This is a genomic window from Staphylococcus sp. HMSC072H03 (assembly GCF_001809305.1).
Lineage (GTDB): Bacteria > Bacillota > Bacilli > Staphylococcales > Staphylococcaceae > Staphylococcus > Staphylococcus hominis.
The window spans coordinates 173,015-230,685 of the sequence record NZ_KV796883.1 but is presented as its reverse complement, the minus strand read 5'-3'; the positions used below and the strand labels follow the sequence as shown (position 1 = coordinate 230,685).

67 protein-coding genes, 1 tRNA gene, 1 other RNA gene and 1 riboswitch (2 of these 70 running past the window's edge) are annotated in these 57,671 nt (G+C 31.2%); of the genes, 20 read left to right on the top strand and 49 right to left on the bottom strand.

The features are described 5' to 3' along the window. Both HMPREF2578_RS07155 and HMPREF2578_RS07150 read right to left on the bottom strand, forming a co-directional pair. Positions 1 to 739: the 5' portion of a TIGR01457 family HAD-type hydrolase gene (locus tag HMPREF2578_RS07155; RefSeq protein WP_049379464.1), read on the bottom strand. Its footprint begins 50 nt before the window's first position; the window shows 739 of its 789 coding nt (coding positions 1-739); it begins with the start codon at positions 737 to 739; its stop codon lies off the left edge, out of view. Continuing rightward, complete coding sequence (locus tag HMPREF2578_RS07150; protein ID WP_049379463.1) at positions 739 to 1,173, bottom strand: DUF86 domain-containing protein; 435 nt, start codon at positions 1,171 to 1,173, stop codon at positions 739 to 741. Before HMPREF2578_RS07150 ends, HMPREF2578_RS07155 begins: the two co-directional genes overlap by 1 nt. 102 nt (positions 1,174 to 1,275) lie before the next feature. On the opposite strand from HMPREF2578_RS07150, the gene HMPREF2578_RS07145 reads away from it, so the two are divergent. Next, positions 1,276 to 1,542: a DUF3055 domain-containing protein gene (locus HMPREF2578_RS07145; RefSeq protein WP_002448201.1), complete on the top strand. Its 267-nt coding sequence runs from the start codon at positions 1,276 to 1,278 to the stop codon at positions 1,540 to 1,542. Positions 1,543 to 1,595: 53 nt separating this feature from the next. Here HMPREF2578_RS07145 and HMPREF2578_RS07140 read toward each other — a convergent pair whose 3' ends face one another. The 10 genes from HMPREF2578_RS07140 to sufC all read right to left on the bottom strand — a co-directional run bounded on the left by HMPREF2578_RS07140 (position 1,596) and on the right by sufC (position 12,077). Beyond that, complete coding sequence (locus HMPREF2578_RS07140; protein WP_017175869.1) at positions 1,596 to 1,982, bottom strand: YutD family protein; 387 nt, start codon at positions 1,980 to 1,982, stop codon at positions 1,596 to 1,598. 203 nt (positions 1,983 to 2,185) lie between these two features. Further along, complete coding sequence (gene lipA, locus HMPREF2578_RS07135; RefSeq protein ID WP_002448197.1) at positions 2,186 to 3,106, bottom strand: lipoyl synthase; 921 nt, start codon at positions 3,104 to 3,106, stop codon at positions 2,186 to 2,188. A 111-nt stretch (positions 3,107 to 3,217) separates the two neighbouring features. Beyond that, positions 3,218 to 4,549, bottom strand: coding sequence for a bifunctional metallophosphatase/5'-nucleotidase (locus HMPREF2578_RS07130; RefSeq protein ID WP_049434478.1), 1,332 nt, complete (start codon positions 4,547 to 4,549; stop codon positions 3,218 to 3,220). A 19-nt stretch (positions 4,550 to 4,568) separates the two neighbouring features. Next, positions 4,569 to 5,396 carry a sulfite exporter TauE/SafE family protein gene (locus HMPREF2578_RS07125; RefSeq protein WP_070508341.1) on the bottom strand — a complete coding sequence of 276 codons (828 nt, stop codon included), beginning with the start codon at positions 5,394 to 5,396 and terminating at the stop codon, positions 4,569 to 4,571. A gap of 13 nt (positions 5,397 to 5,409) precedes the next feature. After that, the gene (locus HMPREF2578_RS07120) at positions 5,410 to 6,258 is read right to left on the bottom strand and encodes a DUF72 domain-containing protein (RefSeq protein WP_054105344.1); all 849 of its coding nucleotides are present in this window, start codon (positions 6,256 to 6,258) and stop codon (positions 5,410 to 5,412) included. Between the two features lie 336 nt (positions 6,259 to 6,594). Next, positions 6,595 to 7,992 (bottom strand): Fe-S cluster assembly protein SufB, encoded by a 1,398-nt coding sequence (gene sufB, locus HMPREF2578_RS07115; protein ID WP_002448087.1) that lies wholly within the window; start codon positions 7,990 to 7,992, stop codon positions 6,595 to 6,597. A 161-nt stretch (positions 7,993 to 8,153) separates the two neighbouring features. Then, entirely contained in the window at positions 8,154 to 8,615 is a 462-nt protein-coding gene (gene sufU, locus HMPREF2578_RS07110) for a Fe-S cluster assembly sulfur transfer protein SufU (RefSeq protein ID WP_002448166.1), read from the bottom strand. Next, complete coding sequence (locus HMPREF2578_RS07105) at positions 8,605 to 9,855, bottom strand: cysteine desulfurase (RefSeq protein WP_176743744.1); 1,251 nt, start codon at positions 9,853 to 9,855, stop codon at positions 8,605 to 8,607. The genes sufU and HMPREF2578_RS07105 overlap by 11 nt, the downstream gene beginning before the upstream one ends. Before the next feature lie 30 nt (positions 9,856 to 9,885). Next, entirely contained in the window at positions 9,886 to 11,193 is a 1,308-nt protein-coding gene (sufD, locus tag HMPREF2578_RS07100; protein WP_017175874.1) for a Fe-S cluster assembly protein SufD, read from the bottom strand. Between the two features lie 122 nt (positions 11,194 to 11,315). Further along, positions 11,316 to 12,077: a Fe-S cluster assembly ATPase SufC gene (sufC, locus tag HMPREF2578_RS07095; protein ID WP_002448050.1), complete on the bottom strand. Its 762-nt coding sequence runs from the start codon at positions 12,075 to 12,077 to the stop codon at positions 11,316 to 11,318. A gap of 323 nt (positions 12,078 to 12,400) precedes the next feature. Here sufC and HMPREF2578_RS07090 point away from each other — a divergent pair, with 323 nt between their 5' ends. After that, positions 12,401 to 13,258: a polyprenyl-phosphate transporter PopT gene (locus HMPREF2578_RS07090; protein ID WP_070508339.1), complete on the top strand. Its 858-nt coding sequence runs from the start codon at positions 12,401 to 12,403 to the stop codon at positions 13,256 to 13,258. Positions 13,259 to 13,321: 63 nt separating this feature from the next. Here HMPREF2578_RS07090 and HMPREF2578_RS07085 read toward each other — a convergent pair whose 3' ends face one another. Beyond that, positions 13,322 to 13,507: a CsbD family protein gene (locus HMPREF2578_RS07085; RefSeq protein ID WP_002448111.1), complete on the bottom strand. Its 186-nt coding sequence runs from the start codon at positions 13,505 to 13,507 to the stop codon at positions 13,322 to 13,324. A gap of 175 nt (positions 13,508 to 13,682) precedes the next feature. Here HMPREF2578_RS07085 and HMPREF2578_RS11155 point away from each other — a divergent pair, with 175 nt between their 5' ends. Further along, the gene (locus HMPREF2578_RS11155) at positions 13,683 to 13,847 is read left to right on the top strand and encodes a hypothetical protein (protein WP_176743743.1); all 165 of its coding nucleotides are present in this window, start codon (positions 13,683 to 13,685) and stop codon (positions 13,845 to 13,847) included. Positions 13,848 to 13,937: 90 nt separating this feature from the next. On the opposite strand, the gene HMPREF2578_RS07080 is transcribed toward HMPREF2578_RS11155, so the two are convergent. The 7 genes from HMPREF2578_RS07080 to HMPREF2578_RS07050 form a co-directional block, all read right to left on the bottom strand. Further along, positions 13,938 to 14,753 (bottom strand): MetQ/NlpA family ABC transporter substrate-binding protein, encoded by an 816-nt coding sequence (locus HMPREF2578_RS07080; protein WP_054105341.1) that lies wholly within the window; start codon positions 14,751 to 14,753, stop codon positions 13,938 to 13,940. Positions 14,754 to 14,773: 20 nt separating this feature from the next. Further along, positions 14,774 to 15,469 (bottom strand): methionine ABC transporter permease, encoded by a 696-nt coding sequence (locus tag HMPREF2578_RS07075; RefSeq protein ID WP_017175877.1) that lies wholly within the window; start codon positions 15,467 to 15,469, stop codon positions 14,774 to 14,776. Then, positions 15,462 to 16,487 carry a methionine ABC transporter ATP-binding protein gene (locus HMPREF2578_RS07070; protein ID WP_054105340.1) on the bottom strand — a complete coding sequence of 342 codons (1,026 nt, stop codon included), beginning with the start codon at positions 16,485 to 16,487 and terminating at the stop codon, positions 15,462 to 15,464. Before HMPREF2578_RS07070 ends, HMPREF2578_RS07075 begins: the two co-directional genes overlap by 8 nt. Positions 16,488 to 16,571: 84 nt before the next feature. After that, a riboswitch (SAM riboswitch) is annotated at positions 16,572 to 16,676 on the bottom strand. A 54-nt stretch (positions 16,677 to 16,730) separates the two neighbouring features. Then, positions 16,731 to 17,030 (bottom strand): thioredoxin family protein, encoded by a 300-nt coding sequence (locus HMPREF2578_RS07065; protein ID WP_002448091.1) that lies wholly within the window; start codon positions 17,028 to 17,030, stop codon positions 16,731 to 16,733. Further along, positions 17,023 to 17,409, bottom strand: a complete 387-nt coding sequence (locus HMPREF2578_RS07060; protein ID WP_002448075.1) for a toprim domain-containing protein — start codon at positions 17,407 to 17,409, stop codon at positions 17,023 to 17,025. Before HMPREF2578_RS07060 ends, HMPREF2578_RS07065 begins: the two co-directional genes overlap by 8 nt. Before the next feature lie 136 nt (positions 17,410 to 17,545). Beyond that, the gene (gene gcvH, locus HMPREF2578_RS07055; protein ID WP_017175879.1) at positions 17,546 to 17,926 is read right to left on the bottom strand and encodes a glycine cleavage system protein GcvH; all 381 of its coding nucleotides are present in this window, start codon (positions 17,924 to 17,926) and stop codon (positions 17,546 to 17,548) included. A 92-nt stretch (positions 17,927 to 18,018) separates the two neighbouring features. Further along, entirely contained in the window at positions 18,019 to 18,372 is a 354-nt protein-coding gene (locus tag HMPREF2578_RS07050; RefSeq protein ID WP_048761460.1) for an arsenate reductase family protein, read from the bottom strand. Positions 18,373 to 18,511: 139 nt separating this feature from the next. Here HMPREF2578_RS07050 and HMPREF2578_RS07045 point away from each other — a divergent pair, with 139 nt between their 5' ends. Beyond that, complete coding sequence (locus HMPREF2578_RS07045; protein ID WP_048682682.1) at positions 18,512 to 18,835, top strand: thioredoxin family protein; 324 nt, start codon at positions 18,512 to 18,514, stop codon at positions 18,833 to 18,835. 37 nt (positions 18,836 to 18,872) lie between these two features. On the opposite strand, the gene HMPREF2578_RS07040 is transcribed toward HMPREF2578_RS07045, so the two are convergent. Together HMPREF2578_RS07040 and aroD are read right to left on the bottom strand one after the other, a co-directional pair. Next, on the bottom strand, positions 18,873 to 19,412 hold the full coding sequence (locus HMPREF2578_RS07040) for a nitroreductase family protein (RefSeq protein ID WP_070508338.1): 540 nt from the start codon (positions 19,410 to 19,412) through the stop codon (positions 18,873 to 18,875). A 69-nt stretch (positions 19,413 to 19,481) separates the two neighbouring features. Then, complete coding sequence (gene aroD, locus HMPREF2578_RS07035; protein ID WP_054105338.1) at positions 19,482 to 20,207, bottom strand: type I 3-dehydroquinate dehydratase; 726 nt, start codon at positions 20,205 to 20,207, stop codon at positions 19,482 to 19,484. A gap of 161 nt (positions 20,208 to 20,368) precedes the next feature. On the opposite strand from aroD, the gene HMPREF2578_RS07030 reads away from it, so the two are divergent. Beyond that, positions 20,369 to 20,791: an organic hydroperoxide resistance protein gene (locus HMPREF2578_RS07030; protein WP_048680989.1), complete on the top strand. Its 423-nt coding sequence runs from the start codon at positions 20,369 to 20,371 to the stop codon at positions 20,789 to 20,791. 444 nt (positions 20,792 to 21,235) lie between these two features. After that, complete coding sequence (locus HMPREF2578_RS07025; RefSeq protein ID WP_048761455.1) at positions 21,236 to 21,727, top strand: GNAT family N-acetyltransferase; 492 nt, start codon at positions 21,236 to 21,238, stop codon at positions 21,725 to 21,727. Positions 21,728 to 21,740: 13 nt separating this feature from the next. On the opposite strand, the gene HMPREF2578_RS07020 is transcribed toward HMPREF2578_RS07025, so the two are convergent. After that, a complete protein-coding gene (locus tag HMPREF2578_RS07020; protein ID WP_049415371.1) occupies positions 21,741 to 22,340 on the bottom strand; it encodes a histidine phosphatase family protein in 600 nt (199 codons plus the stop codon). 194 nt (positions 22,341 to 22,534) lie between these two features. Between HMPREF2578_RS07020 and HMPREF2578_RS07015 the strand changes: the two genes are divergently transcribed. Continuing rightward, the gene (locus tag HMPREF2578_RS07015) at positions 22,535 to 22,777 is read left to right on the top strand and encodes a hypothetical protein (RefSeq protein WP_017175884.1); all 243 of its coding nucleotides are present in this window, start codon (positions 22,535 to 22,537) and stop codon (positions 22,775 to 22,777) included. Here HMPREF2578_RS07015 and HMPREF2578_RS07010 read toward each other — a convergent pair. Continuing rightward, complete coding sequence (locus HMPREF2578_RS07010) at positions 22,769 to 22,972, bottom strand: sterile alpha motif-like domain-containing protein (protein WP_017175885.1); 204 nt, start codon at positions 22,970 to 22,972, stop codon at positions 22,769 to 22,771. The two genes, HMPREF2578_RS07015 and HMPREF2578_RS07010, sit on opposite strands and share 9 nt — an antisense overlap. A gap of 452 nt (positions 22,973 to 23,424) precedes the next feature. Between HMPREF2578_RS07010 and tsaA the strand changes: the two genes are divergently transcribed. From tsaA to HMPREF2578_RS11150, 8 genes are all read left to right on the top strand, one after another. Beyond that, entirely contained in the window at positions 23,425 to 23,682 is a 258-nt protein-coding gene (gene tsaA, locus HMPREF2578_RS11325; RefSeq protein WP_017175886.1) for a type II toxin-antitoxin system antitoxin TsaA, read from the top strand. 22 nt (positions 23,683 to 23,704) lie between these two features. Next, positions 23,705 to 23,893, top strand: coding sequence for a type II toxin-antitoxin system toxin TsaT (gene tsaT, locus HMPREF2578_RS07000; RefSeq protein ID WP_017175887.1), 189 nt, complete (start codon positions 23,705 to 23,707; stop codon positions 23,891 to 23,893). Between the two features lie 96 nt (positions 23,894 to 23,989). Then, entirely contained in the window at positions 23,990 to 24,556 is a 567-nt protein-coding gene (gene lnsA, locus HMPREF2578_RS06995) for a lipoprotein N-acylation protein LnsA (protein WP_371089541.1), read from the top strand. Positions 24,557 to 24,629: 73 nt separating this feature from the next. Beyond that, on the top strand, positions 24,630 to 25,376 hold the full coding sequence (locus tag HMPREF2578_RS06990; protein WP_049379259.1) for a poly-gamma-glutamate hydrolase family protein: 747 nt from the start codon (positions 24,630 to 24,632) through the stop codon (positions 25,374 to 25,376). 76 nt (positions 25,377 to 25,452) lie between these two features. Further along, complete coding sequence (locus HMPREF2578_RS06985; protein WP_019835715.1) at positions 25,453 to 25,737, top strand: hypothetical protein; 285 nt, start codon at positions 25,453 to 25,455, stop codon at positions 25,735 to 25,737. A 155-nt stretch (positions 25,738 to 25,892) separates the two neighbouring features. Further along, a complete protein-coding gene (locus tag HMPREF2578_RS06980) occupies positions 25,893 to 26,120 on the top strand; it encodes a hypothetical protein (protein ID WP_019835716.1) in 228 nt (75 codons plus the stop codon). A 132-nt stretch (positions 26,121 to 26,252) separates the two neighbouring features. Beyond that, complete coding sequence (locus tag HMPREF2578_RS06975; RefSeq protein ID WP_070508337.1) at positions 26,253 to 26,957, top strand: hypothetical protein; 705 nt, start codon at positions 26,253 to 26,255, stop codon at positions 26,955 to 26,957. 135 nt (positions 26,958 to 27,092) lie between these two features. Further along, positions 27,093 to 27,269 (top strand): hypothetical protein, encoded by a 177-nt coding sequence (locus HMPREF2578_RS11150; protein WP_019835718.1) that lies wholly within the window; start codon positions 27,093 to 27,095, stop codon positions 27,267 to 27,269. Positions 27,270 to 27,323: 54 nt separating this feature from the next. On the opposite strand, the gene HMPREF2578_RS06970 is transcribed toward HMPREF2578_RS11150, so the two are convergent. From HMPREF2578_RS06970 to HMPREF2578_RS06910, 13 genes are all read right to left on the bottom strand, one after another. Continuing rightward, positions 27,324 to 28,265 (bottom strand): cation diffusion facilitator family transporter, encoded by a 942-nt coding sequence (locus HMPREF2578_RS06970; RefSeq protein WP_019835719.1) that lies wholly within the window; start codon positions 28,263 to 28,265, stop codon positions 27,324 to 27,326. Positions 28,266 to 29,028: 763 nt separating this feature from the next. Then, positions 29,029 to 29,390, bottom strand: a transfer-messenger RNA (tmRNA) gene (gene ssrA, locus HMPREF2578_RS06965). 86 nt (positions 29,391 to 29,476) lie between these two features. Continuing rightward, on the bottom strand, positions 29,477 to 29,947 hold the full coding sequence (smpB, locus tag HMPREF2578_RS06960; RefSeq protein ID WP_017175898.1) for an SsrA-binding protein SmpB: 471 nt from the start codon (positions 29,945 to 29,947) through the stop codon (positions 29,477 to 29,479). Positions 29,948 to 29,971: 24 nt separating this feature from the next. Further along, positions 29,972 to 32,350, bottom strand: a complete 2,379-nt coding sequence (gene rnr, locus HMPREF2578_RS06955) for a ribonuclease R (protein ID WP_070508336.1) — start codon at positions 32,348 to 32,350, stop codon at positions 29,972 to 29,974. Between the two features lie 37 nt (positions 32,351 to 32,387). Beyond that, on the bottom strand, positions 32,388 to 33,128 hold the full coding sequence (locus HMPREF2578_RS06950; RefSeq protein ID WP_017175900.1) for an alpha/beta hydrolase: 741 nt from the start codon (positions 33,126 to 33,128) through the stop codon (positions 32,388 to 32,390). A gap of 205 nt (positions 33,129 to 33,333) precedes the next feature. Further along, positions 33,334 to 33,567 carry a preprotein translocase subunit SecG gene (secG, locus tag HMPREF2578_RS06945; RefSeq protein ID WP_002448159.1) on the bottom strand — a complete coding sequence of 78 codons (234 nt, stop codon included), beginning with the start codon at positions 33,565 to 33,567 and terminating at the stop codon, positions 33,334 to 33,336. Positions 33,568 to 33,634: 67 nt separating this feature from the next. After that, positions 33,635 to 34,105, bottom strand: coding sequence for a hypothetical protein (locus tag HMPREF2578_RS06940; RefSeq protein ID WP_017175901.1), 471 nt, complete (start codon positions 34,103 to 34,105; stop codon positions 33,635 to 33,637). Between the two features lie 173 nt (positions 34,106 to 34,278). Next, a complete protein-coding gene (gene eno, locus HMPREF2578_RS06935) occupies positions 34,279 to 35,583 on the bottom strand; it encodes a surface-displayed alpha-enolase (RefSeq protein WP_017175902.1) in 1,305 nt (434 codons plus the stop codon). Between the two features lie 131 nt (positions 35,584 to 35,714). Further along, positions 35,715 to 37,232: a 2,3-bisphosphoglycerate-independent phosphoglycerate mutase gene (gene gpmI, locus HMPREF2578_RS06930; protein ID WP_048683222.1), complete on the bottom strand. Its 1,518-nt coding sequence runs from the start codon at positions 37,230 to 37,232 to the stop codon at positions 35,715 to 35,717. Between the two features lie 2 nt (positions 37,233 to 37,234). Next, complete coding sequence (gene tpiA / locus HMPREF2578_RS06925; protein WP_017175904.1) at positions 37,235 to 37,996, bottom strand: triose-phosphate isomerase; 762 nt, start codon at positions 37,994 to 37,996, stop codon at positions 37,235 to 37,237. A 111-nt stretch (positions 37,997 to 38,107) separates the two neighbouring features. Beyond that, the gene (gene pgk / locus HMPREF2578_RS06920; RefSeq protein WP_017175905.1) at positions 38,108 to 39,298 is read right to left on the bottom strand and encodes a phosphoglycerate kinase; all 1,191 of its coding nucleotides are present in this window, start codon (positions 39,296 to 39,298) and stop codon (positions 38,108 to 38,110) included. Positions 39,299 to 39,443: 145 nt separating this feature from the next. Beyond that, a complete protein-coding gene (gap, locus tag HMPREF2578_RS06915; protein WP_017175906.1) occupies positions 39,444 to 40,451 on the bottom strand; it encodes a type I glyceraldehyde-3-phosphate dehydrogenase in 1,008 nt (335 codons plus the stop codon). A 46-nt stretch (positions 40,452 to 40,497) separates the two neighbouring features. Beyond that, on the bottom strand, positions 40,498 to 41,517 hold the full coding sequence (locus tag HMPREF2578_RS06910) for a sugar-binding transcriptional regulator (protein WP_070508335.1): 1,020 nt from the start codon (positions 41,515 to 41,517) through the stop codon (positions 40,498 to 40,500). Positions 41,518 to 41,783: 266 nt separating this feature from the next. Here HMPREF2578_RS06910 and HMPREF2578_RS06905 point away from each other — a divergent pair, with 266 nt between their 5' ends. Then, on the top strand, positions 41,784 to 42,011 hold the full coding sequence (locus HMPREF2578_RS06905) for a hypothetical protein (RefSeq protein ID WP_049382072.1): 228 nt from the start codon (positions 41,784 to 41,786) through the stop codon (positions 42,009 to 42,011). Between the two features lie 52 nt (positions 42,012 to 42,063). Here the strand turns inward: HMPREF2578_RS06905 and HMPREF2578_RS06900 are convergent, their stop codons facing one another. Next, entirely contained in the window at positions 42,064 to 42,828 is a 765-nt protein-coding gene (locus HMPREF2578_RS06900; RefSeq protein ID WP_061544454.1) for a DUF4887 domain-containing protein, read from the bottom strand. Between the two features lie 187 nt (positions 42,829 to 43,015). Here HMPREF2578_RS06900 and HMPREF2578_RS11145 point away from each other — a divergent pair, with 187 nt between their 5' ends. From HMPREF2578_RS11145 to HMPREF2578_RS06890, 3 genes are all read left to right on the top strand, one after another. Next, entirely contained in the window at positions 43,016 to 43,186 is a 171-nt protein-coding gene (locus tag HMPREF2578_RS11145) for a hypothetical protein (protein ID WP_169925294.1), read from the top strand. Positions 43,187 to 43,461: 275 nt separating this feature from the next. Continuing rightward, positions 43,462 to 44,361, top strand: coding sequence for a TIGR01777 family oxidoreductase (locus HMPREF2578_RS06895; protein ID WP_061544453.1), 900 nt, complete (start codon positions 43,462 to 43,464; stop codon positions 44,359 to 44,361). A gap of 17 nt (positions 44,362 to 44,378) precedes the next feature. Further along, a complete protein-coding gene (locus HMPREF2578_RS06890) occupies positions 44,379 to 44,561 on the top strand; it encodes a hypothetical protein (RefSeq protein ID WP_048683232.1) in 183 nt (60 codons plus the stop codon). A 51-nt stretch (positions 44,562 to 44,612) separates the two neighbouring features. Here the strand turns inward: HMPREF2578_RS06890 and clpP are convergent, their stop codons facing one another. Beyond that, positions 44,613 to 45,200 carry an ATP-dependent Clp endopeptidase proteolytic subunit ClpP gene (clpP, locus tag HMPREF2578_RS06885; RefSeq protein WP_017175911.1) on the bottom strand — a complete coding sequence of 196 codons (588 nt, stop codon included), beginning with the start codon at positions 45,198 to 45,200 and terminating at the stop codon, positions 44,613 to 44,615. Between the two features lie 177 nt (positions 45,201 to 45,377). On the opposite strand from clpP, the gene HMPREF2578_RS06880 reads away from it, so the two are divergent. Further along, positions 45,378 to 45,449, top strand: a tRNA-Arg gene (locus HMPREF2578_RS06880). A 68-nt stretch (positions 45,450 to 45,517) separates the two neighbouring features. Here HMPREF2578_RS06880 and whiA read toward each other — a convergent pair. From whiA to uvrB, 10 genes are all read right to left on the bottom strand, one after another. Then, complete coding sequence (gene whiA / locus HMPREF2578_RS06875; RefSeq protein ID WP_019834952.1) at positions 45,518 to 46,462, bottom strand: DNA-binding protein WhiA; 945 nt, start codon at positions 46,460 to 46,462, stop codon at positions 45,518 to 45,520. Positions 46,463 to 46,559: 97 nt separating this feature from the next. Continuing rightward, complete coding sequence (gene yvcK, locus HMPREF2578_RS06870) at positions 46,560 to 47,546, bottom strand: gluconeogenesis factor YvcK family protein (RefSeq protein ID WP_019834951.1); 987 nt, start codon at positions 47,544 to 47,546, stop codon at positions 46,560 to 46,562. Beyond that, positions 47,543 to 48,457 (bottom strand): RNase adapter RapZ, encoded by a 915-nt coding sequence (gene rapZ / locus HMPREF2578_RS06865; protein WP_017175914.1) that lies wholly within the window; start codon positions 48,455 to 48,457, stop codon positions 47,543 to 47,545. The genes yvcK and rapZ overlap by 4 nt, the downstream gene beginning before the upstream one ends. A gap of 153 nt (positions 48,458 to 48,610) precedes the next feature. After that, positions 48,611 to 49,552 (bottom strand): thioredoxin-disulfide reductase, encoded by a 942-nt coding sequence (trxB, locus tag HMPREF2578_RS06860; protein WP_017175915.1) that lies wholly within the window; start codon positions 49,550 to 49,552, stop codon positions 48,611 to 48,613. Positions 49,553 to 49,615: 63 nt separating this feature from the next. Continuing rightward, a complete protein-coding gene (locus HMPREF2578_RS06855) occupies positions 49,616 to 51,055 on the bottom strand; it encodes a tetratricopeptide repeat protein (protein WP_070508334.1) in 1,440 nt (479 codons plus the stop codon). A 17-nt stretch (positions 51,056 to 51,072) separates the two neighbouring features. Next, positions 51,073 to 51,552 (bottom strand): acyltransferase, encoded by a 480-nt coding sequence (locus HMPREF2578_RS06850; protein ID WP_017175917.1) that lies wholly within the window; start codon positions 51,550 to 51,552, stop codon positions 51,073 to 51,075. Next, positions 51,552 to 52,394 (bottom strand): prolipoprotein diacylglyceryl transferase, encoded by an 843-nt coding sequence (gene lgt, locus HMPREF2578_RS06845; protein ID WP_048761415.1) that lies wholly within the window; start codon positions 52,392 to 52,394, stop codon positions 51,552 to 51,554. Before lgt ends, HMPREF2578_RS06850 begins: the two co-directional genes overlap by 1 nt. A 3-nt stretch (positions 52,395 to 52,397) precedes the next feature. Next, a complete protein-coding gene (gene hprK / locus HMPREF2578_RS06840) occupies positions 52,398 to 53,333 on the bottom strand; it encodes an HPr(Ser) kinase/phosphatase (protein WP_017175919.1) in 936 nt (311 codons plus the stop codon). Between the two features lie 178 nt (positions 53,334 to 53,511). Next, positions 53,512 to 56,352, bottom strand: a complete 2,841-nt coding sequence (gene uvrA, locus HMPREF2578_RS06835) for an excinuclease ABC subunit UvrA (protein ID WP_070508333.1) — start codon at positions 56,350 to 56,352, stop codon at positions 53,512 to 53,514. 7 nt (positions 56,353 to 56,359) lie between these two features. Beyond that, positions 56,360 to 57,671, bottom strand: the 3' portion of a protein-coding gene (uvrB, locus tag HMPREF2578_RS06830; RefSeq protein ID WP_019834949.1) for an excinuclease ABC subunit UvrB. The gene runs 674 nt beyond the window's last position; only the last 1,312 of its 1,986 coding nucleotides appear in the window; its start codon lies off the right edge, out of view; its stop codon occupies positions 56,360 to 56,362.

Below are 57,671 nucleotides of genomic sequence, written 5' to 3'. Positions count from 1 at the left end.
ATGAATAGGTTGGCTTTGGTTGTTTAGTTTGAATTTCTTCATAAGATGTTACACCTGTTTGTACATGTACCGTATCCATCCCCACATTAATACCAGACATTATATCTGTATCATATAAATCTCCTACCATAGCCACTTCAGACTTATCGAGTTTCAAAATATCTAAAGCAATTTGCATGATGATGGTTTCTGGTTTACCGATAAATTGTGGCTGTTGTCCAGTAGATACACTAACCACACTTGTAATAGCTCCATTTCCAGGTAAGAAGCCTCTTTCTTTAGGAATTGAGACATCTGGATTCGTAGAGATAAATTTTGCGCCTTTACGTACTGCTAAAGTAGCTATTGCAAGTTTTTCATATGTGACTGCTTCATCTAAACCGATAACTACGTAATCTACATTCTCATCTTTTTTTACGGTTAAACCTGCATCGGTTAACGCTGTTCTTAAACCATTACCTCCTAGCATATACACGCTAGCTTGACTATTTTCTTCTGCAATGTAATTTGCCGTAGCTAGAGCAGAAGTAACTACTTCGTCTGGTTTAGCGTCAATCTTCATTTCTTTTAACTTTTCTGTTACTTCTTCAGGCGTCTTAGTAGAGTTATTAGTAACATATAAATGAGGAATATCGTTTTTGTTCAAATAATCGATAAATTGAGCAGCACCATCAATTTCTGCTGTACCCATATACATTGTTCCATCTAAATCGATTAAATAACCTTTATAATTTTTCATTATGAATAATCTCCCTTTCCAAAAGCGGTAATTGGCACATTTTCTTTGTCTAGAAATTGAGTAACTTCTTTAACAAATTGTCGATAATACGGTATTGAGGTGTCAAATAATGGTACAAGTGTTTCAACTTCTAATTCTGTATAATGATGTGCAAACTGTTTTCTGATTTCAACTGTATCATTAATATGGTTCTGTGTATCTTTGGAAATCACCCCTTCAAGTTCTAAAATATCAATAACATCTTTATAGTTACCAGGATCTCTCAAAATAAAAGCGTCAATAATCATATTTCCAATATCTACCGATGATTCAATTAGCATTTGCGCAATACGTTCAAATGCATAATGATTTGATTTATTTGTTTCATAATTCTTAATAAGCTGATTTAAATATTTTATTTTAAGTGCTAATTTATCTTTATCTACAAAATACATATCTGTCACCTCTTATTATTATTATCATATCATAGTTTTGCATCATGCATCATTTGTCGTTATACTAATTTCACATATTAAAAATAAAGGAGCATGACTGATATGATAGATATGTTTCTGTACGATGATGAGGAACAATCGCAAGCACAATTCGTAGGATTTGTAGGTGAACATAGTCGCTATGATTTAATGCTTATTCAGACCGATCGTCATTACGGTAAAACACTGGTATTAAATCTTCAAACTAATAAATTTGGCATCATAGGCACAGATGATATTGAAGAAGAAGGATATATTGCTCATATATTAGGTGTGTCTCAAGAAGAAAGCGAAGAAATCATTGAATATCTAAATCAAGTTATTCAATAAATGAAAGGTCAAAACAATGATATTTACAAAATATACATTGTTTTGACCTTTCATTATTTATTATTCTTTTTTTCAGTAGATTGCGTAGCTTGTATTGTTGGTTTTATTTTAACATCATGTAATTTATCCTCTACTTCATCTACACTATCTAGTTCTAATCGTTCATTATCATTAATATGTCTCACTATGAAATATGGACAACCAAAATTACAATATTCCAAAATATAATCTTGAATGGTTGAAAAACGTTTTGAAATTTCAGCTTTTTTATTTGAATCTTTATAAAATCCTTTTAAACGTAATTGATCATAACCAAAATCTCCAACTACAAAATCATATTTATCAAGTATATCTGAATATCTTGAAGCAAATAATTCTTCGTCAAAGCATTCTCTATAATCTTCAATTAATTCAAAATACTGTTGATTAACTTTAATCATAATAAGTCACCTTTAATTGTAATTATAATAAAAACTTAGATTGCCTATTTTAAAGAAAAAGAGCAATCTAAGTTTTAGCATCTATCTATTAATAAACATTGTTAATTGACTTTATGTACTCATATTATTGTTTCACAAGATAATATGACTTCATTATGCAATATCACTTAACAGAAAGTTTATTTTAAATTTTTGGGTTAATATTATTTTTGTTGTAACTGTTCTTCTCCAAGACGGTGTTTTTCTTTTGCCGCTTCATTTACTTGTTCATCAGCATGATAAGAACTTCGTACCATTGGACCAGCTTCACAATGTTTAAATCCTTTTTCCATTGCAATTTTTCTTAATTTACCAAATTCTAATGGAGTATAATACTTTTCAACTTTTAAGTGTTTACGTGATGGTTGTAAATATTGACCAATTGTTAAAATATCAACATCATTTGCACGTAAGTCATCCATTGTTTCATAAATTTCTTCCAATGTTTCACCTAAACCTACCATTAAACTTGATTTAGTTGGAATATCAGGTTGTAACTCTTTAGAACGACGTAAGAATTCTAATGTTCTGTCGTAAGTCGCACGCGCACGAACTCTTGGAGTTAAACGACGTACTGTTTCAATGTTATGGTTTAAAATATCAGGTCTTGAAGCCATTAGTGTTTCAAGTGCTTCATAATCCCCACCCATATCTGACGGTAAAATTTCAATTGTCGTATATGGATTACGTTCACGTACTTTACGAACCGTTTCTGCATATACATTAGATCCTGCATCTCTTAAATCATCACGTGCAACAGCTGTGATAACAACATGTTTAAGATTCATTAGTTCTACAGACTCTGCAACACGTTCTGGTTCATTTAAATCTAGTTCATTAGGTAAGCCAGTTTTTACTGCACAGAAACGACAAGCTCTTGTACATACCGCACCTAAAATCATAAATGTAGCCGTACGTCTAGCTCCCCAACATTCATGTATATTTGGACATTTTGCTTCTTCACAAACTGTATGTAAATTTTTCTCACGCATCATTTTCTTGAGGCCGATGTAGTTTTCATTAGTGTTTAGCTTTATTTTCAACCAATCTGGTTTACGTAAAATCTCTTCATTTTTAGTAGCCATAACAACACATACCCTCCTGTTTAATCTATCTTCAACTATTATAACGAAATTTACATTAAATTAAAATGTAATAACTTATAAAATTAAGACATAACTATGAACATTTGTGTACTAAGAAGAATGATGCATATGAATTAATTTTTCTTTAAAGATATCTCTTAAAAATTCAGGCATTAAATAATCAATCGATGTTCCTTTTAATAATGGGAAATATCTTCCAAATGTATACATATCTACAGTTCCTAATATATAGGTACGGTTATCTTCTATTTCTTGTCCATCTACAAAGAAGCGATGTTCTGATTGAATAAATCCACATTTATATAATATATAACCACCAAAAATATCACCTCTAAATCCTAATCCTTGGACATGTTCATACATATATTCTTGCTTTTGACTTTTTAAGATTACCTTTTTCAATTCAGAACCTTTCAAACGTACACGAACTAAGTTGATTGGATGAGGTAACATAGTATGGATATCGTATTCAGTAAGTTGATCGCTCTCAACACTATTAACAATTAATCCAGCATTAATAATTGTACAATCTGCATTTGTAAACTCATACACACTTTCTGCAAGTAAATAAGTCGTTTTTGTAATCACATTTGTTTTACTAGATAAAGAAACTGGTTTATTAATAATCGCCTTCTTCATCAAATCTTTTCCTTCTTCATCAAATTGTGTTTTAACCACTGGTAATGTGTCTACTGGATGTAATGTAGCCTCTTTAGTAACTACTTTTTTATTTTCAATCGTTAAATTCACTTCTCCAAGATAATATCCATATTTCCCTGCTGCTGCCATAAGTACACCATTATTGACTTCACCATGATTAAAATGATGATGTGTGTGGCTTCCTAGTATCACATCTATCTCTGGGATTTCTTGACATAATTTTTCATCAAAAAAGACACCTACATGACTCATAACTATTAATACATCGTATTGTCCTTTGCGTTGTTCAATTTCGTCTTTGATGGCTTCTAATGGGTCTGTCACAATCCAATCAAGTGCTCGATAGAATGGCGTGAAAGGTGCCGTCGCTGCTACAAATAAAAAGCGCACATCTTCTATTTCTTTTATATAAGAAGTGGCAATATGACGAGGTAAGTGGCCATCTTCGTCTAAAACATTAGCACATATGACTTTAAATTGTGCATCATTGTAAAGATTATTTAATGCTTCATGAGAAATAGTCATTCCTTCATTATTCCCAATTGTAGCAATATCACAATGAGCCTCATTTAAAAGTTCAACGTTCTTTTTGCCCATAGTTGCTTCTGTTACTGGTGTAGATAAATCAACATGATCACCAATATCTAAATAAAGTGAAGGGTGTTGAAGTTCAGGTCGGTGTTCAGCCATGTACGTCATAATACGTGCATATTCATTAAGGTGACTATGAATGTCATTTGTATGAAAAATTGTAAGCTTCACTTAAATTCCTCCTGTTTTATTATAGAAACGATTTAATAATTAGATATACACCCATAATTAACATTACTGTGCGTAATAATAATACTACTGTTTCTGATTTAATCGAGTGATTTATTTTTACTCCAATTTGAGCGCCAATATAACTAGAAATGATTAGAATAATTGAATATGACCAAGCAACATGACCTTGAATAATATGACCAACTGAACTCATTACACTTGAAAAGAAAATCATCATCATACTTGTCCCTACTGCTACATGAGGTGGAAATCTAAATACTATAAGCATTAAAGGAGTCATCAACGCTCCACCACCAATTCCAAATAAACCTGTAAGTACACCTATAAATAATGTAGCAAAGAAGGCAAACATAGGTGGAACGCTATAATGATAAGTCATCCCTTTAGCATCGATGTATGTTTTACGATACTTTTCCTTATCGAATATTTTAAATGGTTTAATTTTATATCTAATCATCAATAAAATAGATACACAGATCATAAAAATACCAAAGTATAAATTAAACGAATTTAATGTTAAATATCTACTTAAAAATGAACCAATAAGTGAACCAGGTAATAATCCAAATAAAAATATGGATCCATTTTTAATATCTACTTGCTTTGTTTTCAAATAACCAATAGATGAAGAAAGTCCAGTTACAATAAGAATAACCGATGACGTACCAATTGCAATCTGAGTAGTGATGCCGTGTAATAGATGATGGTTCACTCCTAAATACACTAAAGTAGGTACGATAATTATACCACCACCAATACCTACTAAAGAACCTAATACTGCAGATAATAATCCAATTAAAACTAATAAAATCATTGTTAAAAACATTATAATTCGCCTCTTAGAAAAATTTTAATTGCTGAGGTGCTAAGCCTGTATACTCTATATCTAAAATATCTTGATAGGTTTTAGCATTTTGAGCTGCATGACCACCAGAATTATTATTAAAAACAACATAGACCTTTTCAGCTTTTTGTTCTAATATTTGAACTTTATTTGCTAAATCTTTTAATTCATTTTCATTATAATTATATAAATATCTAACATCTCGCCACTCTTGATCAGTCATATCTTTTTTAGTCCAACCATGCTGATTTCTACCATGATAACGCACAAAAGCGGTACTAGAAGTTATACGATTGACTAAAGGTATAGACCCATCTTTAATTTGTGGTTCATCTACGACCGCATGAATAATTTGATGTTCGGTTAAAAACATTAAAGTTTGTTCTTTAAATTGGGAATTAAACCAAGATTGATGTCTAAATTCTACACACATGGGGATATCTTCTAGCTGTTGTCGAACATACAAAATATAATTTATATTTTGCGCTGTACAATTAAACCAAGGTGGAAATTGCACTAGGACCATTGCTAATTTATGATGTGCAATCAGTGGTTCAAGCATTTGTCTAAATTGTTTAAATAGTTCAGAGCGTGAATCAGCATAGGTTTTATAATCTGAATGAAGCGTTAATGCTTGATGAATCTTAACGATAAACTGAAACGTATCTGGTGTTTCATTGATCCATTTCAATATATTACGTTCAGGTTGGATAGCATAATATGAGGCGTCAAGTTCAACAACAGGAAAATGACTCGCATATGTACGTAGTTTATCTGTTTGTCTTTCAAGATCTTCATATAAAGAATAATGATCTCCCCATCCAGTTAGACCGATATTAATCATTTTTATCACCAGATATATGATACCATATTCAAAATTAATATATCACTTGTTGTATACTAACTTTACATTTTCTTATTATTTTAAAATCGCTACTATAACACCCTAAGTTTGCGTTAATAACTGATTCATTTGTAAAAATAATTAATCTATTAAATCGTTCACTTTTGATTAGTAGCTAATTTGTAACTACTTGTCTTCTAATATATTGTGTTAACTGGTTTTAAACTAGATAAGGTAGAATATCGCCATCATAATTAATCATAGCTTTAAAAACAAAAGAACTAGAATGTTAAACATTCTAGTTCTTTTAACTATTAGCTTAAGCTATATCTTAAATTATCCGATTGAACCTTCCATTTCAAATTTAATAAGACGGTTCATTTCTACAGCATATTCCATTGGTAATTCTTTAGTAAATGGTTCGATGAATCCCATAACAATCATCTCAGTTGCTTCTTCTTCAGAAATCCCTCTACTCATTAGATAGAATAATTGTTCTTCAGATACTTTAGAAACTTTCGCTTCATGTTCTAATGAAATATTATCATTAAATACTTCATTGTATGGAATTGTGTCTGAAGTTGATTCGTTATCTAGAATTAATGTATCGCATTCGATATTTGAACGCGCACCTTTAGCTTTGCGTCCAAAGTGAACGATACCGCGATAGATTACTTTACCACCGTTTTTAGAAATTGATTTAGATACGATAGTTGAAGATGTATTTGGGGCTTTATGAATCATTTTAGCACCTGCATCTTGAACTTGACCTTTACCCGCAAATGCGATGGATAATGTACTACCTTTCGCACCTTCACCTAATAATACACAGTTAGGGTATTTCATTGTTAACTTAGAACCTAAGTTACCGTCAACCCATTCCATATTACCATTTTCATGAACAAACGTACGTTTAGTAACTAAGTTATACACATTGTTAGCCCAGTTTTGGATAGTAGTATAACGAACATGTGCATCTTTATGAACAATAATTTCAACTACTGCTGAGTGTAATGAACTTGTAGTATATACTGGCGCAGTACAACCCTCAACATAGTTTACTGAAGCCCCTTCATCAGCAATAATTAATGTACGTTCGAATTGACCCATATTTTCTGAGTTAATTCGGAAGTACGCTTGTAATGGTGTATCTAATTTAACGTTTTTAGGTACATAGATGAATGAACCACCTGACCATACTGCTGAATTTAATGCTGCGAATTTATTATCAGCTGCTGGAACAACAGAAGCAAAGTATTCTTTAAATAAGTCTTCATTTTCACGTAAAGCACTGTCTGTATCTTTAAAGATTATCCCTTTTTCTTCTAATTCTTTTTCCATATTATGATATACAACTTCTGATTCATATTGTGCAGAAACACCAGCTAAATATTTTTGTTCTGCTTCTGGTATACCTAATTTATCAAATGTACGTTTAATTTCTTCAGGTACTTCATCCCAAGAACGTTCAGTATGCTCTGAAGGCTTAACATAATAAGTAATGTCATCAAAATTCAATTCTGATAAATCACCACCCCATTGAGGCATTGGGATTTTATAGAATAGTTTTAAAGCTTTTAATCGGAAATTAAGCATCCATTCTGGTTCTTCTTTCATCTTAGAAATTTCTCTAACAATATTTTCTGTTAGACCACGTTCTGATCTGAAAATGGAAACGTCCTCATCATGGAAACCATATTTATAATCTCCAACATCAGGTGCTTTTTTAGCCATTTCAATCACTCCTTAAATATATTTAAAACGATATGCGCATCATTTATTTTTCACTACTATCTATAGTCATTGTAACAACATGCAAACTACATAAAAAGAAATATGTGTAAAATGTCACAGCACCATAGTGCTTAGAATAACATTTATTATCTATGCGTATTTTATTCTTCAGTTGTACCTTCTGCTTTACCTTCTTTTTGCACTGTACCTTTTTCTAAAGCTTTCCATGCTAAGGTTGCACATTTAATACGCGCTGGGAATTGAGAAACACCTTGTAATGCTTCTACATCTCCCATATCTTCAGTGATGTTATAATCTTCACCTAACATCATTTTAGTAAATTCTTGACTCATTTGCATTGCTTCACCTAATGAATGACCTTTAACTGCTTCAGTCATCATCGATGCACTTGACATTGAAATTGAGCAACCTTCACCTTCGAATTTCGCCTCTTGAATGATACCATCTTCGATATCAAATGTTAGTCTAATGCGATCACCACAAGTAGGATTATTCATATCTACTGTCATTGATCCATTATCTAAAACGCCTTTATTACGAGGATTCTTATAATGATCCATAATTACAGATCTATAAAGTTGATCTAAATTATTAAAACTCATATGAGAAAAACTCCTTCGTTTGTTTCAATGCTTCTACTAATTGGTCAACATCTTCTTTAGTATTATAAATATAAAAACTTGCTCTTGCAGTAGATGATACATTTAACCATTTCATTAATGGTTGCGCACAGTGATGTCCAGCTCTAACAGCGACACCTTCAGTATCTACTGCTGTAGCAACATCATGTGGATGAATATCAGCTAAATTAAAAGTGATCACACCTGCACGTCTTTCTTTAGGGGGACCATATATTTCTAATCCTTCAATTGAAGATAATTGCTCATATGCATATTCTGTTAATTCTTTTTCATGCTGATGAATGGCATCAAAGCCTATATTTTCGATATAACGAATAGCTTCAGCCAATCCAATAGCTTGAGCAATAATCGGTGTACCAGCTTCAAATTTAGTAGGTAAGTCAGCCCATGTTGCATCGTACTTACTTACAAAATCAATCATGTCCCCACCATACTCAACAGGTTCCATGTTTTGAAGTAGTTCACGTTTTCCATATAATACACCAATACCAGTCGGTCCTAGCATTTTGTGACCGCTAAAGCTAAAGAAATCAACATCTAAATCTTGAACATCGATATCCATATGAGGTGCAGATTGTGCTCCATCAACACTAATAATAGCACCGTGTTCATGCGCAATCTTAGCAATTGCTTTTATATCATTAATGGTACCTAAGACATTAGACACATGAGTAATAGCTACAATCTTAGTATTGTCATTAATTGTCGCTTTGACATCTTCGATTCTTAGTTCACCCTCATCAGTCATAGGAATAAATTTTAAAGTAGCTTTTTTTCGTTTAGCTAGCTGTTGCCAAGGCACAATATTAGCATGATGTTCCATCTCTGTCACAACGATTTCGTCGCCTTCGTTAATATTAGCGTCTCCATAACTATGTGCAACAATATTAATTGAAGCAGTCGTACCTCTAGTAAAAATAATTTCTTCAAAATATTTAGCATTAATGAAACGTCGTACTGTCTCACGAGCACTTTCATATCCATCTGTTGCTAAAGAACCTAGAGTATGCACACCACGATGCACATTAGAATTGTAACGTTTATAATAATCATCTAATACATTTAATACTTGCACTGGTGTTTGACTTGTTGCTGTTGAATCAAGATAAGCTAATCGTTTTCCATTAACTTTTTGATTTAGTATAGGAAAGTCTTCAATAATTTCTTGTATGTTTAATGAAGTTTCGGCCACTACCTTCACGACCTTTCTTTTATTGAAAATCTCAATGATCTATTTATTTACTTTAAGTTCGATGACTTCTCGTAATTGACGTTTCACATCTTCAATTGGTAATTCACGGACAACTGGATCTAAGAAACCATGAATAACAAGACGTTCTGCTTCTTTTTGAGAAATACCACGGCTCATTAAGTAGTAAAGTTGTTCTGGGTCAACACGACCAACCGAAGCTGCATGACCTGCTTCAACATCATCTTCATCGATAAGTAGAATAGGGTTCGCATCTCCGCGAGCATGCTCTGAAAGCATTAACACACGAGATTCTTGATTTGCGATAGATTTTGTACCGCCATGCTTAATATATCCAATACCGTTAAATACAGATGAAGCATTTTCACGCATTACACCATGTTTTAAGATATAACCATTTGTTTCCTTACCATATTGAACGATTTTAGATGTTAAGTTAATTTTTTGATCACCAGTACCAACAATGACTGATTTTAGTTCACTTGTTGAACGATCACCAATTAAGTTAGTAGTATTATCAATAATTTGGCTTCCCTCATTCATTAAACCTAAAGCCCAATTAATTGATGCATCTGCTGCCGTCACACCACGACGGATAATGTGACCTGTAAATCCTTTATCTAGATAGTCAACTGAACCATAAGTAATGTTTGAATTTGCTCCTGCAATCACTTCAGAAATAATATTGACTTGATTACCTTCACCACTTGCAGTTGAAAGGTAATTCTCAACATATGTTACTTCAGCACTTTCTTCCGTTACAATAATGGCATGATTAAATAAACTTGCATTCTCATTGTCATGTAATACTACATATTGAATAGGGTCTTCAACTACTACATTTTTAGGGACATATACAAATACGCCACCATTCAATAATGCTGTATGCAAAGCAGTTAATCGATGTTCATCTACTGTAACTGCATCTTTCATTAAATATTTTTCTACTAATTCACTATGATCTTGTAGCGCTTTTGATAAACCTTCAATAATAACATTATTATGATTTGCTTGTTCTGATACTTGTGTGAAAGCTAAATCATTATTATGTTGAATAATTAAATTTTTAGAATTTTCTATATCAATAATATTTTTAACTGATTCAGGAAGTTCTGATACATCATTATATGATTTACTTTCTACATGATGTTGTTTAAATGCATCGAAATCCCATTTTTTTAGTTTTGTTTTATCTGGTTTAGGCATTTCTAAAGTTTCTGTTAATTTCAAAGCTTTTTGACGTAGTTCAGTCATCCAAGAAGGTTCATTTTGTGCTTTAGAATAATCAACAAGTTGTGCTTCAGAAATATTTAAAGTTTCTGTTGTCATAATGCTTTTTCCTCCTACTTGATGAAAAATTTTAGTAACTGAATTGATATATAAACTGTTTATTTCCACATTTTAAAATCAATCAGTTCTTTTTATGAATAGTTTTTATATTATTTAATGACCTATTCAGTTGCACCAAATTCTTCTTTAACCCATTCATAACCTTCTTCTTCAAGACGTTTAGCTAATTCTGGACCGCCTGATTTTACAACTTTACCGCCATACATAACATGTACTTTATCAGGAGTAATATAGTTTAATAAACGTTGATAGTGTGTAATCATTAATGCACCGAAATCTTCACCACGCATTTCATTGATTCCTTTAGAAACGACTTTTAATGCATCAATATCTAAACCTGAGTCAATTTCATCTAAAATCGCAAATTTGGGTTCTAACATCATTAATTGTAAGATTTCATTACGTTTTTTCTCCCCACCTGAGAAACCTTCATTTAAATAACGTTGCGCCATATCTTTATCAATATCTAAGAAATCCATTTGTTTATCTAATTTTTTAATAAATTGCATTAAGTTAATTTCTTGACCTTCTTCACGTTTTGCATTAATCGCTGAACGCATAAAGTCTGCATTTGTTACACCAGTAATTTCTGATGGATATTGCATTGCTAAGAAAAGACCTGCTTTTGCTCTTTCGTCAACCTCTAATTCTAAAATATTTACGCCATCAAGTAATACTTCACCTTGAGTAACTTCATAACTTGGGTGACCCATAATTGCAGAAGATAATGTTGATTTACCTGTACCATTAGGTCCCATGATTGCGTGAACTTCACCAGTATTAATTGTTAAATTAACACCTTTTAAAATTTCTTTATCTTCAATAGACACATGTAAGTCTTTAATTTCCAATGTTGATGACATTTATATTCCCTCCATAAAATATAAAGTTTTCTTAACTAGTTTATAGTAATTTTAATTTATAGTCAAAAAGACTTCTAACACTTTAATACACTTAATTATAACGTAAATAGTCCCCAATATAAACTTATTAAAATGACAAAAAAGATTATATTTTCGTCAAAATTGTTTCGAAATGACTTCAATTTTCAAGTGCGACTGATAATCAAAAGGCATCTGTTCTCAATAGGCATCTATATATTAACGATGATTGACTACTTAATATTTCAATGTAAGTTAAAAATTTGGTAGTATTCGTATTAACTCAATAAAGAAAGGAGACCTTTATGACATTCAAATGGAAAAATATTTTAAAAGGATTTGCGATGGGAACTTCAGATTTAGTTCCAGGAATTAGTGGAGGTACCATTGCTTTACTTTTAGGAATATATGATGGTTTTATTTCATCCATTAGTGGATTGTTTTCTAAACGATTTTGGCCAAGTCTAAAATTTTTACTTCCTATATTAATAGGAATGATTTTAGCGATTGGTGTACTTAGTAATTTAATTCATTACCTACTCGATCATCATCATGTAATAACGATGTTCTTTTTTACTGGTTTAATTATAGGCATTGTCCCTTACTTATTAAAAACTTCAGATTTTAAAAAAACATTTACAACTAAACACTATGGATTATTAATTTTAGGAATCATAGTTATAGTGGCATTAACGTTATTAAATCCTAGCACACAGCAATCAAGTTTACCACTTCAATTATCTTTTAGTCTTATTATTAAATATTTTATAGCAGGTGTTTGTGCTTCTAGTGCAATGCTACTTCCAGGTATCTCTGGCTCATTTATGCTACTTGTATTCGGTGCATATGGAACAATAATGTTAGCTATTGCTAATTTAGCTAAATTTAACTTTACCGGTCTGCCTATATTAATAGTAGTTGGTTTAGGTATTTTATGTGGATTTCTATTTTCAAGCCGTATTATAAAATACTTTTTAACCCACCACTTTATTGGAACATTTGCCTTAATTACTGGTTTTGTTATTGGTTCAATTTATGCTGTATTCCCAGGAATTCCTAAATCACCAGTAGAATGGATTGTTTCGATTATTTCTTTAGTAATAGGATATATAGTAAGTTATTCATTAGGACTGATTACGTCTAACAATGATACTCAGACATAATATTCTAAAATAAACAAAAAACGCATGTGTTTAACACATGCGTTCTCTTCTAGTTAAAACGACTTATTTATCGCCTTTTAATTTATCAATAACATCATTTGCTTTATCTTTAACGTTATCAACCACTTCTTTAGCTTTACCTGAAGCTTTGTCGCCTTGACCTTCTTTTTCTAAATCTTTATTATCAGTTGCATTACCAACTGTTTCCTTAATATTACCTTTAGCTTGTTCAAATTTATCTTCTGCCATTTTAAATTCCTCCTTGTTAAACATTTCATTCTTAAATGATTTTTGTAATATTAACATACCCAATACATATCATGTATAAACATAAATTCTGTTATTTTTTTATATTTTCTGTCTAATTAAAATAATTGTTATAATAACATTGTTCAATTTACTTATCCAATTGGAGATGATAACTATGACATTTGTTAATTTTACTGCTATGACAGAAAAAGGTTTAAATAAAAAAGTCAATGCATTCATAGAAGAACATCCATATATAGAAATTGTTAAATTTGAATATGCGATGGGTCAAGGTGGTATCGGCGTTGGAATACTATATCAAGACGATTCAAGTTTATAATATAAATGACTGCAATAAATGTATTGATATAAAATAAAAAAACGGTTCACATATTTGTTTGTGAACCGTTTTTTACTGCATTATTATTCATTATTTTGCAGGTACAACTGCACCTTTGTATTTGTCATTGATGAAATCACGAATGTCTTTAGATTGTAATACTTCAACTAAAGCTTTAATTTTTTCATCATCTTTATGATCTTTACGAACTGCAATTAGGTTTGCATAAGGGTTATTATTAGGTTTTTCAACTACAATTGAATCTTTTTGTGGACTTAAGCCTTGATCAATAGCATAGTTTGAATTAATAATAGCTGCATCTACATCTTGATTTTGATAGATTTTTGGAAGATATTCAGCTGATTGTTTGTTATTGAATTTAATATCTTTTTTGTTTTCAGTAATATCTTCAAATTTAGCGTCTTCAATTTTTACGCCTTTTTTAATTTTAATTAAGCCTTCATCAACGAAGAATTTTAAGAAACGACCTTGTTCAGCTGGGTTATTTGAAACATAAACTGTCGCACCTTTAGGAAGGTCTTTTAAACTTTTGTATTTTTTAGAATAAACAGCCATTGGTTCTAAATGAACTTTACCTGCATCTTCAATTTTGTATCCTTTTTCTTTACTTTCAGTTTTTAAATAAGGAACGTGTTGGAAGTAGTTAGCATCAAGCTCACCTTTATCTAACAACTTATTAGGTGTAGTGTAATCATTGATTGTTTTAATTTCTAAATTATAACCTTTTTTCTCAAGAAGTGGTTTTGCTTTTTCTAAGATTTCAGCATGTGGTGCTGGTGAGGCACCTACAACGATTTTTTTATCTTTTTCGTCTCCGCCTTTACCACAAGCAGCTAATACAACTGTCAGTGTAAGTACTAATACTAAACTTAAAAGTTTTTTCATTTAATCTGTCCTCTTTTCTATTATCGTTTATCAATTTTATTTGTAAGCCAATCCCCGATGAATTGGATTATAAATACAATAATTAAAATAAATACGGTTGACACTAGAATGACGTCGTTTTGGTTACGTGTAAAACCAGTTAAGTAAGCTAAGTTACCTAAACCACCTGCACCAATAACGCCTGCAATAGCAGTTGAACCAACTAAAGCGATAGCAGTTACTGTAATACCTGAAACAAGTGCTGGCATTGCTTCTGGAAGCAATACTTTTCGAACGACTGTCCAAGTATTCGCACCCATAGACCATGCTGCTTCAATAACGCCTTTATCGATTTCTTTAAATGCGATTTCAACTAATCTTGCGTAGAACGGTGCAGCGCCAATGATTAATGCTGGAAGTGCTCCCGTCGGTCCACTAATTGTACCTAATAATACACTTGTGAACGGAATTAATAACAAAATTAAAATAATAAATGGAATCGCACGGAACAAGTTAACTATAAATGAAACTACCGTATAGAAAATTTTAGCTCCAGGTGCATCACTTTTAGCTGATAAGAAAAGCAGCACACCTAAGATTAAGCCAAAGATAAAAGCAAAAATGGTTGACACTACAGTCATATAAAGTGTTTCATATATTGCTTGCCAAACTTCAGGCCATTGCACGTTAGGCATAGTAATCATTTCATGGAAGATATCACCATATGATTTATCCATGTTTAATCACCTCCACATTTACGTGTTGTTTATGTAACTCAGTTACAAATGTATTAAATCCATCTTCACTAATATGTGGAATATGTACAATTAAAAATCCAATTGAACCTGTACGTGTATTTTTAATATTTGCTTCCAAAATATTTAATTCAATATTCTGCATTCGCGTAATATCAGATACAACAGGTTGTGTGGTATTATTACCGTTGAAATTCAATCTTACAATATAAGCGTCTTTGTTCAATGGTTCTAGATGTTTAATTGAATCTTCAAAATCGTCGTCTAAATCGTCTTTCACGAATCGTTTTGTCACCTCATGTTGAGGATTTTCAAATACTTCATCAACATTACCTTGCTCAATAACACGTCCATTTTCCATCACTGCAACTGCATCACATATGCGTCTAATCACTTGCATTTCATGTGTAATAATCACAATCGTTAGATTTCTTTCTTCTTTTATTTTTAATAGTAAATCTAAAATTTCATCCGTTGTTTGTGGATCTAGCGCACTTGTAGCCTCGTCACATAATAAGACATTCGGATCATTCGCTAATGCACGAGCAATCCCAACTCTTTGTTTTTGACCACCCGATAATTCTGCAGGATAAGCTTTTTCACGGCCTTTTAAACCGACCAACTCTACAAGTTCTAAAGCTCTTTTTTTTGCTTCTGTACGAGCTACTCCGGCTATTTCTAGTGGGAACATAATATTACTAATGACAGTACGTGACCATAATAAATTAAAATGTTGGAAAATCATACTTACTTTTTGTCGTTTTTTTCTCAAATCTGATTTAGAAAGTTTGTTAATATTGTCTCCATCTATAATGATATCCCCTGAAGTCGGCTCTTCTAGATTATTAAACATTCGAATTAACGTACTTTTACCAGCACCAGAGAACCCAATCACTCCAAAAATTGAGCCTGATTCTATATTCAAATCAACGTGATCTACTGCTAGTACATCTTTGTTCTTTGTGTGATAGCGTTTAACAACTTGATTTAACTCAATCACGTTAAATGCCTCCCTTAAATTCCTTATGTAATTAAAAAATGCTTTCCCATCTAGAGAGATGAGAAAGCATTTAAAATTATCTTTCTCTCATCTTCTAAAGTCTTAAACTTTATGTGAATTGGCACCATTTCCATTATAGACGGTTGCCGGGCTTCGTAGGGCACATCCCTCCACCTCTCTCGATAAGAGTTTTCGCACTATTTAATTAATTTATATCCTATCACTGTACTAATAATTCGTCAATCATTTTTTTAACTTTTCTAACAAATATGGCACGGATTGAAATGCATAGATTCTATCTACCTCTTTATCCTTATCCATAATTAACAGTACAGGTACAGACATAATTTTATATTCTTCACTAAAATACTTATGGAAATTTAAATCAATTTTTTTAAGTGGTAATTGTTCGATATCATTTGCAATATCTAGCATGCGCTCTGAAATCTTACATGTTCCACACATAGGAGTATATCCAAATATTAAATGTTTATCTTTATCAAAGTGTTCTTTGATGTCTTCGATTTTAATAGAATTATTCATTCACAAGTACTAACCTTTCAGAACTTAAATTAGGTATAAGTTTTTTCTCTTTTTTTACGTTAAATCCGTATTTACTCAATACATGAGCAAGATAATTTTTGGGACAACGTGCGACTTCACAATATGTTTTATCTACATAGATATGTTCACTTTCACTTAAATAACGTTTAAACCACTTTCTAATTTTTTCGCCCTCATCATCTGAATCGGCAAGAATATAGACCTGTTTTCCATATAACGTTTCTATCATATCGTCTAGTTTGTCGATACTCATTGTACCATGTGTACAAATAATATTTACAGGTTCAGCTATGACTTGTTGCACTTTCTTCTTATCAGATTTACCTTCAACAATGATAACTTTATTTAAAATTGCCATGTTCATCCACCTTCTAAGTCGATATTAAACAATCATTTACTTTTTCACGTTATTGATGAATATAAACACAATTTACAGATAATTAATATAATTATATAAAAAACTCCTAGATTTAATATCAAGGAGTTTTAAAAAATTATTCGCCAATCATTTCAGAGTATTGTTCAGCTGATAGTAATTCATCTAATTGACTTTCGTCACTTAATTCAACTTTTACCATCCATGCTTTTTCATAAGGTGATTCATTAACAAATTCTGGACTATCTTCTAATTCGTCGTTTGTTTCAACAATTTTCCCAGAAACAGGTGCATACAATTCAGATACTGTTTTTACTGATTCAACACTACCAAATGTATCCCCTTCATTAATTTCATCATCGACATCTGGTAATTCGACAAATACGATGTCTCCTAATTCACCTTGCGCGTATTCAGTAATACCAATTGTTGCCGTATTTCCTTCAACTTTAACCCATTCATGTTCCTTAGAATATTTGAATTCGCTCGGTACTGCCACGAAAATCCCCTCCTAAAAATAATTACAATTTAATGATGCCATACCGTAAGTTTTCATTCAACTATTAATATTAAAAGTTGTGATTATACTTTCTATAACCATACATCTTTGTATTGTTCTTCATTAAAACCTAATGTAACTTTTTCACCCGAAACCGCTAGCGGACGTTTTACCAACATTCCATCTGAGGCTAAGAGTTCTAATTTTTCATCATTAGATAATTCATTTAATTTATCTTTCAAACCAAGTTCTCTATATTTCACACCATGTGTATTAAAGAATTTATTGATTTCCACTTCTGATTTAACTACTAACTCTTTGAATTCTTGCTTTGTAGGTGTGTGTTGCACAATATCTATAGACTCATAACTCACTCCATGCTCATCTAAAAATCGAGCAGCTTTTTTACAAGTTGTACATTTTGGATATTGATAAAATTTAATCATTCAGTATTATCCTCCTATTTAAACTTATTCTAAATATATCAGATTATTTAAATAAACGCTCTACTTTTTAAGCTTTATTTTTTTCTAAACATTAGTAATTAGTTATAATATATAAAACAAGCTAAAAGGAGTGTAAAGTATGAAAAATATTACTACTACTGAAGAATTTAATTCAGTTATTCAAAGTGAACAACCTGTTATTGTAAAATTTGAAGCTGGTTGGTGTCCTGATTGTAAAGCAATGGATATGTGGATTGATCCAATCGTTGACAAGTATAACGACTATAAATGGTATTCAGTAAATCGTGATGAATTAGAAGATGTAGCATCAGACAATGAAGTCATGGGTATCCCAAGTTTACTTATATTTGAAAATGGTCAAAAACATGCCCATTTACATTCTGCTAATGCAAAATCACCTGAACAAGTTGAATCATTCTTAAAAGAAACATTTAATAAATAATTAAAAAACCACACTCGTTATTTTGAGTGTGGTTTCTTTAATATTCTGAGATTAAATGTTTATTTTTACGTTTTGCTTTAGGTGGAACCTCTTCTAAATCAGTAAGATACAATAAACCTGCAATAACTTCATCTTTAGCAATACCAAATGCTTTTCTTACTTTTGGTTCAAAGATGTACAATGGCGTTTTCCAACATGTACCAATACCTTTTTCATAGAGTAATAACATTAGATTCTGAGTGTATGCACCCATCGCAAAAAAGTTTTCGCGATTTTGTCGTTGTCGTGGGTCAGTTTTAAGTACTAAAACTAACATACCTCCTAAATTTGTCACCGCGTTATAATGATCTTCTTGTTTTTCCGGACTATTTGGAAAGGCAAAACGTGTAATATCTCTACTCATATCTCCTAATCTATCTTTAGAAACATGAATAACTCTCCACGGTTCTCTCATACCATGATTAGGAGCGTCAGTAGCTTGTTCTATGGCTTTAAATACATCTTCATCATTAATAACCATATCATGTTTAAATTTCTTTATACTTCTTCTTAAAGAAATTACTTCTTGTAATTCCACAATTATCGCTCCTCTATATTGATAACTATTATCAATTATACGCGGATATCGATGACATTTCAATGTATACTACATGTTTTCGTAAAATAATAATTGTTTTTTTAGTTCTTTAACATGAATCTGTCCTGGCGCTTGAGGTTCACCTAAACAACCATATGACACTGTCCCCCCAAAAACACCTTGAGCAGTTCGGCTCACTAATCCTAAACGAGACATAGATATCCCAATAACTTGTTGAGAAATCGCTTCAGATGTGTAAGCTACTGCTTCTAATAGCGTTGCTACGTCCTGATTTTCCTTAGGCATTACTGCAATTTTTACATACTCAGGATTTAATTTTAGCATTTTATAATATGTGAATTTTAATTCTTCTAACGGTGGCGTTTCTAAAAAATTATGATATGAGACAATTATTTGCTTCTGATGACGATGTGCATTTTCTATAATACGTTTATGCGTCTCAACATCTATATTTGACTCCCATTCTATATCTATCATTTGAAATGCATCTATTGAGGAAATTGTTTCAATTAACTGTAAATATTCTTTATTAGTTAACTGACCTTTTCCACCTTGAGAAAGTGTGCGATATGTCACCAATATTTTGAAATGACCCTTTATTTCATTTAGAAGTGAAAGGTTTTTCATTAAATGTTCGTGATGATGACTCTCCCATTGATCTATACGCAACTCAATGATATCTATATATGCATGATTATCATTTATACTATTTAACGTTTCATTATCTATTATATCTTGAGGTGCTATGGTTGCAGCTACCTTTACTTCTGCCATATAATCCCTTCTTTTCTTACCATTTACAATTTTATATTATTTTAAACTATTTATGTCACACTCGCCAATGTTTAAAATTCATGTTAATTTTTACAAATCATGATTTAAAACGTTTTAGTTGGGTATACAATAATTATATTCGAATTTAGGAGGTAATAATAATGGCAGTTCAATATGAAACTAAAGCAACAAACGTTGGTGGACGTAAAGGACACGTACACACAGACGATAATGCAATAAATGTAGATGTATTACCACCACAACAAGCAGACGGAAAAGCAACTAACCCTGAACAATTATTCGCAGCTGGCTATGCTTCATGTTTCAATGGTGCATATGACCTTATTTTAAAACAAAACAAAGTTCGTGGGGCAGAACCTGAGGTAACTTTAACTGTACGCTTAGAAGATGATCCAAATGCTGAAAGTCCAAAATTAAGCGTATCTATTGATGCAAAAGTTAAAAATGTATTATCTCAAGAAGATGCTGAAAAATATCTACAAGACGCTCACGAATTCTGTCCATATTCAAAAGCAACTCGTGGCAACATCGATGTAGATTTAAATGTTCAAGTTGTTGACTAATTAGTATTACGCTTTAAAATCTAAATTTTATAATTTTAAAAAATTCTGAGACGTCTCATTATGTCTCAGGATTTTTTTATGTTGATAGATAAAGATTGAATTGAAAAGAGCTGATATCAAGTTATTTCAATAGTAGTACAGAAGTTAACATAAAGACTTTCAATAAAAACATCTACGTTCTTTGGGCTGTATTGCTAGAGTTGAACGACGAGTTCAAATTGAATCCTATCCTGCCCATTTCCTATCTAAAAAATTAAGTTTAAAAATATCGATGTATGATAGATATTATTTTAATGTCTATATATTCTCACACTTTTTGTATAATTTTTTAAAATAAGCTATTCTATGTATATAGTTATTAATTAAAGTTTATAAAATATTTATAATTCAATTAATTTGTATAAATAGATTATTAAATGCTAATGATAATTTGAGGTGAGTATAATGTCAGAAGTTAGAATTCTTACTAACAATGATTTAAATCAATATATTACTTTAATATCAAATGATTCACATACTTATTCATGGGATAAACTTTATTTTCAACATGTGTCTCCAAATTATTTAAAACACATTCTATCTAAAGAAGAAGAGTATTGTAATATTTTTGGCAATTTTAAAAATGAAAAACTTGTGGCTGGTGTTACATTGCGACAACTCAAACAAGTAGGCACACAACATAAAGCAATGTTAGAAAATCTCTTTTTAAAAGACAAAAAAGACGAGATTACTTTGCAAAATTTAATCTGTGAAGTGATTAATTATGCAAAGGCTCGTCATATTGAAAAACTAATGACTTGTATTACGTCCAATCATATTAGTGCAAAGATTTTTTTCACTGCACTTGGTTTTGAAACTTTAGGGATTGAAAAAAACTCATTTAAAGTAGATGATACTTATTTCGATGTTCATTGGCTACTCTATGATATTAAATAGCCAGGATAATGATTTATTTATTGGCATCATCGATTGTAGGATCAACCATATCGAGAAATTTAAACTTTCCATGTGTATAAATAAATTTTAAAATACAACAATTTCCAATGACATATTGATTTGCCATATCATCACCTATCCATTTTCTTAAAAAAACCTGAATGGCTGTACCATGGCTTACCGCTAAGAATGTTTTTCCATTAGAGGACTCTAATAAATTACTTAATGTCGTAACGATACGATGTTCAACTTCATTTTTCGTTTCTCCTCCAAAAGGGCGTAGTCTAGTTCCAAAAATATCGTGTTTATCCCAAACTGCATCCAATAATTGAACACTATCCCCTTCAAATAGCCCAAAACTCCATTCTTTTAATCCTTTATTACGTTGATATGCTTGATCAGGTAAAACATTTTCTAACGTATCACATGCTCGTTCCGAACTAGATGAATATGCTTCGTCAAAAGTAATATGATTATGTTTAAAGTAATGACCTGCTTGCTTCGCTTGAGATATTCCTAATTTAGTAAGTGGAGAATCACTTGCACCTTGTACTTTCCCTCTTAAATTAAACATAGTTTGTCCATGTCTCATTAAATAGAGTATTTTACTCATTACATTCACCTCAATATATTTTTTAAATAATATAGGCAACTTTCTTTTACACCACTTTATAATCCATACATAGTATACCTTAATTTTTTTATACTTAAAAATAACTAAAGGTAAAAAATTAATTACTACTCGTTTGATTCTCATTATAAGGGGTATAATGAATTATAAGTTTTATAAATAAAGGAGCGTTCATTATGAATGATCATAATCAATACAATTATGTCAATCCTAATAACCTCTCATTAGATTGGGAATGTTTTGTAATAAGTAAATCAGAAATGTTACTTGATGGAGTTCCTAGTGAACTTATTCATTCGTGGTTAGATAGAGAAATTATAGAACCTTTTTCAATTAGAGATAATGAATTAAACTTTAAAACTAAAGATATATGGAATGCGCTAAAGCAACAAAATTGGTACTATCCTAATTCAAATTAATTTATAGAGGCTAATTGCTCGATTAGCGCTTTCGATAAGTTGGTGATCAACGTAATTTGACATAACATATGCTCTAATTTCTTTATTATTGCGTTCGTTTTTGGGAAATTTATGATCATTTACAATGTAGTTTGCTAAACTTCCTAGTGGTGTATCATCATTAATAAATCCAATAACAAAATCATAAAATGTCATTTTTTCCTCCTCACATTACAACATTTCAGTATCTCCTATCATCTTATTATTTCTAAATGAGTGATGTTTATTTATATAAGCAAATCAGTAAGTTAGATTTTTATAAAAGTTGTAATGTTTTAATTGATTTTATTAAAATAATTAAAACACTTTATTTTTAATTATTCACTAAAAACATTCTATGCGGATATTAACTTTCTGTAAATGTGATGATTTTTTGAACTTTTATACTCTTCTATTTACTTTTCTGATTTTCCCTTTTAATTGATATGTTTATTAGTGTAATCATACATATTTATGACTGCCGATGAGTATATTTTAGTTTAATCGCCAGCTTTTTTTCTGTGTATTTACGAAGTAATTCTTTTAATAAGAATTAAAGTTTTACCTTTCTTTTAAAGAAGTGATATGATGATAAAAAAGACATCATTGTTATAGAGGTGACACTACCTATGAATATTAATAAATTATTTTGGATTAATATTATGATTACCCTTTTATTTCTAGGTTTTAATATTACTGTCACCTATTTTCCTAAGTTAGATGATTATTTTTGGCTCATACCTGGTTTAATCATATGTGGCCTTACTATTTCATTCAGTTTAATTGCCGCTATTTTGGATAAAAACCTTATAAGCGAAATAATTTTTTTAACTAATCTAATCATTTTTTTATATTATATATATCCACTGATATATAACTTTTTTTAATTAAAATGTGGGAGGTTTACAAATGAGTACACATTTAACAATTTTACTTTGGCTGGGTATTATATTTGTTGTTGCTGCTTCAATTATATTAGGGTTATTGTTAAAATCTAAAAAAGAAGAACGTAAAGAATCATATTTAGGCTTTACAGTCATCTTTTATATTTTTGGTTTTGCTTTACTGATATATGTACTAATATTTGGTATTTTATAAATAGAGTTTAAAAGAACAAAATACAATCTTATTTTGTTCTTTTTTATATATTCCTCTATAAAACAATTAAGGAGATATAAATTGAAGACTATTCAATTGAAGCGTATTATATTTGTTATTTTCACTTCATTACTATTTTTCGCGTTCCCTTCTCATACTTATGCATCTATAAGTTCCACTTCTTCATCTTCAGGAAAAGGAAATGATTTCAAATTACAACCTGGTGACATTATTCTTACAAAAGGTCCGGTATTATTTGGTTTCTTTGGACATTCAAGTATTGCTTTAGATCATGATACTGTTTTACAAATTGAAGGACCTGGCGATAAGCCTATTACTGAATCTTTCGAATCATTTAAACAGCGATTTGGCGTTAAAAAAAATGATTGGATTAAAATATATCGTTGTGAATATCCTAATGCAGGTCAAAAAGCAGCTGATTGGGCAAAAGCTCATTATAAAAATAGTGATAAAACTTATTTAGTTACACTTAATTTAAAAAGTGAACGCTTTACATATTGTACTAAAATTATTTATCAAGCATATAAATACGGTGTAAGTAAAGATACGATAAATGATCATGGTTTACTGATTATCTCTCCATATGCTTTAGTTGATAATTTTAATAATGACTATCGCCTTAAGCTTGTAAAAACATACTAATAGTTAAAGACTATGGCGTTACGCTATACTTTTCTATACTAAGAAATGATATTTAAAGGAACAACTTATTTTTATGAAAAACAAAAAATTAAATTATCGATTTTTTTATTACATCTTTTTAACTCTTATTATTATATTATTTATTCTTTTCTTTCTTTACTTTTATAAACATTTTGATTTAAAACAAAATCAATCCTTAGATTACTATGCTAACTTTAATGATTTAAAACAACATACAACAAAAAATAAAGATTGGAAAATAATCACAAAACACCGTAAGCACAGCGATACCTTAATTACAGCGATTCATGGTGGAAGTATTGAACCTGGAACCACTGAACTCGCTCGTCGTATTTCAAATATTGGTCAATATAATTTTTATTCATTTGAAGGTCTACGTTCAGATAATAATGCTCAACTACATATTACTTCTACTGTTTTTGATGAACCTCAATTATTAGATATGCTCAACCATTCGTCAAAAACAGTATCTATTCACGGATATGCAGGCGATGAACCCATTGTTTACGTAGGTGGTCAAGATAAAAAATTGGTTCAAACATTACGTCATTCATTAACTGATCATGGATTTACAGTACAAAAAACGCCTAAAGGAATTGAGGCCCTTTCCAATAATAATATTATTAATAGAGATAAAAAAGATACAGGAGTGCAACTAGAATTGACGACTCGCCAACGAGCTTTGTTTTTTAAACATAACAACTTGGATAAAAATAATAGACGATCCCCCAAGAATTATACGAGAACATTTTATAGATTTGCCGAAGCAGTAGATCAAGGTATTAAAAAAGCTCAATAAATGTAATATCGTTTTTTTAGTTTTTTAATTAAATTAAATTGGGTATATATAAGTAATGAGTTTAGGAGGCGTTTCTATGGACGAATTAACTAACGAACAAAAATATACAGTAGCAAAATTTTATAAGCTATATATGGAACGTTCAAATAGTGGTCAAACAGAGGAAGAAGCAAATAATTTTAAAGATAGTATTACAGCTCAAGATGATTATTTTTGCGATAGAAAATATAGCGATTTCTTAGAAAATTGTAAAGTTCTTATTGATCATGGCTATCTAGATGGTAATATTATGTCTGATAGAATTTATAATATTAAAGTTACAAATAAAGCTTTTACTGAAATTGAACAAAGCTTTAATTAAAAATATCCAATTTTTTCAAGTTATTCCTATTCAAGGATATTTGCTTAAAAGTCTTAAATAAATATATTTATTTAACTATGAATATAACTTTTAAAGCCTGCACATATGTATTGAGTATGTTTCAGGCTTTTTATTTTTAATAGAGGTGAGTTTACATGAATCATTGGAAAATTAATAATATGACGAATAGAAATCTACTTATACAACAAAACGAAAATGATGTATCTATAGTTGAACCTTTAAATAATGGTTCATTTAAAATTCTATCAGAGTTTAAACTGAATACACCGTCTCTTCCTATTAATACATATGATGACCAGTTATATGTTTCAATCAATTTTAAAAATGAAGAAATTAACATTTACAATAAATCGAATGAATAACACTATTATATTAATAATTTTATTAACTAAATTGTTTTAAAAAAATAATAAAATGTTAAATAAATATTAATATTTATTATGTAATAATTATAGTAATATTTGATTGATATGTTGTAATTATGGAGGTCAGTTATGGATAACATTATATTCTATCTAGGCATTACTTTATTTTTAATCGCATGTATAGTCATTATTTTTGGTATTATTGCTATTTTTAAGAATAAAAATTACTTAAAAATGCTTGCTATGGCTATTATTATTATCTTATTAAGTATGCTTGCACTGGGTATTCATAAAGTCATTGAGAGTAATAATCCCTCTAAAAGTGACATCACTCCTGTAAAAAAAGAAAAGCCTAAAGATAATAAAACAAATAAAGAAAATAATAATAAAAAAGATAATAATTCTAAGAAAGATCATAAGGATACATCAAATGAGTCTATTCAGGACACTCCTGCCACTCAAGAAAACACACCCGCCACAGAAGAACATTCAATTCAGTCATCAGAATCACCAACTACACAACAAGAAAACCCAACTACTGAACAAAATAATGCGACTACAAATAACCAAAATTCTACACAACGACACCAAGAACCTTCAACACACCAACAAGACACATCTCAATATCAGACGAATTCAGCAAATAATGATTTAAAACAAACAAATTCTACTCAAACCCAGAATAGTCAAAATAGTACTCAATATAATCATACAAATGAATCTAATACAACAAAAAACAACATTAATAATGTAAATCAAAATAGCACATCAAATACAACTCAAAATACACAAAGCGGTAATACGAATAATAATATAAACCAAATAAACAATTAATAATAAAAAAGGTAGAGTTTTGAGGCTCTACCTTTTATTTTCAACTTCTTTTTAAAACTTATAAATATTTATTGAATATTACATTTAATATGCCATACTAAAATATGATACGACTTAAAACAAAGGGATGAGACAATGAAAAAATTAGCCTTACTAACACTTTCAAGCTTTCTAGTATTAGGTGCATGTAGTCATAGTAATGATACAGTCAAAGATGTAAACGAAAGTGCACATAAAAAAAATAATCCAAAAGCACACAAATCTAAAGGCAATTCTGAACGCGTAGATAGTAAAAAAATAAATAAAAACTAAAAATAAGGAGTAGAAGCGCTCTTACTATCCATCGCTTCTACTCTTATTTAATTATCATTCTTCGTATTGTTTAAAGTAATCTTCATCTAAATGGTTAAGATGAATATTTTCAATTTGTAGTGTAACATGTTCTAAATTATATTTTTCTTTCAACAATTCAGAAACTTTATTAACCGTTGAATATGGCCATTTAGTATATTCATCACTTAAAACAACATGAGCACTCAATGAACTATGGTTTGTAGTGATACTCCATAAATGAAATTCATGCACATCTATAACGCCTTCAACGCTTTTCATTGCATTAATAATTTCATCTGAATCATATCCATCTGGAATACTCTCCATTAACACTTTCCAAGCATTTTTAATTATTTTATATCCACCATTTAAAATGATAAGAGAAATGATGATACTAATGATTGGGTCAATAATTTCCCATCCAGTAAAATGAATAAGTACTACTGCTACGATAACGCCAATTGAATTTAATAAATCTCCGAAAAAATGCCATAATGCGCTTTGAATATTAACATTATCTTCTTTTCTTAAAGATCTATATAAAATAAGTGTTAAAATGATATTTATAATAAGACCTAATACAGCTACAAATATCATGATACCACTTGCTACCGATTCAGGATGTATGATTCTCAAAATGCCTTCATACATAATACCTAACGAAATAACAATTAATGCTAAACCATTTAAGAAAGCTACAATAATTTCTAATCTTAAAAATCCATACGTATAATGTTTCGTTGGAGGTTTACTTGCAAAATAAATAGCAAGCATAGACAACCCTAGTGCCAAAACATCACTTAACATATGGAATGAATCTGATAATAAAGCAAGTGAATTAGCATATAACCCACCTACAAACTCTACAATTGTAAAAATCAACGTAATAATCAAAGAAGACCAAAGCGTTGCTTTTGAACTACTTTGAAATTTCCTATGTTCTACATGATGAAAATATTTTGATTGATTGTTCATTACTTCTCTCCAAACAATTAAATTATAAATTATTTTCTTTAAAACTACCCTAATATATATTAAAAAAAACGTTACAAACATTAATATATCAACGTTTTAATGTTATTACAATAAATAATTGAAATTTAAAAACATTGTATATTTGAGGCAAAATGATTTATCACATAAATGTAAATATAAATTGCATTACATTTAATCACCACAGTTGATTTACCAATCATAAAAGTTCGTTATTTCTATTTTGTCTTAGACTAACTGACTTATATCTAGTGTTAGTCAAAAGTATTCATCATTCTTTAATTTATTAACATCATACTTACATTATTTTTTTCGTTACATTATTTCTATATAATATTAAGAAAGAAGCTCTTCAAAAACATGAAAAAGGAAGTTATCAAATGCTTTTATTTCCTTCAAGTATTTTTATGATTTTACTAGGAAATTTAATTATTAAAAACCCACCTAAAAAGATAAACCGCTTCTACGGATTTAGAACAAAAAAATCAATAAAAACTCAACATAACTGGGACAAAGGACAAATAGACAGTTAGCATATTTTAAATATAATGAAATGAAAGATACTTATAGTGAAGATGAGAAAATTCATGATATTATCCTTGAAATTCACAATGATAAAAATGAAATAGTTTTATACAAAAATATTGCATCTTAATTATAGGGTGCATTTTTATTGGGGCATATTTGGAGCTGTATTGGAGCAATAAAAATAAAAAGCCTGCAACCAATAAGGTTACAAGCTATGAGATGGAGGCGGCGGGATTCGAACCCGCGTCCAGAGGTCCTGATACAAATCTTTCTACGTGTGTAGTCTATTGATTCATTTCGCATATTGGTAAGCAATAGACAACCAACAATATGCTAGTTTGATTAAATTTCATCTAAACAGACTTCAAACGGCAGTGTTTAGCATATCCTATTAGGGTTGAATCGCGTTAACAGCACATAGGAAATGCTGTTAGGCGATGCAGAGCGCTATTACGCAGCTACTGCTAAATTATTGTTTGATTTGTCAGTTATATTTAACCGAATGTGTTGATGACGGAGACAACCCTCCGACACGCTTAATAAGCTCGGGGGACCCCTGTCGAATCCAAAAACGCCCCCGCAATATAATAAAATATAAGATACAGTTTAATTTAAACAACTTTACTTATCATAACAAATAGAGCCCGATTAAGCAACAATTATGCTTAATAACGGGCTTTCATTGCACGATCAACATCTCGTTTCATTGCTTTATCTTTCAATGCTTGACGTTTATCATGCAGTTTTTTACCACGAGCTATGCCTAATAAAACTTTACATTGTCCATGTTTTAAATACAATTTTAAAGGAATAATCGAATATCCAATTTCTCTTGTACGTTCGCCGAGTTTGATAATCTCTTTTTTATGCAATAACAGCTTTCTTGATCGTAATGGATCATGATTAAAACGATTTCCTTCTTCGTATGGAGCAATATGCATATTATTAATGTACATTTCTCCACGCTTCACTTGTGCATAACTATCTTTTAAGTTCGCACTACCACGTCGAATCGATTTAATTTCTGTACCTTGAAGCGCAATACCTGCTTCAATGGTATCTTCAATATTATAATCATGTCTTGCTTTACGGTTTTCAGCCAACGTACCTGGTGATTTTGTTTTTTTCTTGGCCATTACTGTATGTCACCTCTTTGCTGATTATTTTTTCTTACGACGCGCTTTTTTCTTAATATTTTTATCTTTATAAAAAGGTTTATGCTTAGTTGAGCTTTGTTTATCACGTTGACGTTGATTTTTACCCTTACGTTGTTTACGTTTTTTCTTTTTGTTTTTATGATGATTATCTTTGGATTTATCTAAAGATTTACCACGCGTTTTAGCTTGAATCGTTTTTCCACGAGCAGGACGCTGTGATTTATCATTTTTAGGTAATGGCATGCCAACAATTTGGAAATCTATCATGCGTTCATCTACGTCTACATGAGTAACTTTAACTTTTACCTCATCACCAATTCTAAACACTTTAGCATGTCGTTCACCTATCAACGCCATTTGTCTTTCATCAAATTGATAATAATCATCTGTCATATTAGAAATATGAACCATACCTTCTATCGTATTTGGTAATTCAACGAACATACCAAAATTGGCAACAGAGCTTACAATACCTTCAAATTCATCACCAATATGTTGAATCATATACTCTGCTTTCTTCAACTCATCTGTATCTCTCTCTGCTTCAATTGCGCGACGTTCACGTTGAGATGTATGTTCTGCTAATTCTGGTAATGTTTCTTCCCATTTATGCATCTCTTTATGATTCATAGAGTGATCGACAAGATACTTACGAATTAAGCGATGGACAGTTAAATCTGGATAACGACGAATCGGGGAAGTAAAATGTGTATAATATTCTGCTGACAAGCCGAAATGACCTAAATTTGTATCATCATAATGTGCTTGTTGCATCGAACGTAACATCATTGTTGAAATAACCATTTGCTCAGAACGACCTTCAACTTCTTCTTGGATAGATTGTAATGTTAAAGGATGAATATCTTCACCTGTGCCTTTAACCATAATACCAAAATTAGTAATAAAGTCGAAGAACTGGCGTAATCGATCTGATTTTGGTTGTTCATGAACACGATAAATAAATGGCACTTCTAATTTGTTAAAATGTTCAGCAACTGTTTCATTGGCTGCTAACATAAATGATTCAATTAAACGCTCTCCTTCACCACGTTCTCGCATTATTACATCTGTAGGTAGTCCTTCTTGATTGACCAACACTTTTGCTTCATTAATATCAAAATCAATTTCACCACGACGTTTACGCATACGGATAAGTCGATTAGATAAATCTTGTGCTAAATCTAACATTGGGACAATTTCACTGTATTGTTGACGCACTTCTGTATTTTTTTCGGTAATAATTTGATTTACTGCATCATATGTCATACGATAGTTTGAATGAATAACACTATCAAATATGTCATGATTCACCACTTCGCCACGCTCATTTATTTCCATACGACAACTTAACGTTAAACGATCTACTTCAGGATTTAATGAACAGATACCATTACTTAAACGGTGTGGAATCATTGGAATAACACGGTCTACTAAATATACACTCGTTGCTCTATCATAAGCTTCTTTATCTAGCGCAGAGCCTTCTTTTACGTAATAACTTACGTCTGCAATACTTACTGTCAATTCCGTATGGCCATTATCTAGACGTTTAACGCTAATTGCATCGTCTAAATCTTTAGCATCTGCACCATCTATTGTAATTGTAAGATCGTTTCTTAAATCTCTTCGTCCCTTAATTTCTTCAGGTTTTATTTCTTCAGGGACTGATTCCGCTTCTTTTAATACCTCATCAGGAAATTCAATCTCAATTCCATGCTGATAAATAATTGAAAGAATATCTACTCCTGGGTCATTTTTATGACCTAGAATAGCAGACACATGTCCTTCTGGATTATCTGTGCCATCAGCATATTTTGTGATTTGGACAAGTACTTTATGACCATCTACGGCTCCAAGACTCTGTCCTTTAGGTATAAATATATCTTGCATAATACGTTTATCGTCAGGAATGACAAAACCAAAATGTTTTGCTTCACTATACGTACCTACCACTTGTGTGACAGAGTGTTTTTCTATAGATTTTACTTCACCTTCAACTTTTCCACGATGTTCTCCTCTGGATTTTTGTAATTCAACTATTACTGTATCTCCATCTAAAGCACGATTAATCTTTGTTGGTGGAATAAAAATATCTTCAAGTTCTTCGTTTTCTGGGCGTAAAAAAGCAAAGCCTTTTTTATTTTGACTTAAAGTACCTCTTATTAATTTTGAACTTAAATTCTTATTTGATACTTTACGTTGATAGCGATCTGTCTTTGTTCGCTCTACCAATCCTGCTTGTTCAAGTTCAACGAGCACCTTTATTAATTCTCTAAATGAGTCGGCACTACTAAGACCTAAAACATCTTGAAAGTCTGATACAGACATCGGTTCATAATCAGGTTGTTTTACAATTTCTTCAATGGATTGCTTTAAATTCATCATGCCCCTCCTTTCTTCAATCAATTATTTTTATGATTTATTCAGACCAGTCTAATCCTTCTAAAAACGCATATACATCTTCAAACACTTGCTCTTTTTCTTTATCAATTGTAATGACATGTCCTGAATTTGCATACCATTTAATTTGTTTTTCATCTGAATCTACATTTTCGTATATATAATTTGCTGACTGAGGATCAATCATTTCATCTTTTTCAGCTTGAACTACTAAAATGGGATCTAAGACTTCATCTACATCATTACGCACACGACTTAAAGTATCACTAAGTTCTTTGAGTGTTTCAGTAGGATGAAAATCTTCCATTTCTTTATCAATCGTTGCTTGATCTTTACCTTCGTATTTTTTAAAATTACGTGCATATTCTAAAAAACCTTCATAGATTGTACCTTCTGTTTTTACTTCGGCAGGTGCACACATTGTTATGATACCTTTTACAGGACGGTTTAAACTTAACTTCAATGCAAATACGCCGCCTAATGACAATCCAGCTACCGCTATGTCTTCATAACCTTGTTCTACAAGATAATCATAGCCATCAAGTACATCTTTAAACCATACATATGGACTAGACTTTAATATTTCTTCTGGCGGTGCAGCATGACCTTCATACTGTGGCGCATAAGAAGTATAACCTTTTTTTTGTAAAAATCTACCAAGTTGTCTTACATCTGAGGAATTACCTGTGAATCCATGTAGGAGTAAGACTGCTCTTTTACCTTCTTGGAAAAAGAAAGGTTGAGGTAACTTAATTTGCATTTTTTATCCCTCTCTAACAAAAATTATAATATGATTACTTTTTTTATTTTGTACTAATAGACTGCATTCATTATATAATCAATCTATTTTATTCCCTGAATAGCTTAAAAATATGCATTGATGATTATATTAAAATAATGATTTCTTTATAAAATGTGTTAACTCTATTATAAATAAAAAAGCCCGACATTGATATCGTCGGACCTTATAAACCAAAATAACTTATTCCAATCATTATTAAAAAGAAAATGATGGCTAACACAATTGTTAATCTATGCAAGAATAAATCGACGCCACGTTGTTTTTGCTTACCAAATAACTGTTCAGCGCCCCCGCTAATCGCACCCGAAAGTCCATTACTTTTACTTTCTTGGAGTAATACAACAGTAATTAATGCAATACAATCAATAATTAATAAGACCATAAATAATGTATGCATGAAAATTGTCCTCCGTTCATTATGTACGTTCCGAATTATAACATATTCTTAATATAGTTATCAAATACTATCGATTAAATGTACTTTTACGTACAATTGAAATAATTAACATATATATGGCTAATATTGCTGAACCAATCACGACGATTAAAATAGGTAAAATAAATAAAACCGATTTTGTTTCAATAATAGCATTTAACACCATTGTTAAGTTGACAAGTGTAAATAATACATTTGATACATATACGGCAAACATAAACCACCAAAGATATTTATGTCGATTCCATAAAGCAATCACTCCAGCTAAATATGCAAGAATATACATAATACCTGTATATCTAAAACTATTTAAAATATTATCTACTGCACTGCTTGACGCTTTTTGATGTGCTAGTGTTAACAGTGTTTTAGCAGTGCGAGCATCTAAAGCAATAAAATTATGGATAATTAATAATATACAAAATACAAGCGAACTATATCCAATCAATTGACCAGTAATACGTTCTCTTTTATTTGACTGATTAAGTTGTTGATCCATCTTCAATTCTCCTTCTTTCAATTACAAGATTATTATATCAGTTTCATCAATGAAGTTAAATCTTACACTTCTATACTATTATTTAAAATTTTATATTAAAAAAAGCCTGTCATAGTCTCAACTCTATGACAGGCAAACGCGTGAACTCTATTGATTTTAGTATAGTGCTAAAATTATTTATCTAAATTGTAGAAAGATTTAATTCCGTCAAATTTTGCTGTTTCAAATAATTCATCTTCAATACGTAGTAATTGATTATATTTCGCAATACGATCTGTTCTTGATAATGAACCAGTTTTAATTTGACCAGCATTTGTTGCTACTGCGATATCAGCAATTGTTGTATCTTCAGTTTCACCAGAACGGTGAGATACTACTGCAGTGTAACCAGCTTTTTGAGCCATTTCAATAGCATCAAATGTTTCAGTTAATGTACCAATTTGGTTTACTTTGATTAAGATTGAGTTACCAATACCTTGTTCAATACCTCTAGAAAGAATTTCAGTATTAGTTACGAATAAATCGTCACCTACTAATTGAACTTTATCCCCGATACGATCAGTTAATTGTTTCCAACCGTCCCAGTCATTTTCATCCATACCATCTTCAATTGTAATGATTGGATATTTACTAATTAATTCTTCTAAGTAGTCAACTTGTTCAGCTGCGCTACGTTTCGCACCATGTTCACCTTCGAATTTAGTGTAGTCATATACATCATTTTCATAGAATTCAGATGAAGCACAGTCAAATCCTAAGAATACATCTTCACCTGGTTTGTAACCAGCTTTTTCAATCGCTTTAATGATTGTTTCAACTGCATCTTCAGTACCGTCAAATCTTGGAGCGAAACCACCTTCGTCACCTACAGCAGTTTCTAATCCACGTTCACTTAAAATTGATTTTAAGTTATGGAAAATTTCAGCACCCCAACGTAATGCTTCTTTAAATGATTCAGCACCAGTTGGTAAAATCATGAATTCTTGGAATGCAATTGGTGCATCTGAGTGAGAACCACCGTTAACAATATTCATCATTGGGACTGGTAATTGTTTACCGTTAAATCCACCGAAATATTTGTATAATGGTTGACCTAATAAGTCAGCTGCTGCGCGTGCAACGGCAATAGATACACCTAAAATAGCGTTTGCACCTAATTTACCTTTGTTAGGTGTTCCGTCTAATTGAATCATCATTTTATCAATTGATACTTGATCTAAAACTGAAAATTCACCTTCAACGATTTCTGGAGCGATAATTTCGTTTACATTTTCAACAGCTTTTGTAACGCCTTTACCGCTATAACGTGATTTATCTCCATCACGTAATTCAACTGCTTCGTGTTCACCAGTAGAAGCACCTGAAGGTACTAAAGCACGACCAAAAGCACCACTTTCAGTTAATACTTCAACTTCAACTGTTGGGTTACCACGTGAGTCTAATACTTCGCGAGCATAAACATCTGTAATAATTGGCATAATAAATAATCTCCTTTAAATTTAGATTCCTTAATTATTATAACTATTTTTTGTTATTTAATAAAATATTTATACTAAGATGACTTAATATTAAAGAATAATATTAAATCATCTTATCATTTACAGTTTTACTAATGCTTAATTAAAGATTCACCTGTCATGTCTGACGGTTGTTCAACATTTAATAAGTCTAGTAATGTAGGTGCTAAGTCACCTAAACGACCAGTTTCACGTAATGTTACATCTTCTTTAGTAACAATTACCGGAACTGGGTTTGTAGTATGAGTAGTCATAGGTTGATCATCATCAGTTAAAACTTGATCTGAGTTACCATGGTCAGCTGTAATAATTGCATAGCCATTCATATCTAAAATTTTATCAACCACTTCACCTAAACATTCATCTACTGCTTCAATTGCTTTGATAGTTGGTTCAAGCATACCACTATGACCTACCATGTCAGGGTTAGCAAAGTTTAAAATAATTAAATCTAAATCACCTTTGTCTAACTCTTCTAACAATGTATCTTTAACTTCGTATGCACTCATTTCAGGTTTTAAATCATACGTAGCAACTTTAGGTGAATCGATTAAGCGACGACGTTCACCTTCAAATTCTTCATTACGTCCCCCACTCATGAAATAAGTAACATGTGGGTATTTTTCAGTTTCTGCAATACGTAATTGTTTTAAATTATTATTTTGAGCAACTTCACCAATTGTATTCGTTAAATCAACTTTTTCAAATACGACTTCTGCATCAACATTATCATTGTATTTAGTAAACGTTGCATAGAATAAATCATTTACACGCTCAACTTTAAAGCCGTCAAATGCTTTATTTGTAAATATTTCAGATAATTGTGCTGCTCTATCAGGACGGAAATTGAAGAAGATAACAGCATCACCATCTTGAACACCTTCATTTTGTCCTTCAACTATGAAAGGTTCAACAAATTCATCTGTAACATCATTTGCATAATTCGCTTCTACACCTTCTTTAGCGTTCGCATAAGAAGGTCCTTCGAAATTGCGAATAGCATTATAAGCTTTTTCTTCACGATCCCAACGTTTATCACGGTCCATTGCGTAATAACGACCTGAAATTGATGCGAATTGACCTACACCAAGTTCTTTGAATTTAGCTTCTGTTTCTTCAATATATTTAATTGCTGATTTTTGATCTACATCACGACCATCTAAAAATGCATGTACATACACTTTATCTAAACCTTTTTGTTTAGCAAGTTCTAATAATGCAAATAAATGTTTGTAATGACTGTGAACACCGCCATCTGAAAGTAAACCAAATACATGTAATGCTGAATCGTGATCTTTAACGTGTTGAGCTGCTTTACCTAACACTTCATTTTCGTAGAAATCACCATCTTCAATGGATTTATTAATACGAGTTAAACTTTGATAGACAATACGGCCTGCACCTATATTCATATGACCTACTTCAGAGTTACCCATTTGACCTTCAGGAAGACCAACATCTAAACCACTTGCTTCAATTTGAGTCGTAGGATATTTGTTGTAATAACGATCAAAATTTGGTTTATGCGCTTGTTTTACTGCATTACCATGTTCACTTTCACGGTTAGCAAAACCGTCTAAAATAATTAATGCTGTTGGTTGTTTAGCCATAATTATTTAGCACCTTCTAACAATTGTACAAAATCATCTACTTTAAGTGATGCGCCACCAACTAATGCACCATCGATATCTGATTGAGCCATATATTCTTTAACATTATTTGGTTTCACACTACCACCATATTGAATACGAGTCGCATCAGCTACATCTTGACTAGACACGTCTGCTACTGTTTTACGTACTTGTGCACACATTTCATTTGCATCTTCTGAAGTAGCTGATTTACCAGTACCGATTGCCCAAATTGGTTCATAAGCAATAACAACTTCTTTAAGTTGATCTTCTGACAAGCCTTTTACTGCTTCTTTTACTTGGTTGCTTACTACTTCGTTAGCTTTGCCATTTTCTCTTTCTTCATCTGTTTCACCAACACAAATAATTGGTGTCATTCCATGATTAAATACTGCATGTGCTTTTTTATTTACATCTTCATCTGTTTCATGGAATAATTCACGACGTTCTGAATGTCCAATAACGACATATTTAACACCTAAATCAGCTAATGCTACTGGAGAAGTTTCTCCTGTATATGCACCATTATCTTCAAAATAAGTGTTTTGAGCACCAATTTTTAATCCTTTTGCTTTGCCATCATTCACTAGAGAGATTAATGCATCTAATTGAATTGTTGGCGCACAAATTACTGATTCAACTTCCTTTTCATCAGGTAATGTAGGTAAATTGTTTACAAAGTCTTTAGCTTCTTGAACTGTTTTATTCATTTTCCAGTTACCAGCTATGATTGGTTTTCTCATTATTGACACTCCTATTATTAATAAATTTAAACTTAATTATAAATATTTACGTTCTTTTATTGTTTTCCCATGAAAATCATAAAAGAAACATTTTTATTATTCAAATAAATATTATTTATCGTTAATTGCTTTGATACCAGGTAATTCTTTACCTTCAAGGTATTCTAATGAAGCACCGCCACCAGTTGAAATATGAGTGAAATCATCTTCAAATCCTAGTGAAATTGCAGCCGCTGCTGAATCACCGCCGCCGATAATTGTGATTGCATCTTCTAAGTTAGCAATTGCTTTACATACACCGATTGTACCTTTAGCAAAATTACTAAATTCAAATACACCCATAGGTCCGTTCCATACTACTGTGTGAGCACCTTGTAATTCTTTAGTAAATAACTCGATTGTTTTTGGTCCAATATCCATTGCTTCTTGATCACTTGGAATTTCATCAATAGACACTTCAGTGATTTTAGCATCATTTGAAAATTCTTTAGCTACTTTACAATCAACAGGTAATACAATTTGATCGCCATTTTTTTCTAAAAGTTCTTTAGCAAAGTCAATTTTATCTTCTTCTAATAAAGATAGACCAATTTCTTTACCTTGTGCTTTTAAAAATGTATATGCCATACCGCCACCAATAATGATTTTATCAGCGATATTCACTAAATTTTTAATAACACCAATTTTGTCAGATACTTTAGCACCACCTAAAATAGCCACAACTGGTTTATGTGGATCATTTACCACACCACCGATAAATTTAATTTCTTTTTCCATTAGGTAGCCTGCAGCTGTTTCTAGATGAGTAGAAATACCAACATTTGAAGCATGTTCACGGTGTGCAGTACCAAATGCATCATTTACAAACACATCACCTAATGATGCCCAATACTTACCTAATTCAGGATCATTTTTAGATTCTTTTTTACCATCTAAATCTTCAAAACGAGTATTTTCAACTAATAATACATCGCCTTCATTTAAATTTTTAATTGCAGATTCTAATTTTTCACCGCGTGTTTCTGGAATAAACACAACTTCTTTGCCTAATTTTTCAGTTAATGAATCCGCTACTGGTTTTAAAGTTAACTCTTTTTTATCACTTTCTTCTTTAACTTTACCTAAATGAGAGAATAATACTAATTTACCGCCTTGTTCTAAAATATATTTAATTGTTGGTAAAGCTTGAACAATACGGTTATCATTTGTAATTTCACCGTTTTTTAAAGGTACATTAAAATCAGCACGTTCAAGTACAACTTTCCCTTTTAAGTCTAAATCAGAAACAATTTTTTTTGCCATTATAATTTCCTCCTTTAAATAGGAATTATTAATATAAAAATAAGCGGAGAAGCGTTAGTGCTCCCCGCTTACTCATAAGCTAACTTCATTCAACATTTTATATAAGTGTACTGAGCACAAGTTTTTATTAAACTAGGCTACGAAATTATTTAGTTAATTCAGCTAAATATTCTAAAGTACGTACTAATTGAGAAGTATAAGACATTTCGTTGTCATACCAAGCAGCTACTTTAACTAATTGTTTGTCGCCAACTGAGATGACACGAGTTTGAGTTGCATCGAATAATGAACCAAAGTTCATACCAACAATATCTGATGATACGATTTCATCTTCAGTGTAACCGAATGATTCGTCAGCAGCATTTTTCATTGCTTTGTTAACATCTTCAACTGTTACTTCTTTTTCTAATACAACTGTTACTTCAGTTAATGAACCAGTAGCTACTGGTACACGTTGTGCTCCACCATCTAATTTACCATCGATTTCAGGAATTACTTTACCGATAGCTTTAGCTGCACCTGTTGAGTTAGGTACGATGTTTTGTGCTGCTGCACGTGCACGACGTTTGTCACCTTTTTTGTGTGGACCATCTTGAGTCATTTGGTCGCCAGTGTAAGCGTGAATAGTTGTCATTAAACCTTCAACAATACCAAATTCGTCATTTAAAACTTTAGCAACTGGTGCTAATGAGTTTGTAGTACATGAAGCACCTGATACTACTGTTTCAGATCCGTCTAAATCTTTGTGGTTTGTGTTAAATACGATAGTTTTAACATCACCTTTAGCTGGAGCAGAAATTAATACTTTTTTAGCTCCTGCATTAATGTGTGCTTCAGCTTTTTCTTTTTCTGTATAGAAACCAGTACATTCTAATACTACGTCGATATCTAAATCGCCCCATGGTAATTTACTTGCATCTGGTTCTTCAAAAGATTTAACTTCTTTACCATTTACACGGAAACCACCTTCAACAACTTCTACGTCTCCGTTAAAGCGACCTTGCATAGTGTCATATTTTAATAAATGAGCTAACATTTCGTCGTCTGTTAAGTCGTTTACTGCAACTACTTCAATACCTTCTACGTCTTGAATTCTTCTGAATGCTAAACGACCAATTCTACCAAAACCATTAATTGCTACTTTTACTGCCATTATAATGGCCTCCTTTAAAATGATATTTAAAAAGTTAAATAACTTTTTATTCCTTATTTAGTATTACTTTAGCTGCTGCTTCATCAGTAATTAATATTGTATTTTTGGGAGCAATACTGAGATATGCTTTGATAGCTTCTCCCTTAGACATGCCGCCAGCAACAGCATATATAAATTCTTTGCTTTCTAAATCTTCAAGTTGTAATCCAATAGTTTTTACTTTTTGAACTACATGACCTTGAGCGTCAAAATAATATCCGAAAGCTTCTCCGACGGCTTGATGATGTTGAAGTCTTTCAATCACCTCATCAGATGATTGTCTACGATGCGCCATCTTCAGCGCATCACCAATACCGTGTATTGTTATATTTGCTTGTTTAATCTTTTCTAATGTGTGCACAACTGATGGTTCCATCAGTAATGTATTATATGTTGATTCGCTTACATTATCTGGTACATATAGGGTAGTATAATACCCACCACTTTGTTGTGCCATACTTGCTGCAATTGTATTTGCTTGATAAACCATATTTTCACCAAGACCACCACGTGCCGGAACAAAAAACACATTAAATGGTAATAAATGCATTGCTCGGCTAACATTAGCCATTGTTGATCCGCCTGTCACTGATACAATTGCATCTTCATACAATATATCTTCTAGTAAATGACCTGCTTGTCTACCCATCTCAGACTTAACTTCTTCATGCATGTCAGCATTTCCAGGTATGACATATACTTCTTTAACTCCAAAGTTGGACTTAATATATTTAGCATAATGATTATCATCTTTATACACTTTAAAGTAATCACTTAATTGATTAAGTACTTTTGTACCTTCCTCGGTGATTTCCATACCAGTTGATTTTACTTGTATAAGATTTTGCTTTTTTAATATGTCTGTTTCTGTTCTTAGGACTCTTTCTGTAATATCCATATGTTCGCTTAAACTTCTACGCCCAACAGGTTCATTATTTGAAATTGTCGTTAAGATAGAGAAACGTCGATACATTTTATCAACTAAGTCAGGAACCAACTTTTGTTGTAGTTTAATCAGGTCTTTCACTACTACCTTCCTCCTATTTTTCTCAAAAGGTAATCGAGAGTTAGAGGGGGTTTGACTTTTTTTGTCCCGGGTGGGACAAAATTCAACCTCTTTACAATTGCAATACTACTATTGTCGTTATAAAAAAGCAAGCGAAAACCCTTATTATTTTAAATAATCTGTTAAATATTTAAAATAGGGTATAGTAAATGCAATAGAGTTAACTTTATAGGTTTTTCAAAAATGATGAATTATAATTGAAAATTAACTAGATAGGAGGAATCACTTTGAAATATAAAGACAATAAGGATGTAGAAGTTTTAGATCCTTCTGATAATAGATATAAAGATGATGACTATTTTAAAAGAGAACAAGAATATCGAGATATGTCTGAACATCACAATACAATACGATATCACTATGGTTGTGGTTGTCCTTTTGGTTGTTTCTCTTCCATTTTTATATCGATTGTTCTTTCAATTATCTTAACGTTCTTGCTCAACTGGATATTTTAAAAAAACCTAGAGATACACACATGGTAAAATGTGTATATACCTAGGTCTTTTTTTATTCTTCGTTTGAAGATCTCTGAGATTGTTGGGTATTACTTTTTGATTCTGAAGTTGTTGAACTAGATGATTGTGTTTTAGGCTCGGCAGTAGATGGTTGCGTCGTTGATTTTTGTGTTTGTGATGATTGATTTGTATTAGCTCGTTCTTGTGTAGTAGTTGTGTCATTGTTACTTGAATTATGTTGTGATGTTTCAGTTGAAGCATTAGAACGAGAAGATTGACTTGACTGAGTGCTTTCAGTTGATTTATTTGTTTCTTCTTGCGTTGCTTTTTCTTGAGTTTGTGAGTTTTCTTTTTGTTGAGTACTTTGAATTTGATTTGTACTAGGTTGTTTTGTAGGTGTTTCTTTAGAAGATTGTTGTGTTTGTGCTGTTTTACCTTGATTAGTAGGTTGTACTCTTATTGAATTACTTTGCTTATTAGAATAGTTATCAGTGACATTTGGATTTTTTACATTATCTAATTTATTTTCCTTACTATTATTTGTATTGTTTTCACTTGTTGTATTTTCTTGCGTACTTTCTTCGTTCTTTTTATCACTTTCAGTATCTTTATCTTTCTTATGTTTATGTTCTTCCGTTGATTGATTATTTAAACGTTCATTGACTCTGTTTGAATTATCTACAAAAGCAAAAACTGCAAACACTAATCCACCAAGTAATAGAAGCACAGTAAGTGTACTAATTATTTTAGAAATACCACTCATTTTTTTCTTTTCATGTGCTTCATAGTCTTTAAGATTTCTATTTTTTTTTGACATGGACTCCCTCACTTCTTAATTATCTATTCATCCTTTAATATAGCAATCTATTTTACATTATTTCCTTTTAAAAAAATAAAAAAACACTTAAGTACATATATAAATGAAATACTCATTCAATTATATATGATAACATCATATATAAATAACTACACTATCAATATAAAGTGAATTTTGGAGTGACAAAATGAAAAAAGATACTTTTAACACATTATTTAAAAATCCTTCAAGCAATAAAATTAAATCTATGATGTTAAGTAATGATGATTTTGATGAAAGTAAAAATTCAAAATTTGATATATTAATTGGCATTTTAATTCCTATAATCATATTATTCTTAATCTTATTTATAAAGTAATATAATAGAAACTTGAAAGAGAATAGAAAGAAATTAAAATGACTTTTGTTTTGTATATTATTATATTAAAGGTATAAACATACTTTTTAAATATTCTACTATTCTCTATGGCAAAGCTATACTTATATTATAGCTAAATTTAGGTAAATTTAATGACCGTATTTTCTAAAGTTAATGACATATTATTGAATAAATCTTGAATGCTTTTTGAGCATCTTTCTCTACATTGTCATTAAAAAAATTTATTTTCTTTATAAAAAATGAGGTGTTAGTAAATGAAACAATTTTTAATTACTGGTGGAACTGGAATGGTAGGTAGTCATTTAGTAAATGAAATTAAAAAAAGAGAGGCTCATATTACAATTTTAACCCGTAGTGATAAACAAAGTGATGAGCCTAAGATTACGTATGTTAACTGGTCTAAAAAAGGATGGGAAAATCAAGTGTCAGATATTGATGTAGTTATTAATTTAGCAGGCGCTACATTAAATAAACGTTGGACACCCTCTTACAAACAAACGATTATGACAAGTCGTATTCAATCGACTGAATCTTTAGTTCATTTATTTGAGCAACGTCAACATAAACCTGAAGTGCTTTTTAATGCAAGCGCTATGGGTTATTATCCTCCAAGTTTATATCAAACTTATACAGAACAATATCAAACACTTCCTTTTGATTTCCTGTCAGATGTCGTTTATCAATGGGAACGATTTGCTCGTCGTTTCGAAAATTTTGGTACACGTGTTGTATTAGGAAGATTTAGTATGATTTTGTCTTCTGAAGGTGGCGCACTTCAAACGATGAAACTACCATATAAATTCTACGTAGGCGGTAAATTAGGTTCTGGACATCAATGGTATTCTTGGATTCACATAGATGACTTAGTGCGTGCGATTTTATTTACAATTGACGAATCAAATGCAAAAGGTCCATTTAATATGGCTTCTCCAATTCCTGAACGTCAAAATTTATTTGGTTATACGCTTGGACGTACGATGCATAAACCACATGAAACGTGGGTGCCATCATTAATTATGCGTGCTGTACTAGGAGAAATGTCGACAGTAGTTCTCGATACTCAAAAAGTCTTACCTAATAAATTAGAAGCATTAGGGTTTAATTTTAGGTATAATAATTTAAAAGTTGCACTTGAAGACTTAATTAACGAATAGTAATTGGAGATTTAGTGATGAATGACAACAAGTTAACGTATATCTTACTACTTATCGCTAGTATATTTTTAATTTTAAATGGTGTCTTTGCTTTCGAAAAGAGTATCATTATGGTACTTTTATCTTTTTTCTTTATTATTATAGGATTATTATTAGGGTTTGTAGCTATACAATATTTATTAAAAACTAAAAAACCATAAAAAAGGAAGAGCATCAATGCTCTTCCTTTTTTACATATTAAACAATTCTATTTACATATCTTCAGGTTGCATTACGTGATCAATTAAACCATATTCTTTTGCTTCATCAGCAGTTAAGAAGTTATCACGATCAGTATCTTTTTGAATTCTTTCAATACTTTGACCTGTACGTTCAGCTAAAATACGATTTAATTTTTCACGTGTTTTTAAGATATGGTTAGCAGCAATTTCAATTTCTGTCGCTTGACCTTGAGCGCCACCTAATGGTTGATGAATCATAACTTCAGCGTTTGGTAAGGCAAAACGTTTACCTTTTGTACCAGCTGCTAATAAGAATGATCCCATTGACGCAGCCATACCAATACAAATTGTTTGTACATCTGGTTTAATGTGTTGAATTGTATCGTAAATAGCAAATCCTGCTGTTACACTACCACCTGGAGAATTGATGTATAAATAAATATCTTTTTCAGAATCTTGAGCTTGTAAGAATAATAATTGTGATACAATTGAATTTGCAACATTATCATCAATTGCTGAGCCTAACATAATAATGCGGTCTTTTAATAGACGAGAATAAATATCATATGCGCGTTCACCGCGATTTGTTGTTTCAATAACTGTAGGAATTAAATTCATTATATTTCCTCCTTGTAATTAACTGTTATATTTATTTTACAACAAAAGTCAAAAATGGTCAAAAAGAATACTTTTACTTTTATTTGACGTTGCTTTTTATAATTTTATACACTATTCATATATTCAAATTGTACTGTTAATTATATATTTAGTACAGAAATTAGTTTTTATATTATACTCCTCGTAGTGTAATGGATAGCACGTAAGATTCCGGTTCTTAAGATAGAGGTTCGATTCCTCTCGAGGGGGCTATTATTAAGAAATAGAATGAAACGTTATATTAATGTTTCATCCTATTTCTTAAAACACATTTTATTTTATAATTCGACTTTTTCTCCATTTCTAATTTTATCAGCGAGTTCATTTAATTTTCGTAAGCGATGATTTACTCCTGATTTAGAAATAGGCCCATTTGATATCATTTCTCCTAATTCTTTCAAAGAAATTTCTTGATGTTCTACTCGTAATTTTGCAATCTCTCTTAAACGATCAGGTAAATTATCTAAACCTATTTCTTCATCAATTAATTGAATGCTTTGTACTTGTTTCATAGCTGCACTCACAGTTTTATTTAAATTAGCTGTTTCACAATTTACTAATCTATTGACAGAGTTTCTCATATCTCTCACTATTCTTACATCTTCAAATTTTAATAGTGCTTGGTACCCCCCTATCAAACTTAAAAACTCAGAAATTTTCTCCGCTTCTTTCAAATAAGAAATACTTCCTTTTTTTCGTTCTAAATGCTTAGCATTCAGTCCATAACTGTTCATTAGTTTAGTTAATCCCTCAGCATGTCCTTCATATTGAGAAAAAATTTCTAAATGGTAGGAAGAAGTTTCTGGATTATTTACTGATCCACCCGCTAAAAATGCCCCTCTTAAATAGCTTCTACGCATTTCATCATCTTTAATCATACTCGCATCAATGTCATGAACGAAAATACCATTTTTTAAAATACCTAATTCATCAAGTATTTCTTTAGCACGTACTTTAGTTCGACAAATGTAGATATTATTCTTTTTTAATTTCATTTTTTTTCGTACTAAAATTTCTACTTCGACATTAAAAATACGCTTAATTAATGAATATATTCTTCGAGCCGTAGTCGCATTTTCAGTTTGAACATTAATTACAAATTGTTGATTAGATAAACTGAGTGCACCGTTCATCCGAATCAAAGCGCTAAGTTCAGCTTTAGCATTACTTTCATCGACTTCAATGCGGGTCAATTCATTTTTCATATCTGATGCAAAACTCATTGATGCTCCCTCCTTTTCTCATCATCATTATTATATGTAATTAACATCTCAAAATATATAACACTCTATATCAAATTATTTTTAAATTCATTAAAATTTATTTTTTAGGTTTAAATTGAATTGTACTTGTTAATTCAAGTGCTAAATCATATACAAGTTTAGCAAGTACCTTTGTATTATGACGAACAAAGACATGGTCATAAATTTCTACAAGATTTTTAGAAGTAATCATTTTAATATTATTTTCTGTTAATTTTATTTTATTCGTACTTACAGGATGAGCATTACGTTCTTTATATCGTTGAAGAATCTGTTCATCAAATGCATCATTACTACAAATAACATAATCAATAAATGGTTCACCAGCATGTTGATGAATAGCTTTAACATGATCGTAGACATCATAATCATTTGTTTCTCCTGGTTGAGTCATAATATTAGAAATGTATAATTTCGGTGCTTGTGAACTTATTATTGCTTTAGAAATACCTTCAATACACAAATTTGAAATTACACTTGTATACAGTGAACCAGGACCTAGAACAATTAAATCCGCTTCTTGTAAAGCATCAACGGCTTCCTGCATGGGTTCTACATTAGATGGTTCTAAATAGACACGTCGAATTTTTTTATTTTTTTTAGGTATTTTAGATTCACCTTTAACAATCTCACCATCTTCTAAAACAGCATTTAACATAACATTAGTATTAGTAGATGGAATCACTTTTCCTTTAATGTTTAAAATTTTACTTAATTCTTTCACTGCATGACCAAAGTCATTTTTTATATTTGTAAGTGCTGCAAGTAATAAATTACCTAATGAGTGACCTTCAATTTGATGTTCTTCAAAACGATACTGAAATAATTCTTCTAGAATTGGTTCTGCATCACTTAGCGCTGCAATGACATTTCTAATATCTCCTGGAGCAGGAATAGACATTTCATCTCTAATTTTACCTGTACTACCACCATCATCTGCAACTGTAACAATAGCAGTAATATCTATTGGATATTCTCGTAACCCTCTAGCTAGTACTGAGAGTCCTGTGCCTCCTCCGATTAGTACTACTTTCAACTGTTTCATTTCTTCACGCCACTTTCAATATGTGCATCTCTATGATGAACATACACATTATAATCAAATATATCATTTAACTCTTCTCCGATACGTTTAGCTAAGGCTACAGAGCGATGTTGTCCGCCAGTACAACCTATTGCTATAACCAGTTGTGATTTACCCTCTTTTTTATAGCCTGGAATCATAAAAATAAGTAAATCCATTAGTTTTTCAAAGAAAGTTTCAGTTTCTTTCCATTTCATCACATAATTATAAACTGCTTCATCTTCTCCAGTCATCGGTCTCAAGTCTTCAACATAATATGGATTAGGCAAAAAGCGTACATCGAATACTAAATCAGCATCTTTCTGAATACCATGTTTAAATCCAAAACTAGTTACATTAATACTAAATGAATTCATTTTTTCATCGGCGAAATGACGTTTGATTCTTTCTTTTAATTCTTTAGGCTTTAACTCTGTAGTATCAATAATATAATTCGCTATTGATCTAATATTTGAAAGTAATTGTTGTTCTTCTAGAATTGAATCAATTAAAGACATTTGACCATTTTGATTTAAAGGGTGCGCTCTACGTGATTCTTTATATCTAGAAATTAATTTTTCAGTTGTAGCTTCTAAAAACATAACATCTACAATAACATCATTTCTCGTTTTAATTACATCAATTTCATCTATAAGTGATTTAAATAACTCTTTTCCTCTTAAATCAATTGCAATTGCTACTTTTTGAAGTGAAGGGTTACCTTGCTCCATTAACTCCACAAGTTTAGGTAGTAATATAGGTGGTAAATTATCTACACAGAAAAAGCCAATATCTTCTAAACATTGAATAACTAATGATTTACCAGCGCCAGACAATCCTGTAACAACTAATAGTTCACTTTTGCTCATTTCATCATTTATTTGATTAACCATTCTAAGCACCATCCATTTAAGCATACATGTATTTATATAACATCATAGCATATATTTTTACCTTGCTAACAATTTGTATCGACTTTACTGCTAAGAAAAAAGCTAGTAATAATACTTCTATCAGAAGTGATTATTCTAGCTTTAATTAATCCCTTAAGCTTCTTCTTTATCTTTTAATTCTTCGATATAATCAATTGCACTTTGTGCAGCAATACTACCATCACCTGTAGCAGTTACGATTTGACGTAATCCTTTATCTCTCACGTCTCCAGCTGCAAAAATCCCTGGTACAGAAGTAGTCATATCATCTTTTGTAATAATATAACCCATATCATTTGTAATACCTAAGTTATTAAATGGTGCTGTTAAAGGTTTCATCCCAATATAAATAAATACACCGTCTGCATCTAACGTTTGTTCAGACGCATCTTTTGTTGAAACTAACGTTACAGATCCAACTTTTCCATCTTTTTCATTAATTGATTTCAAAGTGTGACTCCAAATAAAATCAATTTTTTCATTTTTAAATGCACGATCTTGTAGAATTTTTTGGGCTCTTAATTCGTCTCTTCGGTGAACAATTGTTACTTTATCAGCGAATTTAGTAAGGAATGCGCCCTCTTCTACCGCTGAATCGCCTCCACCAATAACAAATATATTTTTGTTTTTAAAGAATGCACCATCACATACTGCACAATAACTTACGCCACGGCCACCTAATTCTTGTTCACCAGGAACACCAATTTTTTTATATTCTGCACCTGTTGAAATAATCACTGCTCTAGCTGTTATAGTTTTATTTCCTAGATTAATCACTTTGTGATCGCCATTATCTTCAATTGATTTGATATCTCCATATTGATAAGAAGCACCAAATTTTTTCGCATGTTCAAACATTTTTGTTGATAAATCTGGACCTGTAATCATTTCAAACCCTGGAAAATTTTCAACTTCTTCCGTATTTGCCATTTGTCCTCCAGGCATACCACGTTCAATCATCACTGTATTTAGATTTGCACGTGATGCATAAACTGCAGCAGTCATTCCAGCTGGTCCAGCCCCAATTATCGCAACATCAAAATCTACTTCGTTCATTTTTATACCTCCTACGTTTATATTAATACGCGCATTATATAGTATTATTTGCTTTTCATAAATTTATATGCTCAATAATTTATCAATTGCGTTATCTAATTTATATCTTGTAGTATTAAAAATTTCAATGATTTTCTTTTTAGTTATACGCTTTTTATGATAACGGTAATATAAATAAACATGTGCCGCAATATATCTATTTAACTCTTTAAAATTAACGCCTTCAACGATTAAAGCTTCTCCTTTATCAATCCAAGTGACAAATAATTCTGTATCAAACGATAGTTCTTCAACGTCATACATTTTCTTTAATCCTTTATGAATAAAATCAAGCTTATTTAAATGTAATCCTTGAACTAAGTAAGTTAAATATAACTTTTCATAGTCATTCATGTTTTCCAATACTGACCAAATGTCTTCAGTCATTAGTATTTCTTTTCCGTTTAACTGATTTAATAAAAATACGCCATATAATCGATAATGACTGTCATCATCTAATAATAAAGGTAATATTTTTTGTTCAAATGTATATTTACTTTCTTCTAATACCCATGGGGCATATCCAACATCTACTTCAGAAATTTGCAATAATTTATCCCAAAATAATTTACTTTGTTTTTTATTTCCTAAGTAATAATAGTTATAGCTTAAAGCATTAAACATTTGAATTGAAACAAACTTACCCTTTTTATATAAAGGTAATAAAAGTTGTTGAGACGCTTTGTACTGTTTGAGATAACTTAGTACAATACCTAACTTAAAACTTTCATCTTCGTTCATCGGCATCACTTTATTTAATATTTTTATATATTTGTGATACTTCTCTGTTTCATTAGTATTATATAATAGCAATGTATAATGACAGAGTGCATGTACATCCGAGTTATCTTCAGCAAGCAATGTTTCGAATAATTCTTTAGCAATCTCATATTCACTCAAATAAAGACAACACATTGCTAGTAAATTTCTAATAACACGATGCGACTGAATATCATCGTTTTGTTTTAAAATATACGTTCGTGCTTCTTGTAAACGTCCTTGAGCGAATAAATATTGAAATAATAATTGAACTGCAAATAATTGTGCTTCCATTTCAATTTTATTTTCTTCAATATAAGAAACTTCGAACATTTTTTCTAATTCTTCTTTAAAAGAATCATCATTTGATAAAACTACATAATTAATACCAAACAAGAAGGCCTTGTTTGGCTCGTTAAGTTTAATATTCAGTTGACTCAATTGATAATAACTTTCTGCTACATTATGATCATTTATAATGCTTTCATAAAACATTTTTTCTGCTTTTTTATTCAAATTCAATTCATTTAAACAATCGGCATACTTAAGTCTTATATCAAAATCTTCAGGTGACAAATCTAGCACATTTCTATAATATTCAGCTGCTTTTCTATAATCTCTCTGTTTATATTTTTGATCTGCCATCTTTCGATAAAAATTCTCATCAAAAGTCATTGGAATAATTTTTTGTTCCTTTCGTGCCATGCTTTGTCACCACTTTCTTATTTATTATGAATTTGCATGGGGTTTCCAAAAGCAATAGTATCATCGGGAACATCTTTAGAGACGATAGTACCTGCTTTAATTATAACGTTATGACCGATTTTCACCCCAGGTAAAATGGTCACATTTGCTCCAATTAAAGTATGAGAACCAATGTCCACTCGTCCATAACGATACTCATTTACTAAAATTTCATGCGTTAATATTGTTGTATTATAACCAATAACAGTATTACTGCCAATAGATATTAACTGGGGATGAAAAATATCAGGCATTACCTTATAGGCAAATGCAGTTCGTTCCCCAATTGACATCTTCAAGAAATGAATATAAATATAACGTTTTACATTTAAAAAAGGAATAAAGCGACTTATTTCTATTATTACTGTATTTTTTAACACTTTAGAAAAACGAACAAATTGGTAAATGCGCCATAAGGGATTCATCGACTGTGTATTAATAATAGTTAATCGTCTCATTATTTTACCTTCACTCTTGAATTCCAAGTTAATGGTCCAGCATTTTTATAAATAACTGGTTGATGTTTAATTCGACGATAGATAATTAAAATAATACCCATAATCATTAAAATAACTGAAACAAGTTGAGCTACGCGAATATGACTTGTTAACATTAAACTGTCTGTTCGTAATCCTTCAATAAAGAAGCGTCCTATTGAATACCAAATGAGATATAATGAAAATGTTTCTCCAACGCGTAGATGCTTTCTAAGGGTAATTAATATAATAAATCCAAGTATATCCCAAATAGATTCATATAAAAAAGTAGGATGATAGTATACACCTTCAATATACATATTTCGAATAATAAATTCTGGAATATGCATGCTTTCTAGAAATGTTCTTGATACTGGTCCGCCATGAGCTTCATGATTCATAAAATTGCCCCATCGCCCTATACCTTGAGCTAATATAATACTTGGTGCAACAATGTCTCCAATTTGAAAAGGATTAAGATTTTTCAATTTACATAGAATAATTCCAGTAATAAAGCCACCTATTAATCCACCGTGAATAGCTATCCCGCCATGCCAAATTTTAGGTATTTCTGATGGATTTTCCATATAATAAGGCCATTGAAATATAACAAAATAAATTCTTGCAACTAGAAATCCGAAAATTGCACAATAAAAGATAATATCTACTAATGTATCTTTATGTAATCCTATAGATTTCAAGCTTTCTTGAGCAATAAAATATCCTATTAATATTCCTACTGCAATAATAATTCCATACCATTTTATCGATAAAGGACCTATATCGATAGCAGTAGGATTGATATAATTCAAATTAAAAAGCATATACTATTTCCCTTCATTCTGATTCCCATTCTTGATAATTTCTTCATTCAAACGTTGATTAAATTCTTCAGCTGTATTAATACCCATGATATTTAAACGATAATTCATTGCAGCTACTTCTATAATAACAGCAACGTTTCTTCCTGGTCTTACAGGGATTGTTTTTTTAGTTATTTCTGTATCTAAAATCTTTAATGTTTCTTCATTTAATCCAACGCGATCATATAATTTATTCTTATCCCAATTTTCAAGATTTATATTTAACCGTATTTGTTTTTGGGTTAGAATTGACCCCGCTCCAAATAAAGTCATGACATTGATAATTCCTAGTCCACGTATTTCTAATAAATGTTCAATTAACTTAGGTGGTGTACCAACCAATTCGTCTTTCGTAATTTCACGAATTTCAACATTATCGTCTGCTACTAAACGATGACCTCGCTTTACTAATTCTAATGCTGTTTCACTTTTCCCGATGCCAGAGTCTCCTGTAATTAATACTCCTACACCATATACGTCTACTAAAACACCGTGTAGAGAGGTCGTTTTAGCTAACTCATGTTCTAAAAATGTCGTTAATCGACTCATTAAACTTGTTGTAGCATCTTTAGAAACAATCAAAGGTGTATCCATTTCTTGAGCCGCTTCAATCAGTTCCTGAGGTGGCTCTAATCCTCTTGTCACAATAATTGCTGGCGTTTCAGGACGACATAATTTTCTCATTCGTCCCCGTCTTTCTTCATCTGGTAATAAATTGTAAAATGATAATTCAGTGGTACCTAATAATTGAATACGATTTGCTGCATAATGAGAAAAATAACCTGCCATTTCTAAACCAGGTCTAGAAATATCAATGTTTTTAATCGTTTTATTTAATCCTTTTTCTCCAGTAAATAGCTTCAGTTTTAATACTTTAACCAATCTATCTGTCGTTAACATGAGTTCACCTCAAAATTCCCTTGAATTAATTCATCTCTTATCATATCAAAAATATAACAATATGTTATATAAAAAAGGAGTAGAAAATGATTTTTCTACTCCTTTTTTCAAAATCAGTAAAATGATATTCTACTTCATTTGTACTCTAAAAAAACACTATCGCACATTAAATGCTATTTTATTCATCTCGCACTTTATCACGTTCTAACACTGTTTTTAAATACTTACCAGTATAAGAAGCTTCCACACTTGCAATGTCTTCTGGCGTTCCAGTTGCAACGATAGTACCGCCACCTTCGCCGCCTTCTGGTCCTAAATCTATAATATAATCTGCTGTTTTAATAACATCTAAATTATGTTCAATAATAACCACTGTATCTCCATTTTCCACAAGGCGATTTAATACTTTTAATAATCGACTGATATCGTCAACATGAAGACCTGTAGTAGGTTCATCTAAGATATAAATTGAGCGTCCTGTAGAACGTTTGTGTAATTCTGAAGCCAGTTTCACACGTTGTGCTTCCCCACCAGAAAGTGTGGTTGCTTGTTGTCCTAAAGTAATATAGCCTAATCCTACATCTACAAGTGTTTGTAATTTTCTATGAATTTTAGGAATATTTTCAAAGAAATAAGTCGCTTCTTCTACTGTCATTGCTAATACATCTGCAATATTTTTCCCTTTATATGTGACTTCTAAAGTTTCTCTATTGTATCGTTTGCCATCACACACTTCGCATGGAACATATACATCTGGTAAGAAGTGCATTTCTATTTTAATGATGCCATCGCCTTTACAAGCTTCACAACGACCGCCTTTAACATTAAAACTAAAGCGTCCTTTTTGATATCCTCTAATTTTAGCTTCATTCGTTTGAGCAAAAACATCTCTAATGTCATCAAATACACCTGTATATGTCGCCGGGTTAGAACGTGGTGTTCTTCCTATAGGTGATTGATCAATATCTATAATCTTATCTAATTGATCAATACCTTTAATTTCCTCATGCTCTCCAGGTTTAACTTTAGAATTATTAATTGTTTGAGCTAATGATTTATATAACACTTCATTAACTAATGAACTTTTACCTGATCCAGAAACACCAGTTACAACCGTCATTACAGACAATGGAATATCTACATCAACATCTTTTAAATTATTACTTTTTGCACCTTTTATTGATATTTTACGATTCGTGATTTCTCTACGATGTTCCGGTACGTCAATACGTTTTTTACCGCTCAAGTATTGACCTGTTAAGGATTTCTTGTCTTTCATTACCTTTTTAGGAGTCCCACTTGAGACAATTTCGCCGCCATGGTTACCTGCACCAGGTCCGACATCAACAAGGTAATCTGCTGCTCTCATCGTATCATCATCATGTTCAACGACAATTAGTGTGTTACCTAAATCTCTCATCTCTTTTAATGTATTGATTAAACGATCATTATCGCGTTGATGTAACCCGATAGAAGGTTCGTCTAATACATAAAGCACGCCTGTCAATCGTGATCCAATTTGAGTAGCAAGACGAATACGTTGTGCTTCTCCACCTGATAATGTTCCTGAAGAACGATTCAGTGTTAAATAATCAAGGCCTACATTATTTAAAAATGTCAATCTTGAAATAATCTCAATTAAAATTTGTTTAGCAATCGCTTTGTCTTGCTCTGATAACTCTATATTCTCATAAAATTTGAGTGCATTTTTAATTGAATATTCTACAACTTCTCCAATATTGTATCCACCAACATATACTGAAAGTGCTTCTTTACTTAAACGTTTACCGTGACATGTTTCACACGGAAGTTCAGTCATATATCTACTCATCATTTCACGTGTATATTCTGATGGTGATTCGTGATAACGTCGATCTATATTAGCGACTACGCCTTCAAATTTCATTTTTCTACGGCGTGTGCCTCCATTTCGACTATGAAATGAAAACTCAATTTCTTTATCGCCTGACCCATTCATAAGAATACCTTTTTGTCTATCAGTCAATTTTTTATATGGCTTATCCATATTAATTTTATAAACTTCACATACTCGTTTTAATAATGTTGGATAAAAGTCGGAACTTGTAGGCTCCCAAGGTTCAATCGCACCTTCATTTAAAGTTTTATTAGTATCAGGAACAACCAAATCTAGATCCACTGTAAGTCTTTGACCTAATCCATCACATGTTGGACAAGCACCGAATGGACTATTAAAACTAAACATTCTAGGCTCTAATTCACCTATAGAAAATCCACAAATTGGACAAACATGATTTTCAGAGAATTTGAGATCTTCTCCACCAATGACATCAACAATAAGGTTTCCTTCACCTAACTCTAAACTTGTTTCTATTGAATCTGCTAATCTTGTTTCTATTCCTGATTTTACAACTAAACGATCTACAACTACTTCAATAGTATGATTTTTATTTTTATCTAGTGCAGGAACGTCGTTTACATCGACTACTTCACCATCGACACGTAATCTGACATATCCCTTTTTACCAATATCTTCAATTAATTTTTCATGGCTTCCTTTTCTATGTGAAACTAAAGGAGCTAAAATTTGAATTTTAGTTCTCTCTTCTAATTCTAATATACGATCTACCATTTGCTGCACGGTTTGCGATTCGATTTCGATTCCATGATATGGACAAAATGCTTTCCCCACACGTGCATATAATAATCGAATGTAATCATATATTTCAGTCACAGTAGCTACTGTAGAACGTGGGTTTTTACTTGTCGTTTTTTGGTCAATTGAAATTGCAGGTGATAGTCCTTCAATGGTATCAACATCCGGCTTATCCATTTGTCCTAAAAATTGTCGTGCGTAGGCACTTAACGATTCTACATAGCGACGTTGTCCTTCAGCATATATTGTGTCAAATGCAAGTGATGATTTTCCCGACCCAGAGAGACCAGTCATCACTATAAGTTTGTTCTTTGGTAACTCAATATCGATATCTTTTAAGTTATGTGCTCTTGCACCTTTAACTATGATACTTGGACCTTTCATTTAATAATCACCCTTCTGCTTTTAGTTCAAATAACATATCTCTCAATTCTGTTGCTCTTTCAAAGTCTAAATCTTTAGCTGCTTTTTTCATTTCTTTTTCAATATTTTCAATTGTTTTCTGACGCTCTTTCTTTGTCATTTTCTTAGGTACTTCAGTTTGTTGTTTTTCATTTGTGTCATCATTATCCACTGTAGCACTAATGACGTCATGTATTTTTTTATTGATTGTTTTAGGAGTAATACCATATTTTTCGTTATGTGCCATTTGTATTTCTCGACGACGCTGTGTTTCATCAATTGCGTACTGCATAGAGTCTGTTATCTTATCGGCATACATGATAACTTCTCCTTTATCGTTACGTGCAGCACGTCCGATAGTTTGAATAAGTGAACGATTTGAACGTAAAAATCCTTCTTTATCTGCATCTAAAATAACTACTAACGACACTTCAGGTATATCAATACCCTCTCTAAGCAAATTGATACCTACTACAGCATCATACGTGCCCATTCTTAAATCACGTATGATTTCTATACGTTCAAGTGTTTTGATTTCAGAATGAAGATAATTCACTTTAATTCCTGCCTCTTTCATATATGTTGTCAAATCTTCACTCATTTTTTTAGTTAAGGTTGTAACAAGCACACGTTCATTCCTATCAATTCTTTCTTGAATTTCACTGAGTAAATCATCAATTTGATTCTTCGTAGGTCGAACATCAATTTTAGGATCTAATAAACCAGTTGGTCGAATAATTTGTTCTACCATTTTATCAGTATGTTCAATTTCATATGGACCAGGTGTTGCAGAAACATAAACGAGCTGTTTAGTTTTTTGTTCAAATTCTTCAAATTTAAGTGGACGGTTATCCATAGCACTTGGTAAACGGAAACCATGATCTACGAGTACTTTTTTACGTGCTTGGTCTCCATTGAACATACCTCTAATTTGTGGTAACGTCACGTGCGACTCATCTATCATTACAAGCCAATCATCACCAAAATAATCAAGTAACGTATAAGGCGTGGAACCAAGTGGTCTTAATGTTAAATGAACAGAATAATTCTCTATTCCTGAACAAAAGCCCATCTCTCTCATCATTTCTAAGTCATAATTTGTACGTTGTTCTAGACGTTGTGCTTCTAATAATTTATTTTCAGCTTTCAATTCTTTTAATCGCTCTTCAAGTTCTTTTTCAATACGTTCAATAGCGACTTTCATTTTTTCTTCTCTAGTAACGAAGTGGGAAGCAGGGAATATAGCAAAATGTTCTCTTTCACGTATCACTTCACCAGTTAGATAATTTACTTCTCTGATT

Coding starts and splice junctions, on each gene's coding strand:
- HMPREF2578_RS07150 (WP_049379463.1), bottom strand. CDS start 1,173: ATGTATTTTGTAGATAAAGATAAATTAGCACTTAAAATAAAATATTTA.
- HMPREF2578_RS07145 (WP_002448201.1), top strand. CDS start 1,276: ATGATAGATATGTTTCTGTACGATGATGAGGAACAATCGCAAGCACAA.
- HMPREF2578_RS07140 (WP_017175869.1), bottom strand. CDS start 1,982: ATGATTAAAGTTAATCAACAGTATTTTGAATTAATTGAAGATTATAGA.
- lipA (WP_002448197.1), bottom strand. CDS start 3,106: ATGGCTACTAAAAATGAAGAGATTTTACGTAAACCAGATTGGTTGAAA.
- HMPREF2578_RS07125 (WP_070508341.1), bottom strand. CDS start 5,396: ATGTTTTTAACAATGATTTTATTAGTTTTAATTGGATTATTATCTGCA.
- HMPREF2578_RS07120 (WP_054105344.1), bottom strand. CDS start 6,258: ATGATTAATATCGGTCTAACTGGATGGGGAGATCATTATTCTTTATAT.
- sufB (WP_002448087.1), bottom strand. CDS start 7,992: ATGGCTAAAAAAGCACCTGATGTTGGAGATTATAAATATGGTTTCCAT.
- sufU (WP_002448166.1), bottom strand. CDS start 8,615: ATGAGTTTTAATAATTTAGATCAACTTTATAGATCTGTAATTATGGAT.
- sufD (WP_017175874.1), bottom strand. CDS start 11,193: ATGACAACAGAAACTTTAAATATTTCTGAAGCACAACTTGTTGATTAT.
- sufC (WP_002448050.1), bottom strand. CDS start 12,077: ATGTCATCAACATTGGAAATTAAAGACTTACATGTGTCTATTGAAGAT.
- HMPREF2578_RS07090 (WP_070508339.1), top strand. CDS start 12,401: ATGACATTCAAATGGAAAAATATTTTAAAAGGATTTGCGATGGGAACT.
- HMPREF2578_RS07085 (WP_002448111.1), bottom strand. CDS start 13,507: ATGGCAGAAGATAAATTTGAACAAGCTAAAGGTAATATTAAGGAAACA.
- HMPREF2578_RS11155 (WP_176743743.1), top strand. CDS start 13,683: ATGACATTTGTTAATTTTACTGCTATGACAGAAAAAGGTTTAAATAAA.
- HMPREF2578_RS07080 (WP_054105341.1), bottom strand. CDS start 14,753: ATGAAAAAACTTTTAAGTTTAGTATTAGTACTTACACTGACAGTTGTA.
- HMPREF2578_RS07075 (WP_017175877.1), bottom strand. CDS start 15,469: ATGGATAAATCATATGGTGATATCTTCCATGAAATGATTACTATGCCT.
- HMPREF2578_RS07065 (WP_002448091.1), bottom strand. CDS start 17,030: ATGAATAATTCTATTAAAATCGAAGACATCAAAGAACACTTTGATAAA.
- HMPREF2578_RS07060 (WP_002448075.1), bottom strand. CDS start 17,409: ATGGCAATTTTAAATAAAGTTATCATTGTTGAAGGTAAATCTGATAAG.
- HMPREF2578_RS07050 (WP_048761460.1), bottom strand. CDS start 18,372: ATGATTAAATTTTATCAATATCCAAAATGTACAACTTGTAAAAAAGCT.
- HMPREF2578_RS07045 (WP_048682682.1), top strand. CDS start 18,512: ATGAAAAATATTACTACTACTGAAGAATTTAATTCAGTTATTCAAAGT.
- aroD (WP_054105338.1), bottom strand. CDS start 20,207: ATGGCAGAAGTAAAGGTAGCTGCAACCATAGCACCTCAAGATATAATA.
- HMPREF2578_RS07030 (WP_048680989.1), top strand. CDS start 20,369: ATGGCAGTTCAATATGAAACTAAAGCAACAAACGTTGGTGGACGTAAA.
- HMPREF2578_RS07025 (WP_048761455.1), top strand. CDS start 21,236: ATGTCAGAAGTTAGAATTCTTACTAACAATGATTTAAATCAATATATT.
- HMPREF2578_RS07020 (WP_049415371.1), bottom strand. CDS start 22,340: ATGAGTAAAATACTCTATTTAATGAGACATGGACAAACTATGTTTAAT.
- HMPREF2578_RS07015 (WP_017175884.1), top strand. CDS start 22,535: ATGAATGATCATAATCAATACAATTATGTCAATCCTAATAACCTCTCA.
- HMPREF2578_RS07010 (WP_017175885.1), bottom strand. CDS start 22,972: ATGACATTTTATGATTTTGTTATTGGATTTATTAATGATGATACACCA.
- tsaA (WP_017175886.1), top strand. CDS start 23,425: ATGAATATTAATAAATTATTTTGGATTAATATTATGATTACCCTTTTA.
- tsaT (WP_017175887.1), top strand. CDS start 23,705: ATGAGTACACATTTAACAATTTTACTTTGGCTGGGTATTATATTTGTT.
- HMPREF2578_RS06990 (WP_049379259.1), top strand. CDS start 24,630: ATGAAAAACAAAAAATTAAATTATCGATTTTTTTATTACATCTTTTTA.
- HMPREF2578_RS06985 (WP_019835715.1), top strand. CDS start 25,453: ATGGACGAATTAACTAACGAACAAAAATATACAGTAGCAAAATTTTAT.
- HMPREF2578_RS06980 (WP_019835716.1), top strand. CDS start 25,893: ATGAATCATTGGAAAATTAATAATATGACGAATAGAAATCTACTTATA.
- HMPREF2578_RS06975 (WP_070508337.1), top strand. CDS start 26,253: ATGGATAACATTATATTCTATCTAGGCATTACTTTATTTTTAATCGCA.
- HMPREF2578_RS11150 (WP_019835718.1), top strand. CDS start 27,093: ATGAAAAAATTAGCCTTACTAACACTTTCAAGCTTTCTAGTATTAGGT.
- HMPREF2578_RS06970 (WP_019835719.1), bottom strand. CDS start 28,265: ATGAACAATCAATCAAAATATTTTCATCATGTAGAACATAGGAAATTT.
- smpB (WP_017175898.1), bottom strand. CDS start 29,947: ATGGCCAAGAAAAAAACAAAATCACCAGGTACGTTGGCTGAAAACCGT.
- rnr (WP_070508336.1), bottom strand. CDS start 32,350: ATGAATTTAAAGCAATCCATTGAAGAAATTGTAAAACAACCTGATTAT.
- HMPREF2578_RS06950 (WP_017175900.1), bottom strand. CDS start 33,128: ATGCAAATTAAGTTACCTCAACCTTTCTTTTTCCAAGAAGGTAAAAGA.
- secG (WP_002448159.1), bottom strand. CDS start 33,567: ATGCATACATTATTTATGGTCTTATTAATTATTGATTGTATTGCATTA.
- HMPREF2578_RS06940 (WP_017175901.1), bottom strand. CDS start 34,105: ATGGATCAACAACTTAATCAGTCAAATAAAAGAGAACGTATTACTGGT.
- eno (WP_017175902.1), bottom strand. CDS start 35,583: ATGCCAATTATTACAGATGTTTATGCTCGCGAAGTATTAGACTCACGT.
- gpmI (WP_048683222.1), bottom strand. CDS start 37,232: ATGGCTAAACAACCAACAGCATTAATTATTTTAGACGGTTTTGCTAAC.
- tpiA (WP_017175904.1), bottom strand. CDS start 37,996: ATGAGAAAACCAATCATAGCTGGTAACTGGAAAATGAATAAAACAGTT.
- pgk (WP_017175905.1), bottom strand. CDS start 39,298: ATGGCAAAAAAAATTGTTTCTGATTTAGACTTAAAAGGGAAAGTTGTA.
- gap (WP_017175906.1), bottom strand. CDS start 40,451: ATGGCAGTAAAAGTAGCAATTAATGGTTTTGGTAGAATTGGTCGTTTA.
- HMPREF2578_RS06900 (WP_061544454.1), bottom strand. CDS start 42,828: ATGTCAAAAAAAAATAGAAATCTTAAAGACTATGAAGCACATGAAAAG.
- HMPREF2578_RS11145 (WP_169925294.1), top strand. CDS start 43,016: ATGAAAAAAGATACTTTTAACACATTATTTAAAAATCCTTCAAGCAAT.
- HMPREF2578_RS06895 (WP_061544453.1), top strand. CDS start 43,462: ATGAAACAATTTTTAATTACTGGTGGAACTGGAATGGTAGGTAGTCAT.
- HMPREF2578_RS06890 (WP_048683232.1), top strand. CDS start 44,379: ATGAATGACAACAAGTTAACGTATATCTTACTACTTATCGCTAGTATA.
- clpP (WP_017175911.1), bottom strand. CDS start 45,200: ATGAATTTAATTCCTACAGTTATTGAAACAACAAATCGCGGTGAACGC.
- whiA (WP_019834952.1), bottom strand. CDS start 46,462: ATGAGTTTTGCATCAGATATGAAAAATGAATTGACCCGCATTGAAGTC.
- yvcK (WP_019834951.1), bottom strand. CDS start 47,546: ATGAAACAGTTGAAAGTAGTACTAATCGGAGGAGGCACAGGACTCTCA.
- rapZ (WP_017175914.1), bottom strand. CDS start 48,457: ATGGTTAATCAAATAAATGATGAAATGAGCAAAAGTGAACTATTAGTT.
- trxB (WP_017175915.1), bottom strand. CDS start 49,552: ATGAACGAAGTAGATTTTGATGTTGCGATAATTGGGGCTGGACCAGCT.
- HMPREF2578_RS06855 (WP_070508334.1), bottom strand. CDS start 51,055: ATGGCACGAAAGGAACAAAAAATTATTCCAATGACTTTTGATGAGAAT.
- HMPREF2578_RS06850 (WP_017175917.1), bottom strand. CDS start 51,552: ATGAGACGATTAACTATTATTAATACACAGTCGATGAATCCCTTATGG.
- lgt (WP_048761415.1), bottom strand. CDS start 52,394: ATGCTTTTTAATTTGAATTATATCAATCCTACTGCTATCGATATAGGT.
- hprK (WP_017175919.1), bottom strand. CDS start 53,333: ATGTTAACGACAGATAGATTGGTTAAAGTATTAAAACTGAAGCTATTT.
- uvrA (WP_070508333.1), bottom strand. CDS start 56,352: ATGAAAGGTCCAAGTATCATAGTTAAAGGTGCAAGAGCACATAACTTA.